The 55,272-nt window shown below is 65.0% G+C and carries 60 protein-coding genes, 1 tRNA gene and 1 pseudogene (1 of these 62 only partly in view); 30 read left to right on the top strand and 32 right to left on the bottom strand.

Annotation, left to right across the window (positions count from 1 at the left end):
• A protein-coding gene (locus tag EEJ31_RS10110; protein WP_158603938.1) for an SRPBCC family protein crosses the window boundary here: on the bottom strand, window positions 1-184 show its 5' end (the start). Its footprint begins 287 nt before the window's first position; 184 of the gene's 471 nt are visible here — the first part of the coding sequence; its start codon is at window positions 182-184; its stop codon lies off the left edge, out of view.
• 71 nt (window positions 185-255) lie between these two features.
• The gene (locus EEJ31_RS10105) at window positions 256-735 is read right to left on the bottom strand and encodes a hypothetical protein (RefSeq protein WP_123046177.1); all 480 of its coding nucleotides are present in this window, start codon (window positions 733-735) and stop codon (window positions 256-258) included.
• A 102-nt stretch (window positions 736-837) separates the two neighbouring features.
• Here EEJ31_RS10105 and EEJ31_RS10100 point away from each other — a divergent pair, with 102 nt between their 5' ends.
• From EEJ31_RS10100 to EEJ31_RS10090, 3 genes are all read left to right on the top strand, one after another.
• The gene (locus EEJ31_RS10100; RefSeq protein WP_123046176.1) at window positions 838-1,344 is read left to right on the top strand and encodes a sigma-70 family RNA polymerase sigma factor; all 507 of its coding nucleotides are present in this window, start codon (window positions 838-840) and stop codon (window positions 1,342-1,344) included.
• Window positions 1,341-2,045, top strand: a complete 705-nt coding sequence (locus tag EEJ31_RS10095; protein WP_123046175.1) for an anti-sigma factor family protein — start codon at window positions 1,341-1,343, stop codon at window positions 2,043-2,045. Before EEJ31_RS10100 ends, EEJ31_RS10095 begins: the two co-directional genes overlap by 4 nt.
• A gap of 66 nt (window positions 2,046-2,111) precedes the next feature.
• Window positions 2,112-2,624 carry a COG4315 family predicted lipoprotein gene (locus EEJ31_RS10090; RefSeq protein WP_123046174.1) on the top strand — a complete coding sequence of 171 codons (513 nt, stop codon included), beginning with the start codon at window positions 2,112-2,114 and terminating at the stop codon, window positions 2,622-2,624.
• Between the two features lie 20 nt (window positions 2,625-2,644).
• Here EEJ31_RS10090 and EEJ31_RS10085 read toward each other — a convergent pair whose 3' ends face one another.
• Window positions 2,645-3,403: an SDR family oxidoreductase gene (locus EEJ31_RS10085; RefSeq protein WP_123046173.1), complete on the bottom strand. Its 759-nt coding sequence runs from the start codon at window positions 3,401-3,403 to the stop codon at window positions 2,645-2,647.
• Window positions 3,404-3,506: 103 nt separating this feature from the next.
• On the opposite strand from EEJ31_RS10085, the gene EEJ31_RS10080 reads away from it, so the two are divergent.
• From EEJ31_RS10080 to EEJ31_RS10065, 4 genes are all read left to right on the top strand, one after another.
• Window positions 3,507-3,980 (top strand): NfeD family protein, encoded by a 474-nt coding sequence (locus tag EEJ31_RS10080; protein ID WP_123046172.1) that lies wholly within the window; start codon window positions 3,507-3,509, stop codon window positions 3,978-3,980.
• Window positions 3,977-4,939: an SPFH domain-containing protein gene (locus tag EEJ31_RS10075; protein WP_123046171.1), complete on the top strand. Its 963-nt coding sequence runs from the start codon at window positions 3,977-3,979 to the stop codon at window positions 4,937-4,939. The genes EEJ31_RS10080 and EEJ31_RS10075 overlap by 4 nt, the downstream gene beginning before the upstream one ends.
• A gap of 13 nt (window positions 4,940-4,952) precedes the next feature.
• Window positions 4,953-5,708, top strand: a complete 756-nt coding sequence (locus EEJ31_RS10070) for a glycerophosphodiester phosphodiesterase family protein (protein WP_199727326.1) — start codon at window positions 4,953-4,955, stop codon at window positions 5,706-5,708.
• 213 nt (window positions 5,709-5,921) lie between these two features.
• Window positions 5,922-6,287, top strand: coding sequence for an RNA polymerase-binding protein RbpA (locus EEJ31_RS10065; RefSeq protein WP_123046196.1), 366 nt, complete (start codon window positions 5,922-5,924; stop codon window positions 6,285-6,287).
• On the opposite strand, the gene lnt is transcribed toward EEJ31_RS10065, so the two are convergent.
• The 10 genes from lnt to EEJ31_RS10015 all read right to left on the bottom strand — a co-directional run bounded on the left by lnt (window position 6,241) and on the right by EEJ31_RS10015 (window position 16,515).
• Complete coding sequence (gene lnt / locus EEJ31_RS10060; protein ID WP_123046170.1) at window positions 6,241-7,815, bottom strand: apolipoprotein N-acyltransferase; 1,575 nt, start codon at window positions 7,813-7,815, stop codon at window positions 6,241-6,243. The two genes, EEJ31_RS10065 and lnt, sit on opposite strands and share 47 nt — an antisense overlap.
• Before the next feature lie 12 nt (window positions 7,816-7,827).
• Window positions 7,828-10,266 (bottom strand): DEAD/DEAH box helicase, encoded by a 2,439-nt coding sequence (locus tag EEJ31_RS10055; RefSeq protein WP_123046169.1) that lies wholly within the window; start codon window positions 10,264-10,266, stop codon window positions 7,828-7,830.
• Window position 10,267: 1 nt separating this feature from the next.
• Window positions 10,268-11,062 (bottom strand): twin-arginine translocase subunit TatC, encoded by a 795-nt coding sequence (tatC, locus tag EEJ31_RS10050; protein ID WP_325049342.1) that lies wholly within the window; start codon window positions 11,060-11,062, stop codon window positions 10,268-10,270.
• A 5-nt stretch (window positions 11,063-11,067) separates the two neighbouring features.
• Complete coding sequence (tatA, locus tag EEJ31_RS10045) at window positions 11,068-11,292, bottom strand: twin-arginine translocase TatA/TatE family subunit (RefSeq protein WP_123046167.1); 225 nt, start codon at window positions 11,290-11,292, stop codon at window positions 11,068-11,070.
• Entirely contained in the window at window positions 11,285-11,635 is a 351-nt protein-coding gene (locus tag EEJ31_RS10040; RefSeq protein WP_123046166.1) for a hypothetical protein, read from the bottom strand. The genes tatA and EEJ31_RS10040 overlap by 8 nt, the downstream gene beginning before the upstream one ends.
• The gene (locus EEJ31_RS10035; RefSeq protein WP_123046165.1) at window positions 11,632-12,609 is read right to left on the bottom strand and encodes a helix-turn-helix transcriptional regulator; all 978 of its coding nucleotides are present in this window, start codon (window positions 12,607-12,609) and stop codon (window positions 11,632-11,634) included. Before EEJ31_RS10035 ends, EEJ31_RS10040 begins: the two co-directional genes overlap by 4 nt.
• Window positions 12,602-13,660: a helix-turn-helix transcriptional regulator gene (locus EEJ31_RS10030; protein ID WP_123046164.1), complete on the bottom strand. Its 1,059-nt coding sequence runs from the start codon at window positions 13,658-13,660 to the stop codon at window positions 12,602-12,604. Before EEJ31_RS10030 ends, EEJ31_RS10035 begins: the two co-directional genes overlap by 8 nt.
• An 88-nt stretch (window positions 13,661-13,748) precedes the next feature.
• Window positions 13,749-14,717 carry an FKBP-type peptidyl-prolyl cis-trans isomerase gene (locus EEJ31_RS10025; RefSeq protein ID WP_123046163.1) on the bottom strand — a complete coding sequence of 323 codons (969 nt, stop codon included), beginning with the start codon at window positions 14,715-14,717 and terminating at the stop codon, window positions 13,749-13,751.
• 68 nt (window positions 14,718-14,785) lie between these two features.
• Entirely contained in the window at window positions 14,786-15,787 is a 1,002-nt protein-coding gene (locus EEJ31_RS10020) for a tRNA (adenine-N1)-methyltransferase (protein WP_123046162.1), read from the bottom strand.
• Window positions 15,784-16,515, bottom strand: coding sequence for an HAD family hydrolase (locus EEJ31_RS10015; protein ID WP_267897620.1), 732 nt, complete (start codon window positions 16,513-16,515; stop codon window positions 15,784-15,786). Before EEJ31_RS10015 ends, EEJ31_RS10020 begins: the two co-directional genes overlap by 4 nt.
• Before the next feature lie 97 nt (window positions 16,516-16,612).
• Between EEJ31_RS10015 and EEJ31_RS10010 the strand changes: the two genes are divergently transcribed.
• Window positions 16,613-17,542, top strand: a complete 930-nt coding sequence (locus EEJ31_RS10010; RefSeq protein WP_123046160.1) for a proteasome assembly chaperone family protein — start codon at window positions 16,613-16,615, stop codon at window positions 17,540-17,542.
• Window positions 17,543-17,570: 28 nt separating this feature from the next.
• Here EEJ31_RS10010 and mshC read toward each other — a convergent pair whose 3' ends face one another.
• Genes mshC through EEJ31_RS09995 form a run of 3 tightly spaced genes read right to left on the bottom strand, consistent with a single transcriptional unit; the run spans window position 17,571 to window position 21,065 of the window.
• Window positions 17,571-18,836, bottom strand: a complete 1,266-nt coding sequence (gene mshC, locus EEJ31_RS10005) for a cysteine--1-D-myo-inosityl 2-amino-2-deoxy-alpha-D-glucopyranoside ligase (protein ID WP_123046159.1) — start codon at window positions 18,834-18,836, stop codon at window positions 17,571-17,573.
• 13 nt (window positions 18,837-18,849) lie between these two features.
• Complete coding sequence (locus EEJ31_RS10000; protein ID WP_123046158.1) at window positions 18,850-19,704, bottom strand: undecaprenyl-diphosphate phosphatase; 855 nt, start codon at window positions 19,702-19,704, stop codon at window positions 18,850-18,852.
• Window positions 19,705-19,718: 14 nt separating this feature from the next.
• A complete protein-coding gene (locus tag EEJ31_RS09995) occupies window positions 19,719-21,065 on the bottom strand; it encodes a M20/M25/M40 family metallo-hydrolase (protein WP_123046157.1) in 1,347 nt (448 codons plus the stop codon).
• A 128-nt stretch (window positions 21,066-21,193) separates the two neighbouring features.
• Between EEJ31_RS09995 and EEJ31_RS09990 the strand changes: the two genes are divergently transcribed.
• Window positions 21,194-21,278, top strand: a tRNA-Leu gene (locus EEJ31_RS09990).
• A gap of 225 nt (window positions 21,279-21,503) precedes the next feature.
• Here EEJ31_RS09990 and EEJ31_RS09985 read toward each other — a convergent pair.
• Window positions 21,504-23,348 (bottom strand): hypothetical protein, encoded by a 1,845-nt coding sequence (locus tag EEJ31_RS09985; protein WP_148040167.1) that lies wholly within the window; start codon window positions 23,346-23,348, stop codon window positions 21,504-21,506.
• Between the two features lie 68 nt (window positions 23,349-23,416).
• Complete coding sequence (locus tag EEJ31_RS09980) at window positions 23,417-24,481, bottom strand: site-specific integrase (RefSeq protein ID WP_123046155.1); 1,065 nt, start codon at window positions 24,479-24,481, stop codon at window positions 23,417-23,419.
• A gap of 253 nt (window positions 24,482-24,734) precedes the next feature.
• On the opposite strand from EEJ31_RS09980, the gene EEJ31_RS09975 reads away from it, so the two are divergent.
• On the top strand, window positions 24,735-25,115 hold the full coding sequence (locus EEJ31_RS09975) for a hypothetical protein (RefSeq protein ID WP_148040165.1): 381 nt from the start codon (window positions 24,735-24,737) through the stop codon (window positions 25,113-25,115).
• A gap of 165 nt (window positions 25,116-25,280) precedes the next feature.
• On the opposite strand, the gene EEJ31_RS14310 is transcribed toward EEJ31_RS09975, so the two are convergent.
• The 4 genes from EEJ31_RS14310 to EEJ31_RS13760 form a co-directional block, all read right to left on the bottom strand.
• Entirely contained in the window at window positions 25,281-25,640 is a 360-nt protein-coding gene (locus EEJ31_RS14310) for a Helicase associated domain protein (protein WP_407643234.1), read from the bottom strand.
• Window positions 25,641-25,920: 280 nt separating this feature from the next.
• Window positions 25,921-26,391, bottom strand: coding sequence for a hypothetical protein (locus tag EEJ31_RS13765; protein ID WP_148040164.1), 471 nt, complete (start codon window positions 26,389-26,391; stop codon window positions 25,921-25,923).
• A 319-nt stretch (window positions 26,392-26,710) separates the two neighbouring features.
• A complete protein-coding gene (locus tag EEJ31_RS09965; protein ID WP_123046152.1) occupies window positions 26,711-27,802 on the bottom strand; it encodes a metallophosphoesterase in 1,092 nt (363 codons plus the stop codon).
• Window positions 27,799-28,092, bottom strand: coding sequence for a hypothetical protein (locus EEJ31_RS13760; RefSeq protein ID WP_148040163.1), 294 nt, complete (start codon window positions 28,090-28,092; stop codon window positions 27,799-27,801). Before EEJ31_RS13760 ends, EEJ31_RS09965 begins: the two co-directional genes overlap by 4 nt.
• A 290-nt stretch (window positions 28,093-28,382) precedes the next feature.
• On the opposite strand from EEJ31_RS13760, the gene EEJ31_RS09960 reads away from it, so the two are divergent.
• The 3 genes and pseudogenes from EEJ31_RS09960 to EEJ31_RS14305 form a co-directional block, all read left to right on the top strand.
• Entirely contained in the window at window positions 28,383-28,703 is a 321-nt protein-coding gene (locus tag EEJ31_RS09960) for a hypothetical protein (RefSeq protein WP_123046151.1), read from the top strand.
• A gap of 279 nt (window positions 28,704-28,982) precedes the next feature.
• Window positions 28,983-29,288 carry a thioredoxin family protein gene (locus tag EEJ31_RS09955; protein ID WP_123046150.1) on the top strand — a complete coding sequence of 102 codons (306 nt, stop codon included), beginning with the start codon at window positions 28,983-28,985 and terminating at the stop codon, window positions 29,286-29,288.
• A 285-nt stretch (window positions 29,289-29,573) separates the two neighbouring features.
• Window positions 29,574-29,777 (top strand): annotated as a pseudogene (locus EEJ31_RS14305) (hypothetical protein); the annotation flags it as partial.
• A 203-nt stretch (window positions 29,778-29,980) separates the two neighbouring features.
• Here the strand turns inward: EEJ31_RS14305 and EEJ31_RS09945 are convergent.
• Complete coding sequence (locus EEJ31_RS09945) at window positions 29,981-30,895, bottom strand: cation diffusion facilitator family transporter (protein ID WP_123046149.1); 915 nt, start codon at window positions 30,893-30,895, stop codon at window positions 29,981-29,983.
• A gap of 66 nt (window positions 30,896-30,961) precedes the next feature.
• Between EEJ31_RS09945 and cmtR the strand changes: the two genes are divergently transcribed.
• The 13 genes from cmtR (at window position 30,962) to EEJ31_RS09880 (ending at window position 42,611) form a co-directional block, all read left to right on the top strand.
• Entirely contained in the window at window positions 30,962-31,315 is a 354-nt protein-coding gene (gene cmtR / locus EEJ31_RS09940) for a Cd(II)/Pb(II)-sensing metalloregulatory transcriptional regulator CmtR (protein WP_123046148.1), read from the top strand.
• Complete coding sequence (locus EEJ31_RS09935; RefSeq protein ID WP_123046195.1) at window positions 31,312-31,998, top strand: cation transporter; 687 nt, start codon at window positions 31,312-31,314, stop codon at window positions 31,996-31,998. The genes cmtR and EEJ31_RS09935 overlap by 4 nt, the downstream gene beginning before the upstream one ends.
• Before the next feature lie 416 nt (window positions 31,999-32,414).
• Window positions 32,415-32,744, top strand: coding sequence for a heavy-metal-associated domain-containing protein (locus tag EEJ31_RS09930; protein WP_123046147.1), 330 nt, complete (start codon window positions 32,415-32,417; stop codon window positions 32,742-32,744).
• A complete protein-coding gene (locus EEJ31_RS13755; protein ID WP_148040162.1) occupies window positions 32,737-33,690 on the top strand; it encodes a F510_1955 family glycosylhydrolase in 954 nt (317 codons plus the stop codon). The genes EEJ31_RS09930 and EEJ31_RS13755 overlap by 8 nt, the downstream gene beginning before the upstream one ends.
• 107 nt (window positions 33,691-33,797) lie before the next feature.
• Window positions 33,798-34,148: an NADH-quinone oxidoreductase subunit A gene (locus EEJ31_RS09920; protein WP_199727325.1), complete on the top strand. Its 351-nt coding sequence runs from the start codon at window positions 33,798-33,800 to the stop codon at window positions 34,146-34,148.
• 77 nt (window positions 34,149-34,225) lie between these two features.
• Window positions 34,226-35,329 (top strand): hypothetical protein, encoded by a 1,104-nt coding sequence (locus EEJ31_RS09915; protein WP_148040161.1) that lies wholly within the window; start codon window positions 34,226-34,228, stop codon window positions 35,327-35,329.
• Complete coding sequence (locus tag EEJ31_RS09910) at window positions 35,322-36,251, top strand: complex I subunit 1 family protein (protein WP_123046144.1); 930 nt, start codon at window positions 35,322-35,324, stop codon at window positions 36,249-36,251. The genes EEJ31_RS09915 and EEJ31_RS09910 overlap by 8 nt, the downstream gene beginning before the upstream one ends.
• A 2-nt stretch (window positions 36,252-36,253) precedes the next feature.
• Window positions 36,254-36,817 carry an NADH-quinone oxidoreductase subunit J gene (locus EEJ31_RS09905; protein ID WP_123046143.1) on the top strand — a complete coding sequence of 188 codons (564 nt, stop codon included), beginning with the start codon at window positions 36,254-36,256 and terminating at the stop codon, window positions 36,815-36,817.
• Window positions 36,814-37,116: an NADH-quinone oxidoreductase subunit NuoK gene (gene nuoK, locus EEJ31_RS09900; protein WP_123046142.1), complete on the top strand. Its 303-nt coding sequence runs from the start codon at window positions 36,814-36,816 to the stop codon at window positions 37,114-37,116. The genes EEJ31_RS09905 and nuoK overlap by 4 nt, the downstream gene beginning before the upstream one ends.
• Window positions 37,113-39,062: a proton-conducting transporter transmembrane domain-containing protein gene (locus EEJ31_RS09895; RefSeq protein ID WP_123046141.1), complete on the top strand. Its 1,950-nt coding sequence runs from the start codon at window positions 37,113-37,115 to the stop codon at window positions 39,060-39,062. The genes nuoK and EEJ31_RS09895 overlap by 4 nt, the downstream gene beginning before the upstream one ends.
• Before the next feature lie 3 nt (window positions 39,063-39,065).
• Window positions 39,066-40,556 carry a complex I subunit 4 family protein gene (locus tag EEJ31_RS09890; RefSeq protein ID WP_123046140.1) on the top strand — a complete coding sequence of 497 codons (1,491 nt, stop codon included), beginning with the start codon at window positions 39,066-39,068 and terminating at the stop codon, window positions 40,554-40,556.
• A gap of 5 nt (window positions 40,557-40,561) precedes the next feature.
• Window positions 40,562-42,013, top strand: a complete 1,452-nt coding sequence (locus EEJ31_RS09885) for an NADH-quinone oxidoreductase subunit N (RefSeq protein ID WP_123046139.1) — start codon at window positions 40,562-40,564, stop codon at window positions 42,011-42,013.
• A gap of 208 nt (window positions 42,014-42,221) precedes the next feature.
• Entirely contained in the window at window positions 42,222-42,611 is a 390-nt protein-coding gene (locus EEJ31_RS09880; RefSeq protein WP_123046193.1) for a four-helix bundle copper-binding protein, read from the top strand.
• An 88-nt stretch (window positions 42,612-42,699) separates the two neighbouring features.
• Here the strand turns inward: EEJ31_RS09880 and EEJ31_RS09875 are convergent, their stop codons facing one another.
• From EEJ31_RS09875 to EEJ31_RS09835, 9 genes are all read right to left on the bottom strand, one after another.
• Window positions 42,700-43,443 carry a cytochrome c biogenesis CcdA family protein gene (locus tag EEJ31_RS09875; protein ID WP_123046192.1) on the bottom strand — a complete coding sequence of 248 codons (744 nt, stop codon included), beginning with the start codon at window positions 43,441-43,443 and terminating at the stop codon, window positions 42,700-42,702.
• A complete protein-coding gene (gene lgt, locus EEJ31_RS09870) occupies window positions 43,436-44,515 on the bottom strand; it encodes a prolipoprotein diacylglyceryl transferase (protein ID WP_123046138.1) in 1,080 nt (359 codons plus the stop codon). Before lgt ends, EEJ31_RS09875 begins: the two co-directional genes overlap by 8 nt.
• A gap of 22 nt (window positions 44,516-44,537) precedes the next feature.
• Entirely contained in the window at window positions 44,538-45,152 is a 615-nt protein-coding gene (locus EEJ31_RS09865) for a TlpA family protein disulfide reductase (protein ID WP_233563842.1), read from the bottom strand.
• Complete coding sequence (locus tag EEJ31_RS09860) at window positions 45,145-46,401, bottom strand: M23 family metallopeptidase (protein ID WP_123046136.1); 1,257 nt, start codon at window positions 46,399-46,401, stop codon at window positions 45,145-45,147. Before EEJ31_RS09860 ends, EEJ31_RS09865 begins: the two co-directional genes overlap by 8 nt.
• A gap of 52 nt (window positions 46,402-46,453) precedes the next feature.
• Window positions 46,454-47,116, bottom strand: a complete 663-nt coding sequence (locus EEJ31_RS09855) for a M23 family metallopeptidase (RefSeq protein WP_233563841.1) — start codon at window positions 47,114-47,116, stop codon at window positions 46,454-46,456.
• A gap of 513 nt (window positions 47,117-47,629) precedes the next feature.
• On the bottom strand, window positions 47,630-48,064 hold the full coding sequence (locus tag EEJ31_RS09850; protein WP_123046134.1) for a hypothetical protein: 435 nt from the start codon (window positions 48,062-48,064) through the stop codon (window positions 47,630-47,632).
• Window positions 48,065-48,330: 266 nt separating this feature from the next.
• Window positions 48,331-48,813 (bottom strand): DUF305 domain-containing protein, encoded by a 483-nt coding sequence (locus EEJ31_RS09845; RefSeq protein ID WP_233563840.1) that lies wholly within the window; start codon window positions 48,811-48,813, stop codon window positions 48,331-48,333.
• 227 nt (window positions 48,814-49,040) lie between these two features.
• A complete protein-coding gene (locus EEJ31_RS09840) occupies window positions 49,041-49,658 on the bottom strand; it encodes a DUF305 domain-containing protein (protein WP_123046133.1) in 618 nt (205 codons plus the stop codon).
• Window positions 49,659-49,723: 65 nt separating this feature from the next.
• Entirely contained in the window at window positions 49,724-50,125 is a 402-nt protein-coding gene (locus tag EEJ31_RS09835) for a DUF6153 family protein (RefSeq protein ID WP_148040160.1), read from the bottom strand.
• Between the two features lie 131 nt (window positions 50,126-50,256).
• Here EEJ31_RS09835 and EEJ31_RS09830 point away from each other — a divergent pair, with 131 nt between their 5' ends.
• From EEJ31_RS09830 to EEJ31_RS09820, 4 genes are all read left to right on the top strand, one after another.
• Entirely contained in the window at window positions 50,257-50,622 is a 366-nt protein-coding gene (locus EEJ31_RS09830; RefSeq protein ID WP_199727324.1) for an ArsR/SmtB family transcription factor, read from the top strand.
• Window positions 50,619-51,671: a cation diffusion facilitator family transporter gene (locus EEJ31_RS09825; RefSeq protein WP_123046131.1), complete on the top strand. Its 1,053-nt coding sequence runs from the start codon at window positions 50,619-50,621 to the stop codon at window positions 51,669-51,671. Before EEJ31_RS09830 ends, EEJ31_RS09825 begins: the two co-directional genes overlap by 4 nt.
• Before the next feature lie 224 nt (window positions 51,672-51,895).
• On the top strand, window positions 51,896-53,368 hold the full coding sequence (locus EEJ31_RS13750) for an ApeA N-terminal domain 1-containing protein (RefSeq protein WP_148040159.1): 1,473 nt from the start codon (window positions 51,896-51,898) through the stop codon (window positions 53,366-53,368).
• Between the two features lie 348 nt (window positions 53,369-53,716).
• On the top strand, window positions 53,717-54,601 hold the full coding sequence (locus tag EEJ31_RS09820) for a hypothetical protein (RefSeq protein WP_123046130.1): 885 nt from the start codon (window positions 53,717-53,719) through the stop codon (window positions 54,599-54,601).
• Window positions 54,602-55,272 lie beyond the last annotated feature (671 nt).

Below are 55,272 nucleotides of genomic sequence, written 5' to 3'. Positions count from 1 at the left end.
CCTCCACGACCATCCGTTGCCGCCAGGTGCCGCCGACGCTCGGGTCCACCTCGATCGGGTCATTCGGAATGGGCTGGTGGGGATTGAAGAACCATCCGAGCCTCGCGGGGTCCGTCCAGGCCCGGAACACATGGGATGGCGGGGCGTCGAGGATCCGGGTGAGGCTGAAGCTGCGGTCGGTCACGGCGGTCCCCTTCTCACGAGGAGCCGCCCCTTCCGCGGGTGACGCGAGCCGGACGGCTGGTACAGCACACCCTAGCCGACGACCCCGCTCCACACGGCGCGCGCGCCCGCGTCGCCGATCAACACGATCATGACGACGGATCCCGCGGCGACCACGACCGCCGCCACAGCGAGTGCCGCGCGGATCGCCGTGCGGGTGCGCGGACGCATCCGCTCGCCCCAGCCCGGGCCGTAATGGCTCCAGAGCCACTCGGCGACCGCCACCACGAACAGGCCGATCACCCACGGCAGCAGCATCTCCCCCAGGTCGTGGTGACGCTGGATAGCGGGCGTGACGCCCACGGCTCGCTCAAGCGCCTCCCCGGCCTGCACGGTGATCGGAGTGAGCACGAGCACCACCAGGGCGGCCAGCGGCGTGACGATGCCGAGCCGCCTGGCCGCCACCGGCCAGAGCGCGTGCAGCGCGACGGCCCCGGCCGTCAGCGGCACCAGAACGACGACGGCGTGATTGAGCAGGATGTGCAGTGGCAGGCCTGCGACGGTGTAGTCCATACTCAGGAAACGGGATACGGGCCCGGATGGTTCAGGTGAACCGGCAGGCCCTGCACATCGTGTCCTCCTCGGATGCGTGTGCGCCCGGTGAGGAGGAGCGGAATGCCTGACGACGAGGCCGCCCTGCTCCGGGCGCTGTACGACGAGCACGCCGGTGCGCTCTGGCGCTACGTCGTGCACCTCACCGGCGACCGCGCCCTGGCCGACGACATCGTGCAGGAGACGCTGGTTCGCGCGTGGCGAAAGCCCTCGGTCCTCGACCAGCGCGACGCATCCGCCCGTGCCTGGCTCTTCACCGTCGCCCGCCACCTCGTCATCGACGGTACCCGCAGCGCGCAGCGTCGCCACGAGATCGACCTCGAGGCGCTGCCCGAGCAGGTGAGCGCCGATGAGACGGACGCCCTGCTCGACTCCTGGCTGATAGCGGATGCGCTTGCCGCGCTCTCCGCGGAACATCGCTTCGTCATCGTGCACGCGTACTACGGCGGCCGCACGGTCGCGGAGATCGCGCGGCAACTCGACATACCGGAAGGAACCGTGAAGTCACGATTGCACTACGGGCTCCGTGCCCTCCGGCTCGCACTCCAGGAGATGGGGGTGACCCGATGAACGACCACGAGCCGTATGAGCAGTGGGATGCCGCCTACCTGCTGGGCGCGCTCAGTCCGGCGGAGCGCCGCGAATTCGAGGAACACCTCGACGGATGCGAGCGGTGCAGCAGCACCGTCGCCGAACTCGCGGCGATGCCCGCCCTGCTCGGCGCCCTGCCGGCCGATGCCGCATTGGCGCTGGCAGACCGGCCGACGAAGCCGGCGGCCGCGGTCTCGGCGGGTCAACCGTCGGCGGACCTGCTCCCCCGGCTCCTCGCCCGGCTGCGGCGGCGGCGTCGCACCCGCCGCTGGGTCGTCGCGGGCGCCGGTGCCCTGGCTGCCGCGACGGTCGCGGTCGGCCTTATCCTGCCATCCGCCCTCGGCGGCACGGGAGAGCGGCCGACGACGACGATCGCCCTGCAGCGGGAGGCGGCCGTTCCGCTGCGGGCCAGCATCGAACTGACCAGCGTGCCCTGGGGCACGCGCCTGGCGATGACCTGCACCTATGAGAGCTCTCGCAGCCCGGCGTACACCCACCGGTACGCCCTGTACGTCGTGCCGCGCTCCGGAGAAGCCGTTCCGGTGTCTACCTGGAACGCCGTACCGGGCCAGACCGTGCACACCGCCGGGTCGATGGCCCTCGCTGTCGGCGATGTCGAGCGGATCGAACTGCGTGATGCCATCAGCCAGGATGTGCTGCTTTCGCGCACCGTCGGGTGAACCCCGGCCCCCTCTGCAACGTGCACTCCTTGAGGCGGTGCAGCCGCCGTAGAGGAAGGGAATCCCATGAGAACACGACACGGTTTCCTCATCGTCGCGGCACTCGCGACGATAGGGCTGGCCGGATGCGCACCGGGCGGGAGCAACGCCGGTGGCGGAACGACGGGGGCGACGTCATCCCCCGCGCCTGAGATGTCCAGTGGGTCGTCCGACCTGGCCACGGCGTCGACGCCGCTCGGAACCGTGGTCGTCGACGCAGCGGGCATGACGGTCTACGTCTTCGACAAGGACACCGCGGGCAGCGGAACCAGTGCGTGCACCGGCGCGTGCCTGGCCAACTGGCCACCGGTCACCACCACGGCGTCGACACCGACCGCCGACGGCGTGACGGGCGCCCTGGGAACGATACAGACGCCCAACGGCAAGATGCAGGTGACCCTCCAGGGACTCCCGCTCTACACGTACGCCGGCGACAAGGCCGCGGGCGACGTCACGGGCCAGGGCGTGAAGAACATCTGGTGGGCCGTGGCCCCGAGCGGAGAGAAGGTGACGCAGGCGTCGACCGGCACCGGATACTGACGGGCATGCCGCCGCGAGGCTCAGGCGAAGTCGGAGGTGTCGCCGACGTACCGGGTGTGGTCGTCCGGAACGGGTTCGACGGCGGCACGCACGATCTCCGCCGCGAACTCGCTCACGTTGTAGAGCTTGCCGGCCGATTCCTTGCGGGCGTTGATGGCGCCGGGGTTCGCCCGCTCCAGCAGCGTCGCGGTGATCGTGCCCTCGATCATGTCGCCGGACACCACGACGAACTCGATCCCGCGCTGGTCCAGCTCGGGGATGAGCGCGCGCAGTGCGTCCTCCCCGGCGCGCTTGCTGCGCGCCACCGGCTCGTACTCCGGCATAGTCGGCGTGCTCTCGATGAAGTGCGCCTGGTGGCTGGTCACGAAGACGACACGGGCGCCCTCACCCAGCAGCGGCAGCGCCGCCTTCAGCAGGCCGACCTGCGCGTCACGGTTGAGCGTCATGGCGTAGTCCTCGGCCATGCCGCTCTCCATGCCGCCGGAGGCGTTCATGACGAGCACGTCGAGCCCGTCGTACGCGGCCCGCACCTGCTCGAACATGCCGGCCACGGCATCCGCGTCGGTGAGGTCGGCGCCCACGGTGATGGCCGTGCCGCCCTCGGCTTCGATGGCGTCCGCGATCTTCGTCGCACGGGCCTGCTTGCTGCGGTAGTTGATGACGACCCGCGCCCCGGCCTCCGCGAAGTAGCGGATGGTGTCGGCGCCGATGCCGCGGGAGGATCCGGTGACCAGGACGCGCAGCCCCTCGAGTGAACCTGCAGCGAGTGGATTGGCCACGAAAACTCCTTCTGATCCGGGTGCATTTGCCCAAACCGACACTACCAAGAACCCGAACTGCTAACGTCACAGTGAGCGACTACGGGGCCGCGAGGGGGAAGCCATGACAGCATTCATCGCCGACTACGGGTGGATCGCGTGGCTCGTCGTGATCCTCCTGTTCATCACCATCGAGATAGCGACCCTGGAACTGACCTTCCTCATGCTCGCGATCGGAAGCGTCGGTGGTCTGATCTCCGGATTCCTGGGCGCCCCATGGTGGTTGCAGCTCGTCATCGCGGCGATCCTCGCCGTCGTGCTCCTGTTCGGCATCAAGCCGCCCCTCCTCCGCGCCCTGAAGCAGGGCGGAGACCCGGCACGTTCCAACGTGGAAGCGCTCCTCGGCATGGGTGGCCGCGTGGTGCAGTCGATCGGAGCCACCGGCGGTCAGGTCCGTCTCGACAACGGCGAGACCTGGACGGCGCGCCTCTCCCCCGGCATCGTCGCCCAGGTGGTCGAACCCGGCGAACACGTGCTCGTCGCCGCGGTCGACGGTGCGACCGTGATGGTCATCCCCAATGAAAGGACCCCGCTATGACTGACGTCGGCAGCATCATCGGAACGATCGTGCTGATCGTCGTGATCGTCGCGCTGATCATCTTCGTGATCGTGACGCTCTTCAAGTCGATCCGCATCATTCCTCAGGCCAGCAATGGCGTCGTCGAACGACTTGGCCGGTACCACAAGACGCTCACGCCGGGCCTCAACCTGCTGATCCCCTTCATCGACCGGCTCCGCCCGCTCATCGACATGCGCGAGCAGGTGGTGTCCTTCCCGCCGCAACCGGTGATCACCGAAGACAACCTCGTGGTGTCCATTGACACGGTGGTCTATTTCCAGGTGACGGATGCGCGCGCCGCCACCTACGAGATCGCCAACTACCTCGGGGCGGTCGAGCAGCTCACGACCACGACGCTCCGCAACGTGGTGGGCGGGCTCAACCTCGAGGAGGCACTCACCAGCCGCGACAACATCAACGGCCAGTTGCGCGTGGTGCTCGACGAAGCGACAGGCAAATGGGGAATCCGCGTCGGGCGGGTGGAGCTGAAAGCCATTGAACCGCCCCTCTCGATCCAGGACTCCATGGAGAAGCAGATGCGCGCCGAGCGTGACCGCCGTGCGTTGATCCTCACTGCCGAGGGCACCAAGCAGTCCGCCATCCTCACCGCCGAGGGCGCCCGGCAAGCCGCGATCCTCTCGGCCGAGGGCGACGCGAAGGCGGCTGTTCTCCGCGCCGAGGGTGAGGCCAAGGCCATCACCACGGTGTTCCAGGCCATCCACGACGGCGACCCCGACCCGAAACTGCTGGCCTACCAGTACCTCCTCACGTTGCCGAAGCTCGCCGAGGGCGCCTCCAACAAGCTGTGGATCGTGCCGAGCGAACTCACGGAAGCCATGAAGGGCATCGGCCACGGTTTCGGCCACGTCGCCGGCGCGGGCGCACCATCAGCCGCACCGGCCGGCACCACTCCCGCCGCTGCGTCCGGGCAGCGGTAGGGCGGGGCTGCCGGTGGGCTCCCGGTTCCTGGCATCCGCCACGCCCCGGGTCTTGGCCCACCGTGGCCTGGCCATTGACGCACCCGAGAACACCCTGCTCGCCTTCGCCCGGGCGCTGGCGGCAGGCGCAACGCACCTCGAGACCGACGTGCAGCTCAGTCGCGACGGACATCCGGTGATCAGTCACGATCCGGTCGTCCAGACGGCGGGAGAGCCGCCGCTTCGCATCGACCGGATGCGGTTGGCGGACCTGCAGCGGATCGACCTGGGGCAGGGCGAAACCCTCCCCTCCCTCTCGGAAGCGCTCGCCCGATTTCCCGACGCCCTGTTCAACATCGACATCAAGGCCCCGTCTGCGGCGGAGGCCGTCGCGACGGTGGTGCGTGACGCCGGCGCGGTCGACCGGGTGCTGCTCACCTCCTTCTCCGACGCGACCCGCCTCCGCGCGGTGTCCCTGCTGCCCGGGGTGGCCTCCTCCCCCGGTGCCGCACGGCTGCGCCTGGTCGTGCCGGCGGCGCGTGCCGGCTCGCGTCAGGTCACGGCCCGGGCGCTCCGCGGCTGCGTCGCGGTGCAGGTACCCGAACGGACCCGGGCGCTGCGCATCGTGACCCCCTCCTTCATCCGGGCGATGCACGACGCCGGAGTGGAGGTGCACGTGTGGACGGTCAACGAGCCGGCCGACATGGCACGCCTGCTCGACTGGGGCGTTGACGGCCTCGTGACCGACCGCTGCGACCTCGCCGCTGAGGTGATCGCCTCCCGCACCTGATCACTCCTCGTCGCGTGCCCTCACCGGGCCGCGTTCCCGCGAGTGCGGGCAAAACGCCGCCGGCGGGCTCGAAGGACGGCGGAACGGCCGCACCCGTGAAGGGGTCCCGGCGACTGCCCAGCCTGTGAGTTGCCTCCCAGTAACGGCGCCGCGGAAAGAGAACGCACAGCTTGGTGGTTTAAAACAGGGTACGGACCGGGAGAGGAGAACATGATGGCGGATCGTAGTTTGCGTGGGATGAGGTTGGGGGCCCAGAGCATGCAGAGCGAAGAGGGTGTCACGTTCTCCCCGCGCGTGAGCCACACCTACCTATGCGCCCACTGTGGCCGCGAGACCGTCATGGTCTTCTCGGCCGAAGCCGAGGCGCCGGAGGAATGGGAGTGCAAGTACTGCGCCCACACCGCCACCCTGCTCGTGAACTCCCAGCCCGTGACGGTCGACCACTCCGACGAGAAGGTCGCCCGCACCCACTGGGACATGCTGCTCGAGCGCCGCACGCGGGCCGAACTGGAGGAATTGCTCGAAGAGCGCCTCAACGTCCTGCGCGCGCGGCGCGGCCAGCATAAAATCGGCGCCTGATACCGAAGGCTGACCGGGTTCGCCGCGCTTCCACGAGGCACAGCGCGAACCCGGCAAGGCCGAGGCCCGATACCAGCCACTCGATCTGGCGACCGACCAGCATCGCGGGCGTGACCGTGTCGCTCAGCGGCACCGTCTGCACCATCGACCCGGGAACCCAGGTCGGGAGCCGGTCGATCGTGGAGCCGTCGGGAGCGATGATCGCGCTCGTGCCGACGGTCGAGATGTTCACCACCGTGCGGCCCGCCTCCATCGCACGCAGACGGGCGATCGCGAGCTGCTGCACGTTCTCGTCGGTGTGGCCGAAGTCCGCGTTGTTGGTCTGGGCGAGGATGATGTCGGCGTGCCCGTCGATCATGTCGTGGACGAGTTGGTCGTCGGCGATGTCGAAGCAAATGCTGATGCCGGCCCGGATGCCGTTGATGTCGAAGATGTTGTCGCGCGTGCCGATGGCGTAGTCCCGGCTGATCAGGTCGATCAGGTCGGGCGCGAACGGCCGCCAGAACGCGCGGTCGGGCACATATTCGGCGAAGGGCACCGGGTGGGCCTTGTCGTACCAGTCGACGGCGCCCTGCCCGGCTTTCCAGAGCAGCGATGTGTTGTAGAACGAGCCGTCGCGGTGTGTGATGGTCCCCGCGATGATCGGGGCGTCCATGGCGTCGGAGAGGTAGTCCAGCACCTTCGCCGCCTGCGGGTACCGGGTGGGGTCGATGTCGCTGCCGTTCTCGGGCCACACCACAAAATCGACCTTCTCCCCCACCAGCGGGAGGGTGGCGGCGGCGTGGTCGTTCAGGATCTGCCCGGGAGCGGTCTGGGCGAACAAGCCGGCATCCGATGCGCCCTGCACGGCGGCGAGGCGCGTGGTTCCGGACTGATGCACGGGCCAGGCGGGAACCAGGAGCAGCAGCGCGATGGCTGCCACGGGAATCGCCAGGCGGCGAAGCAGCGCCATGCCCTGCTCCCGGACCAGCTGCACGCCGAGGGCGGCGAGCCACACCACGATGAAACTGAGCCCGGAGAAGCCCACCCAGGCGACGAGGGAACCGAACGGGCTCTCCGACTGACTGAGCGCCACCCGCCCCCACGCAAAGCCGCCGTACGGCCACACCGCCGTCAGCGCCTCCCGCGCCGTCCAGAGGCCGGCGACGACGACGGGCACCACGCCGAGGCGTCCCCAGGTGCTCGGCCAGAGCCGGGGACCCACCCGGAGCACCACCGCAATCAGCGACATCCCCACCGCGAAGAACAGCGACTCGATGCCGGCAAGCCCGAGCCACGGCACCGCCCCCAGGTACAGGGTGATCCAGATGATGTGGGTCAGCCAGAACGACAGTCCCGCAACGAGCCCCACCAGGAGCCCGGACCACGCGCCGCGGCCGAGCAGCGCGGCCAGCATCGCGGCGACACCGACCGGGGCGAGCGCCCACCAGTTCTGGTCGGGGAAGCCGGCGTCGAGAACCGGCCCCGCGGCAGCGGCCATCACGAGGGATGCCCACAGCGGCATACGTCCTCGGTGCTGCGCCTTCATCACCCCGACAGCTTAAGCGACGGAGCTGTATGCCACGATTCCGCGGCGGATGGCATCCATCGCCAGCCGCGCCGTGCGACCCACCGGCCCGTCGGCGACCAGTGACAGCTGGTCCAGCAGGTCGACCGTCTGCTTCGTCCAGCGCACGAAGTCTCCGGCCGCCATCTCCGCCTCATCCAGCACCTCGGTGAGCGTCGCGCCGCGGGCCCACTTCCACATCGCCAGGCACAGTCCCACGGCCAGCGGATCGCTGCCCGGCAGGCGATGGTCGCGTTCGAGGTCGTCGAGCCTGCTCCAGAGGTCCTGCGTCTCCGACAGCGCCTCGCGGAACGGGCCGCGCGGCAGGTACCGCTCATCGGTGAGCCCCTCATCGCGGCGTGGTTCGAAGACCAGGGCGCAGGCGAGGGCGGCGAGGCTCGGCACGTCGAGTCGGTCCCACAGGCCGCGGCGCAGCGACTCGGCCACGAGAAGGTCCCGCTCCCCGTAGATCCGCCGCAGCACCTGGCCGCTATCGCCCACCTCGAGCTGCCCGCTGCCCTTCGGCACGAGGTACCCGAGGCCCAGGAGCACCTCGGTGACCCGGTCGAAGATGCGGGCCACGGCGCCGGTGCGCGACGCGATCTGCTGGCTGAGCGCATCCGTCTGCTTCGTGAGTCGCCACCAGCGCTCCGCCCAGCGGGCGTGTTGCTCCCGCTCCGGGCAGCTGTGGCAGGGGTGCGACTTCAGCCGCTTGCGCAAGGAGGTGAGCTCCCGCTGGCGCTTGTCGCGCTGCGCCCGGCTCAGCTGGTCGGTGTTGGTGCGCTCCAGGTCGGTGAGCTTGCGACGGATGCCGGAATACTCGGTGAAGTCGCCCAGGTGACAGGTCATCGACCTGGCGTACCCGGCGAGCGACTCCTCCTGCTGGCGCACCTTCCGTGCCAGGTCCACGACGGCACGGTCGGCCTGGAACTGGGCGAAGGACGACTCCAGGACGAGCCGTGTGCGCTCACGCCCGAACTGGTCGATCAGGTTCACGGCCATGTTGTAGGTGGGCTTGAAGCTGGAATTGAGCGGGTAGGTGCGGCGGGAGGCGAGGGAGGCGACGGCCTGCGGGTCGAGACCCTGCTGCCACTGGATCACGGAGTGGCCCTCGACGTCGATGCCGCGGCGCCCAGCGCGTCCTGTGAGCTGCGTGTACTCCCCGGGCGTGATGGGCACGCGCGCCTCGCCGTTGAACTTCTCCAACTTCTCCAGGACGACCGTGCGCGCGGGCATGTTGATGCCGAGCGCCAGCGTCTCGGTGGCGAAGACGGCCTTCACCAGCTTCTTCTGGAAGAGTTCCTCGACGACCTCCTTGAACGCCGGGAGCATGCCCGCGTGGTGCGCTGCGACTCCCCGCTCCAGGCCCTCGAGCCATTCCCAGTACCCCAGCACGGCCAGGTCTTCGTCCCGCAGCGTGCGACAACGCTCGTCGACGATCTGCCGGATCTCTTCGCGCTCGTGCGCCTCGGTCAGGCGTACGCCGGCGCGCAGCACCTGCCGCACGGCCTGGTCGCAGCCGGCGCGGCTGAAGATGAAGAAGATCGCCGGGAGCAGGTGCTTGCCGCCCAGCATCTCCACGATGCCGGCGCGGTCCATCCTGCCCGCGTCGAACCGCCCGTGCTCGTGGTAGCGGCCCCGATCACCGCCGCGCCGGCCCGGTGCGGAGCGGGAGGAGCTGTTCCGGCCTCCGAACTGCGCGAGCCGCACCAGTTCCGGGTTCACGCGGTGCGTGGCGGCCAGACCCGAGGAGTCGAAGAGGTCGAGCATCTTGTTGCTCACCAGCACGTGCTGCTCCAGCGGCACCGGGCGATCCTCCGAGACGATGACGTCGGTCTCGCCGCGCACCGCCTGCAGCCAGTCGCCGAACTCCTCGGCGTTCGACACCGTCGCGCTCAACGAGACGAGGCGGACGCTCTGTGGGAGGTGGATGATGACCTCCTCCCACACCGCGCCCCGGAACCGGTCCGCGAGGTAGTGAACCTCGTCCATCACGACGAAGGCGAGGTCGGTGAGCAGGTCGGAGTCGGCGTAGAGCATGTTGCGCAGCACCTCGGTGGTCATCACCACGATGCGGCCCTGCGAATTGATGTTGGTGTCGCCGGTGAGGAGTCCGACGTGCTCGGCGCCGTACTCGGCGGTGAACTCCTGGAACTTCTGGTTGCTGAGCGCCTTCATCGGGGCGGTGTAGAAGATCTTCGCCGAGCGGTCCTGCATGGCCAGGTACGCGGCGAACTCGGCGACGACGGTCTTGCCCGCTCCCGTGGGTGCGGCGACGAGCACGCTCTTGCCGGCTTCCAGGGAGGAGGCCGCGGCGAGCTGGAATGGGTCCAGGTCGAAGCGGAGGCGTTCCCGGAAGGAAGCGAGGTGGGGCTTTCCCGCCCTGGCTTTCGCTGCCGCGAAGCGTTCGGCGGGGGAAAGGACCTCACTCATGTCACAAGGCTAGTTCCTGTTCGAACGCGGCAGTGCGCCGCTCCACCCGACGGTCGTGGACGAACGCGATGCCATAGGCGGCGAAATAGAGCAGGATCATCGGGATGGCGAGCAGGAACATCGACACGACATCGGCGGCGGGGGTGGCGATGGCGGTGAACAGGACGATGAGAAGCACGGCGATGCGCCAGGACGCGATGATGGCTCGGGCGCTGAGGACGCCGGCGAAGTTGAGCAGCACGACGAACACGGGCACCACGAAGGCAATGCCGATGGCTACGACGAGCTTGAGCACGAAGTCGAAGTAGTCGGTCGCGACGATGTACGCGGCGTCTTCCTTCGGGGCGAAGCTGGTCATCAACTCCACGACGTGCGGCAGCACGTACCAGCCGGCCGCGCATCCGGCGAGGAACAGCGGAACGGCCGTGAAGAAGAAGCCGAAGGTGTAGGCCTTCTCCTTGCGGGTCAGGCCCGGCATCAGGAATGCGAAGACCTGGTACAACCAGACGGGGCTCGACACGATCAGCCCCACGTACATGGCGATCTTCAGCTTCAGGTCGAACGCGGAGGTGATGTTCGGGTAGTTGATCTGGGCGTTGCGGTGCTGTGCGTTGATGATTGCGTAGATGGGCTCACGCAGCTGGTCCCACACGAAGTCCGAGAGCAGCCAACCGACGATGGCGCCGAGCGCGATTCCCGCCGCCGCCCGGAACAGGCGCTTCCGCAACTCCAACAGGTGCTGCCCGAGCGACATTCTCCCGTCGCGGTTGGTGCGCCGCGGGGTGGGCACGGCCACCGTTGCTACGGCTTCGGGGAGGAGTCGCCGTCGGTCTTGGCGGCATCCGTTGTCACGACGGTCTCCGGGTCGGTGGTGCGCGCGGAGTCGTCGTTCTTGATCTCGTTCTTGAAGATCTTCGCCGACTGGCCCAGGCTGCGCGCGAGGACCGGAAGCTTGGTGGCGCCGAACAAGAGCAGGACGACGACGAGGATGATCAGGAAATGCCATCCGGTCAGGTTGCTAAGCATGAGGGAACGTCCTCTGGTTCAGTGGAGCTTGTCGAATCAGTTTACCTCGTGCTACGCGCGCATCCTGTTTTTCCTGACGGCGACGCATCCGGAGGGCACGCCGGCGTTCGATGTCGCGGGCGAGCGCCGCGCGGTCGGCCCAGATCGCCGGGCGGAACCGCTCCCGCCCCAGGTCGTCCAGCCGCGTGTCGAGTGCGGCCAGCTGGTCACCGAGTTCCCCGAGGGCGTGCAGGGTTGCCATGAGCTTCTTGAAGAGCACCACGGCGAACCAGGCGAGCATGCCGAACAGGAGCAGCACGAGAACCGTCCAGATGATGACCCACGACCACCAGGGCACGGTCACACCCCGCCCTGGTAACGGCGGATGCCTGCGGTCGCCCAGTCGTGGACGACGCGTCGTGCCTCCGCCGGCTGGGCGACGGTCACGAGTCCGCCGAGGCTCGTGATGAGGCGCTTGAGGCCGTGGACATGGGCGACGCGCACGCTGACGCGCATGCGCCCGGCTGCGTCGGGTGTTCCTGCGCGTTCGGGCATGTAGTCGGCGATCAGCGGCAGCGCCGACTCGGGCAGGTCGAGTTCGACCCACTGATCGTGCTCGGACGCCTGGAAGAACGAGCTGGGCACCACGACGTCCTCGTCGTGGTCGGCGGCGGGCGTCGAGGTCGCGGTCAGGTCGCTCATGCGGTCGAGGCGGAACGTGCGTACGGCCTGCCGCAAGTGGCACCAGCCGCGCAGGTACCAGTTCTGGTCGACGGACTCGATGCGCAGCGGGTCGACGTGACGCAGCACATGCCCGCCCTGTGCGTCGAGGTAGTTGAACTCGACCTGCACGCCGGCGCGCACCGCGGCCTGGATGGTGCCGATCGCGTCATGGGAGTCGGTGGGGGCCACGGCGAGTTGGCTCGGCGCAGCGGATGCCCCGCGCGTGAGCTTGGCCATGAGCGACGCGATCGCACCGCGATCGGCGTTCTCCGGAAGTGAGCTGAGATATTGCAGCCCCGCGATCAGCGCCGCGGCCTCCCGCGCCGAGAACCGCGGGGAATCGTCGATCGCGACGAGGTTGGTGAGCACGACCCGGTCGTTGGCGACGAACTCGTCCCAGTTGATGTCGAACAGGTCACCGTGCAGGTACTGCTGGGTCTCCCCCGGGATGCCCGACATGGCGATCAGGTTGACCGCCTCCCGCACCCGGTCGGCCGGGACGTCGAAGTGCGCGGCGACATCGGCGACGCTGATCCCGTCGTGCTCCATGAGGAACGGGACCAGGGACAGGAGAAAGGCGAGCCGGTCGGTGGCCCGCGTCGGCTGCTCAGCCATGGGTGTCCTCCCCGTCCGGGGCGGCGTGCGCCTCGGCTACCCGTCGGAGCCGTTCCATGACGGCCTCCTGCAGCCGGGGCGGGTCCAGCACGAGGACTTCCGGGCCGAAGCCGGCCAGTTCATCGGCGAGGATGTCGATGTCGGTGAAGTGCAGGATGAGGGCCTGGTCGGTGCCCGCGGGCTCTTCCGCTCGCCCAGCTGGTCCGGCCTCTCCGGCGGTCCGCTTCCGAAGCAACAGCTCCGCTTCGCTTTCCGGCACCACACGCACGCGCGCGGTGTTTGCTTCCCAGAGCCGGTCGAGGGCCTCGAGTGCGTGGTGCGCCTGGCCGTCCGGCTCGGGTGTGAACGTCTTCCCCGGCACGGGGGTGACCGGCCCCACGATCCTCGAGAGCAGGAACGTGCGCCGTTGGCCGGACTCCTGGTCGGCGGCATGCAGATGCCAGCGGCCCTCGTGCAGAACGACGGCGAGGGGCGCCACCGTGCGCCGCCGGGGAGCGGGCTCGCCGGGCTTGAGGTACGGGAACGTGACGACCTGGCTGCGATCCATGGCCTTGCTGAGCGGCTCGAACGCCGCGTCCCGTGCCCGCAGGTGCGGCGCGTAGCCCAGCACCGGATCCGTGGAGTCCACGCCGAGGGAATTCAGCTTGGTGAGCGCGCGTTGCGAATCGGACGACAGCGAGCCCTCACGCCAGACAGCTGCCGCGAGCTTCAGCAGCATGAGTTCGTCGGACGTGAACGACACGTCAGACGGCAGGTCGTACAGACCCTTGGGTATGCGGTAGCGCAGGTTGTGGTTGCTACCCGACTCGTCCAGCGGTTCGATCGTCTCGAGCGGGATGCCCAGTTCGCGGATGTCGTCCTTGTCGCGCTCGAATTGGCGCTCCAGGCTCGCGTTGTCGCCGCCGCGCTGGTAACGCTGACGGTACCCCTGCACCGTTTCCAGGATCTCCGCCTTGGTCAGGCCGCTCTCCGTGGCGATGAGGGCGAGCACCAGGCTGAACAGGCGTTCCTCGACGCTGATGCGCTGAGGAGGCTGGGAGGTGGGCGGCACAGAGCGAGTCTATCCAGCGCCGCGGGAAAAACACGGATGCCACCTCCCGGTCGCAAGAGGCGGCATCCGTTGGTGCGGAATTACCCGATCAGCCGATGCCGAGGATGTCGACGACGAAGATCAGCGTCGAGCCCGCCGGGATCGTTCCCTGCGCCTTGTCGCCGTAGCCCTGGTCGGGCGGTATGACAGCGATGATCTGCGAGCCGACCTTCTTGCCGATCAGCGCATCCGCGAAGCCCGGGATGACGCCACCCTGGGTCTTGGAGCCGTCAGCGGCCACGAACTCTGCAGGCGCGTTGCGCTTCCAGCTCGAGTCGAAGACCTCCTTGGTCTCCCAGACGACACCGGTGTAGTGCACGGTGACGGTGTCGCCTTCCTTGACGGTGGCGCCGTCGCCCTTCTTGAGGACGCCGACCTCCAGCTTCTTCGGCGGCTCGGACGACGGAACCGTGATGCCAGGCTCCCCGTTCTTGGCGAGGACGACAGCGGGCAGGTCGGCGGCCACGGACTGCGGCTCGCCGTTCGCGCGCGGCAGGTAGGTCTTGACGATGTCGACGACGAACACCATGCTGTCGTCTTTGCCGACACCGATCTGGGCGTTGCCGCCCTGCGGGCCGAACGCGTCGTCGGGCGCGACGACGACCGCGACCCGCGAGCCCTCCTTCGCGCAGATCAGGCCCTTCACGAGCCCGGCGATGGTGCTGTCGTTCAGCACGAAGCTCGCCGCGTCGGAGCCGTCGTACTTGCTCTGCTGGATCGGCTTGCCCGTGGTGCCGTTGTAGGCGCTGAGCTCCACCTTGACCTTCTGGCCCTTGGTCACGCCGGGGCCGGTGCCCTCGTCGATGACCTTCCGCTGCGTGGTGTCGGTCTTCACCGGGGTCGGGAAGGTGACCTTCGGTGCGCTGCCCTCATCGCCCTTGACGCTCACGAGCTTGGACGCGGCACCGTCCTTGGCTTTCGGCTCGCAGTCGCCATTGGTCGAACTGGGGCTGCTGCAACCGGTGAGGACTGCTATCAACAGTCCAGCGGTCGCGATCAGCGCGGATGCTTTGCGCACGGGTCCTCGTTTCGGTACTTCATTTCAGGGAATGGGGCCAGGCGCCCGGGCGACGGCCGGAGCCTATCCTAACCGTCGGCGTCATCCCTCGCCTTGGAAAGAGCTGCACCTTCACTGGCAGCCCGCACCCGCTTGCGGAGGCTCTTCGGGCTCACCGTGCGCTCCCCGAGGGCGCCGGGCGTCCACGCCTCGACGTCCTCGTCGGAGAAGTCGCTCTTGGAGGGGCGGCGTTTGAGCTCGGGCAGCACCGTCCCCGGGGCGAGGCGGCGGGCGGTGATGAGGAAGCCGGTGTGCCCGATCATGCGGTGGTCGGGCCGCACGGCGAGGCCCTCCACATGCCAGCCCCGCACCATCGTTTCGCTGGCGTCGGGATTCGTGTACAGGCCGGAACCACGGATCGCCTCCGCGACGCGGGAGAGCTGGGTGACCGTGGCGACATAGCAGAGCAGCACCCCGCCGGGCTTCAGTGCGTCGGACACGGCAGGCAGGCACTCCCACGGCGCGAGCATGTCGAGCACCACCCGGTCTACGCTGGCGTCCGCCATTGTCTCGGGCAGCGCGTGGGCGAGGTCGCCGAGCGTGATCGACCAGTTCTGCGGGTCCCCACCGAAGAAGGTGGCCACATTGCCGCGGGCGACGTCGGCGAACTCCTCCCGACGCTCGAACGAGGCGAGGCGGCCGGTGGGGCCGATGGCGCGGAGCAGCCAGAGCGATAGGGCGCCGGAACCGACGCCGGCCTCGACCACGGTCGCGCCCGGGTGGATGTCGGCCAGTGCAACGATCTGCGCCGCGTCCTTCGGGTAGATGATCGCCGCGCCCCGGGGCATCGCCATGACGAAGTCGTTCAGCAGCGGGCGGAGCGCCAGGTGTTCCACGCCCGCGTTGTTCGTGACGACGGAACCGTCGGGCAGGCCGATGATGTCGTCGTGCGCGAGGATGCCGCGGTGGGTGTGGAAGACCTTGCCCGGCTCGAGGGCGATGGTGTTGAGCTTTCCCTTGGGGCCGGTCAGCTGGACGCGGTCGCCCGCCCGGAACGGGCCGCTGCGCGGGGAGGTGTCAGACGTGCTCATGCGGGGCCGGGCCTTTCGGAAGCGTCGAAGCGTGCGGTGTAGAGGTCCTGCAGGTCGCCGACGGTGCGGTGCTCCAGCGTGGACCACCGTGTGTACATGGTGCTCTCGGGCAGCTCGATCTGGTGCGGCACGGCGATGCTGATGGTGCCGGCGGCCAGGGCCGCGGCGAGTCCCGGCGGGGAGTCCTCGATCGCGACGCAGTGGTCGGGAGCGACACCGAGCAGCCGGGCGGCCGTGAGGTAGGCCTCAGGGTGCGGCTTGGGTTCACTCACGGCGTCGCCAGAGACAATGTGGGCGAACGCCGGGAAGTCGATGCACTCGGCGATCTGGCGCGCCATCCGCTCGACGGACATGGTCACCAGGGCCGTCGGGATGCCGGCATCGACCACCTCGCGCAACAGTTCACGTGCGCCGGGTCGCCACGGAACGCCCTGCTCCCGCAGTTGTTCCTGCACGCGGTCGGTGAGGCGCTGCACGATGACGTCCGCGTCCAGGGCCACGCCGTGCCGCTGCAGGATCAGTGCGGAGTCCCAGAGGCCCGCGCCCACGAGGAGCATGGCGTCATCGTGCGTCCACACACCCCCGAACGAGCTGACGAGCTCGCCCTCGGCGCGCATCCAGTACGGCTCGGTGTCGACGAGCGTGCCGTCCATGTCCCACAGCACGGCCGCGGGGCCGCCGTCTGGGGTGTGCACCGGCTCGGGAGAGAGGGAAGGATGGGGAGGCAGCGGGGTCACGGGGTTCAAGTCTAGGGGGCAGCGCCTATCCTTGACTGAGGCGAGCCGACCGGCGACCCGGTGAGACGCAAGTGTGAGGTCCCCTGTAGTGACAGACGGCAACGGATTCCTGGGCGGACGCCTCCTGGTGGTGGCATTCGAGGGCTGGAACGACGCCGGCGAGGCGGCCACGGGCGCCGTGCGCAGCTTGAAACAGCTGCTCGAGCTCTCGGAGATGACCCGCGTGGACTCGGAGCTGTACTTCGACTACCAGTTCAACCGCCCGGTGATCTCCACCGGTGAGGACGGCCGCCGGAAGATCGAATGGCCCGGCGCCGCACTGTACGGCCCGGTGGAGCCCGCCCTGCCTGGCACGGCCCCCGCCCCCGCCGACGACCTGGCCGTGGGCGGAGCCGACGCCGGAAACATCTACCTCCTGCTCGGAACCGAACCCTCCCGCAGCTGGAAGGCCTTCGCCGCTGAGGTCATCGACGGGGCTCTCACCGCCGACATCAGCGGAATCGTCTTCCTCGGCGCCATGCTCGCGGATGTGCCCCACACGCGGCCGATCTCCATCTTCACCTCCAGCGACAACGCGGAACTGCGAGCCGAGCTGGGTGTGGAGCGCAGCAGCTACGAAGGCCCCGTCGGCATCCTGAGCGTGCTGGCCCTCGCGGCCGAGGACGCCGGCATCCCGACCATGTCGATCTGGGCCTCGGTGCCCCACTACGTGCACAACGCCCCGTCGCCCAAGGCCATGCTCGCCCTCATCGACAAGCTCGAGGAGATCGTCGACGTCGTGATCCCACGGGGCGACCTGGTGGCGGAGGCGGCCGAATGGGAGAGCGGGATCAACGCCCTCGCCGCCGACGACGAGGAGATGGCCGCCTACATCGAACAGCTGGAACAGGCCCGCGACACGGTCGACTCGCCCGAGGCCAGCGGCGAGGCCATCGCCCAGGAATTCGAGCGCTACCTGCGCAAGCGAGACGGCCGAGACGGCCGAGACGGTCGCCCGGGACCCGACCGCCCTCGCTGAGCCGATCACGCCGGTACGGAGAAACCGCTCAGAGGCGGATGCCGAGGAGTGCGTCGATCGCGTCGCGTAGCAGGGCCGGGTCGGTGACGCCCGCGTTCGCCGCGGCATCCGTCACCGCCAACGCCTGTGGTGTGTCGAGGTCGTCGGTGAGGGCCGCGCGCAGCGCGTCGAGCACGTCGATGCTGTCCCGGCTGCCCACCGTGGCAGTGCCTCCGAACGCGGCTTCCCAGCGCTGCAGCCGGTCCTCAGCGTCGGTGAGTTGCGCGTCCGTCCACTCCCAGTCCGCTCGGTAGTGCTGGGCCAGCAGCGCAAGGCGAATCGCCCGCGGGTCGGTGCCGTCGGCCCGCAGCCGGGAGACCAACACGAGATTGCCGAGGGACTTGCTCATCTTGTGGCCCTCGTAGGCCACCATGCCGGCGTGGCTGAAGACCTGCGCCAGCGGACGCCCCGACAACGCGGCAGCGTGGCCGGCACTCATGTCGTGGTGCGGGAAGATCAGGTCGCTGCCGCCGCCCTGCACCGTGAAATCTGTGCCGAGCTCTTGGAGTGCGATGACCGAGCATTCGATGTGCCAGCCGGGACGGCCCGCTCCCACCCGCGACTCCCACGCCGGTTCGCCGGCCCGTGCCGCGCGCCAGAGCAGCGGATCGAGCGCGTCACGCTTTCCCGGTCGCTCCGGGTCTCCCCCGCGCTCGGCGAACAGGGCCAGCATCGTCTCGCGGTCGAGGTTGCTCTCGTCGCCGACCTGCCAGGGAGAGGTCGCCGCGGCGGCGGCGATATCGAAGTAGATGTCCGAACCCGGCTTCCCGTCGGGTGCGGGAAGGGCGTCCGGCGCGTCGACGGCGTACGCGGTGCCGGCATCCCAGAGCGCGCAGACGGCGGCCGCGATCTCGTCGATCACCTCGGTCACGGCGACGTAGTGGTACGGGGGGATGATTGCGAGGGCTTCCATGTCCGCGCGGAACAGCTCGACCTGCTCTTCCGCCAGGGTGCGCCAGTCGACGCCCGTCGCCGCCGCGCGCTCGAGAAGCGGGTCATCGACATCCGTCACGTTCTGCGCGTAGTGCACGGCGAGCCCGGCGTCACGCCAGACCCGCTGCAGGGTGTCGAATGCCAGGTAGGTGGCGGCGTGGCCAAGGTGGGTGGCGTCGTATGGGGTGATGCCGCAGACGTACAGGCGCGCGGCGTGGGTCTCCCCCGCCTCCACCTGCCGCTCCGACGCAGTGTCGTGGATGCGGGGCGCTGCCGAGCGGCCAGGGAGGGTGGGGATATCCGGTCGCTGCCATGCACGCATGGAACCAGCCTAGCTACGCGGAGATGACATCCGTCGCCAGCAGGACGATGAGCACGACGCCGAGCACGATGCGGTAGATGACGAATGGAAGGAAGCTGCGCTTCGAGATGTAGCTCATGAAGAACGCGATCACCACGAGCCCCACGAGGAAAGCGACGATGGTGGCGACGAGGGTCTCGACCGGCCCGAACGTCTCGGGCAGGCAGTTGCCCGCACCGGCCTGGCACGGCTCGGCGACGGACTTGTACACCTGATAGAAGCCGCTGCCGAGGACGGCGGGGATCGCCAGGAGGAACGCGTAGCGCGCGGCGGCCCGGCGCTCGTACCCCATGAAGAGGCCGGCCGTGATCGTGCCGCCCGAGCGCGAGACTCCCGGAATGAGTGCGAGCGCCTGCGCGAAACCGTAGATGATTCCGTGGCCGACCGTGAGGTCCTTCAGGCGGCGGTTGCGGGCGCCGACCCGGTCGGCGATGCCGAGGAGGATGCCGAACGCGATGAGCATGACCGCCGTGATCCACAGGGACCGCAGCGTCGTCTCGATCTGGTCCTGGAACACGAGGCCCAGCACGACGATGGGGATCGAGCCGACGATGATCAGCCAGCCCATGCGGGCATCGGGGTCGTCCCTGGGCACGGATCCCGTGAGCGAGCGGGCCCACCTCGCGATGATGCGGATGATATCGGTCCAGAAATAGAGGACAACCGCGAGCTCTGTGCCGATCTGGGTGATGGCGGTGAACCGGGCGCCCGGGTCGGCTCCCGTGCCCAGGAACTCCCCGACGATGCGGATGTGCGCGCTCGAGGAAACAGGCAGAAACTCGGTGAGGCCCTGGACGAGGCCGAGGATGATCGCGTTGATGAAGTCCACTCGGTATGTCCTCGCTAGTAATTCAGGAGCAGGTCGGTCAGCACACGCCGGCCGAAGACCAGGGCATCCAGGGGGACGCGCTCGTCTACCCCGTGGAACATCCCCGGGAAGTCGAAGTCGGCGGGAAGCTTCAGCGGGGCGAACCCGTAGCCCTTGATGCCCAGCAGGCTCAAGGCCTTGTTGTCGGTGCCGGCGGACAGCAGGTAGGGAAGAACCGGTGCTCCCGGGTCATGCCGGCCCAAGGTCTCCACGATAGCGTCCACGAGCGGACCCTGGAATTCGGTCTCCATGCCGATGTCGCGGTGCATCGTGTGGATCTCGATGTCCGGCCCCACCAGTTCGGCGATTTCGGCGAGCACCGCGTCTTCCTCGCCGGGCAGCGAACGGATGTCGATGAGTGCCTCCGCGGTGTCGGGGATCACATTGTGCTTGTAGCCGGCCTGCAGGAGCGTCGGATTCGTAGTGGTTCGCAGGCTCGCCTGGATGAACCCGGACGCGGTTCCCGTGGCGAGGGCGAGCTCGTCGGGGGCGGTGGTCTGCGGGTCGACGCCGAGGATGCGGGCGACCTCACCGAGCAGCTGTGTGGTGGTGTCGGTGAGGCGGATCGGCCAGTCGCGCCGGCCGATCGCGGCGACCGCTTCGGCCAGCCTGGTGATCGCGTTGTTGCGGATCAGCCGCGAACCGTGGGCGGCGTCGCCGCGGGCGATCAGTTTGATCCAGATGAGCGCCTTCTCGCCCGACTGCAGCAGGTAGGCCCGCTGGCCGCCGAGGTCCACCGAGTATCCGCCCACCTCGCTGATGGCGTCGGTGGCGCCGGCGAAGAGCTCCGGGCGGTTCTTCACCAGGTGATGCGAGCCGAGCACTCCCCCGGCCTCTTCGTCGGCGAAGAAGGCGATGACGAGGTCCCTGGCCGGCTGCCGGCCGGAGCCGAGGATGTCGGTGAGCGCGGCCAGGATCATGGCGTCCATGTTCTTCATGTCGACGGCGCCGCGGCCCCACAGCATGCCGTCTTTGATCACGCCGCCGAAGGGGTCCACGCTCCAGTTCGCGGGGTCCGCCGGCACGACGTCGAGGTGCCCGTGCACGACGAGGGCGCCCTTCGAGGAGTCCCGGCCGGCCACGCGGGCGACGACGCTGGTGCGGCCGGGCTCCGAGTCGAACAGCTCTGGCTCGAGACCGAGGCCGCGGAGCTTCTCCGCGACGTACTCCGCGGCATCCGTTTCGCCGTTCGACCGGCCCTCGCCGTAGTTGGTGGTGTCGAAGCGGATGAGGTCACGAGCGATGACGGCGGTGAGGTCGAGCTCCTCATCGGTGCGGGTGCGGGGCACGGCGGCGTCGGGTGAATCAGCGAGGGGAGGCATCCCCACACGCTACCGAACCGGGGCCCGCCACGGCGCCAGCCGGGGCTCCCCGGCGCGTTCCAAGCGCTGTGCAATCCGTGCTAGGTTATTACCTCGGTGGCCGACGTGAGTCGGGCGCCGATCACTCAGTCCGGGTGGCGGAAATGGCAGACGCGCTAGCTTGAGGTGCTAGTGCCCGTATAGGGCGTGGGGGTTCAAGTCCCCCCTCGGACACAGTGGGTAGTTCGGAGAATTCCGGGCTTTCGTTCGGAAAATAGGTCGCAACAGTTGGCACTTCGGCTGGGCGGCCTTTTTCAATGCCCCGACCCCGTTTGTGCGAGGTGCGGCTGGACTGCGAGACGCGGCGTTAAACCAAAAATGGCGTGCCTGAATGATTTCAGGCACGCCGATGTCGTCGGTGTTGCGGATACGCGGGGGTGTTTCGGCTACTGAGGCTGTTTAGCCTGGCGGCTGCGAACCGTCCTCCAGTCGGACGGCTGGTCCGTCGCTTTGCCAGAACGTGCTCGGAATATCGCGGTTCTTCGGGGTCACGCGGTCGAGCGCGAGTTTGCGCTTATAGAAGCTCAGGATCTGGCGCAGGTTCTCGACCACGGTGGCCAGAGCGATTACGAGGTAGGTGAAGGTGTTGCCGCGCACGGCGCGTTTGTCGGGGTTGGCGATGTCTTCGTACTGGCTACGTTTGAGGTTGCGGTTGACTGATTCGACGCCGTTGCGCATGCCGTAGGCGGCGCTCCATTGCTCATCCCCGTAGGGGAAGTATTGTTCGTGCTTCAGGCCGCCAGGGTTCTTGTCCTTTTCGGGCACGCCCACCGGCAGCTTCATCATGACGGTCTTCTGCTGATACCGGTGCGGGGTCTTCAGGTGACCGTTCTCCGTGGATGGTTCGGGGATCAAGTACCTGCGGGTTCCGTCGGCGCTCATGTGCCCCTTGCTCTTGAGCTGATAGTGGGCGCGGCGCTTGAGTTGCTTCTTGTAGAGGTCTTCGGCCTGAGCGAGGGCACGGGCGCCTGGACCGTACTGTTTCCGGGCGTCTTTCAGGGCTTGTTCTGCCTTTTGCAGGGCGTCAGAGTCGATGTGGCGTTTCGCCGGTCGCGTCTTCTTTTCGTACTCCGCTTCGGCCTTCGCGAGCTTGCCGGCACTTTCCCCGTGCTTCTTTCTCGCGGTGAGGACGGTGGCGTCAGCCGTTCGCAGTACTTCGGGGAGGCTGTCCAGGTACCAGCTTCCGGACACCTGCACGAAGCCGTCCGGATGGTGGGCTTTGACTCCCAGGTCCTTGTCTTTGTAGTCGAAGACGAGTTTTGCGCCGAGAAGCCGGGCCGGAACGTGGAACTCGGAGTAGATGGCTGCCGGGTATGCCCGGTCCATGATGAAGAGGTTGATTTTGTGGCCTCGATCATGGAGGGATGTCAGCAGTTGCAGGCCTTCTCCGGCGATCGCGCCGGGGATGTGGAAACCGAGGCCTGTGGTCAGCAGGGGGAACTGGTCGATTTCGGAAGGATGGTTCGGCGTCATTCGTGCGATCTCGGTCTCGATCCCCCAACTGAGTTTCCTGGTCGAGGTGCCCTTCACCTTTCCGTCCGGTCGTGCCTTATTGAGGAAGCGCGCATCGGCATGAGATACCGCCCCGTGGTCGCCTTCTCGCCGGTACCATCCTCCGTCGGGGTTCGCGGTGCGGCGGTCGCCGTCAAGCACTCGTGAGGATGGGTTCCCTGACTTTCCGTATAGCGGCACGAACGTGGCGTCGATGGCGGTGTTGCCGTGGAATCGGTCGCGGAGCTCCGACGGGAGCAGCAGCCAGGTTGCGTGGACAAGAGCGTTGGCAAGCGTGTGCATCCGCTTCCTACGGACGCGGCATAGCACCGGGTCGCGGTCGGCGACCGTCTCGCGGTACTCCGCCTCGGTGAGAACTTTGTCGCGGCGGCCTGGGAACTCGTCGACGAGACGTATCAGGCGCTGCACGGCATCCCAGATGCGTTCATAGGCCCGTTCATCGTTGCCGTCGTGGGTGAGATGCAAGATCTTACGTTGTGTGGAGCTCAGCTGCAGCAGGGTTTGCGCCAGTTCGGTGATGAGGGTGGGTCGGCCGAGCCGGATCTGAAGCAGAATCAGGCTGAGAGCTGCGGTGGCATCGAGAATTGGTCTACGGCCCGCCGGGGACTTGACGTCTTCGGCGCGCCATTCGGTGAGCATTCTCCGCACGCCTGACGCTTTCAGGACACGGTCCACTTCTACGACGGCGAGCCCGAGCGGTTCACGGCGTGAGTGCGTCAGGTAGTCGCCCATGCGACTTCCGAAGGACTTGATCATCCATTCTTCGGCCTGTTTGTGCTGACTCTCGTGAGTCGGGCGGCTCACTTGGTGCCCCGCAACTGAGCGGTGCGGGCGTCCTCGGACGGCCGCGGAACAAAGGCCGCGAGCCGGGAGATGGATTCCAGCGACTGCAGGCCGGCGGCTTCCATGAGCGTCAGCACGTCAACGCGGTTTGCCATGTGGGTAACGAGCCAGGTATTGCGCATTCGGCGCACCCGGACTGTAGGTGTGCCGGGTGGAGTCAGGGAGCGGGCCACCCACGCGCTGACCACCTCATTGCCGGTGCGCGTGCGGTTCGGCAAGAACACGAACGCCCCCGCGGGTACCTTCTTGATTGCCTTGGCGAGTGCCTTCTCGTAGCGAGCGGTGACCGGGACAATCCGGGGCTTGTCCTCACCTGGCAGCTCGATGCTGACGACCCGATCCGGGCCCTCCGTCACTGATTCGCGGCGAAGGGTGGCAATCTCACCCGAGCTGAGACCGGCGCCGGTCCCAAGCGCGATCAAAACTGTGGCGGCCTGTCGCATGTAAGGGGTCGCTTGCCCTGCAGCCCAATGATCCAACGCGGTGCGCTCGTCATCGTCGTATGGCGTGTCCAGGCTTCGCTCATTCAGCGGCATCGGATTGCGCGGGTTCGCTTCGGGGTTCACTGCTTCCGCGACTCGGAACAGCCAGGCACGATGATTTCGCCGAGTTCCCTCCGCCAACTCGGGCAGAGACTCGCGAACGTAGTGCTCGATGAGTTCTCGGTCGAAGATAATGGACGCGTCGAGGTCCGCACCGACCACGAACACCGCCCAGTATACGAAGTGCATGCAGGGCCCGAGCAGCGCTTCCACGGAGTAACTGTTTTGTGGGAGAGCCAGGGTGATGGCGTCCTCGACGAACGGGCGAATCACGTTCACCTGCTCAGCTGGCAGGTCAGGAACGTATTCGGTCATCTTCTTCGCGCTCGAGGCGGGCATCGACGAACGCGCCGCGATCATCGCGGCGCGCGCTTCGTCACCTGCCGGCTCGCTGCGCAACGTCATCCGGGCGGCCGCCACCCCTTCGTCATCCGTCCCCTCCTTGAAGCGCAGCAGCCTGGCAGAGCTGTCGTAACTCACCGCCGGGCAGGCGTGTATCCGCCGTCGCGTTTCCGCATGTTGTGACGGGCCGGCCGGACGGATCGATGTTGCAGGGGCGCTGGCGTCGACGGGTGCTGACCGATTGTTGGGGGTAGTCATGCCAATGTTCGTGTGCGGCACATTCCCGCCATGGAAGACAAGAAGCGGTGCATCTTGAAGCTGAATGGCCGAAATGCGGTTCTAATTGGTCGATAAACGCCTGTCTCCGGTGCATACTCGGTACACTTCTTTCATGCCAAGACCACCGAAGCCGGGCGGCGCTGTCTTCGTGCCACGCTCCTACGCGTCCAACCGCAAGAAGTTCGGTAATTCCAGCACCCGCCTCGGCGCGGAGGTCAGTTCGCCCCAGCAGGCCGCTGCGGAGCTCCAACACGCGATCGCGAACAAAGTCCGTGAGTATGTCCTGGATCACCACTCTGACCTCAAGGCATACTGCGACAAGGAGCATCTGCCGGCTGGTCTCAGCTATGAGCGCCTGCAGCGCATCATGCGGGGCGAAACGATGATGACCTTCACCGATCTCATGTACTGGGGCCGCCGGATACCCGCGTTGGGGTCGTTTGTCGGAGAAGCAGTCACTGAGATCTCTTCCGAAGCTGTCGTAGAAAACTGAATCGCCGCTTTTGAAATACACCGGCCATCGCGACGTCGCCGGTCGCGTTGCGGCTACATGAGGCGGGCGGGATACTCCGATGGAAGACTGCACATTCTTGACCGTAGGCAAAACCCTTCCGATGTCTTCCCGGTTCGGAAGACATAATTCGATCGGCGGGCGCGCCTAAACAATGCGAAACGGCAGACGCCTCAAGGCGTCAACCCTCACCTGATGGAGCTCGCCGCGCCCGTGGAGATGACGTTGCTTGTGCACCCAAGCAGCGAGCCTCCGCTCCTCCGCGTTTGACGATCGGTACCGAGGCACACGCCCTTCCCGCTCAAGAAATGCCGTCAACGTCGCCAAGTGCCGGCTCCAGTTTTCGTTGCTCGGATCCCACAGAAACCCAGTTATTTGCTCGAGCAGCTCACGCTGCCAGTCCGGCAAGATCCCGCGTACGGCTCGACGACGCTGATAACGTACCCATCCCGCCAAACGAGCCTCTCCTGAAACCTGCGAGGTCTGATTCTTCGACTCCCGAGGCATAGCTCCTCGCAGCTCTACATGTCGCTCCAAATTGGCGAACTCGTCGAGCCAGTGCTCATCGAGCTTGCCAAGGTGCCGCCCGCTGCACGCGTCGTCTCGCGCCACGACGTCCGTCCTTTCGGGCGGAGGTCGAGCCGCCCAAAAGACTCATGCGCGGCGACGCGAACGGAAGGCTCTCTGCAACGGGGACGTGAGTGATTGACGATGTGACTCAGCGGCCCTCCTGAAGGCGCTGGATCACGACGCTCGCCCAGCGGCTCGCTCTGCCCAAGTGCGCGTGTTAAGTAGTCACGCCTCGCGCTTGTGCTTCTTCTCTTAGCGCACTCATGAGGACGGTCTGCTCCAGCCACTCCGCTGGATCGGACGAGCTTCGTCGCAACGGGAACGCTTGCGAGTACGCGGCGTAATGCGCCTCAGCGCGATCGGTGAGATAGATGATGATGTTGCGCAAGTGATGATCGCTCAATGATCCCGGAAGGCAGATACGGTGCGGGATCCGCAGCACGTCGACCCACCACGCACCTTGGTCGAAGACACGCAAATCCAAAACTCCCAGCGGGAGAGCTTCGAAAGCCTCGAATGGCGGCAGCTGTCCTCGCCTACGGAATTCATGACCGAGATCCACCGCCCGATGAAATGCCTCGATCAAAAGTTCCGCTGAGACTCTTCGGGCCTCCGCGTGGTCGAGGAGGTTTTCGCCGTCAACGCCGAAGGTGACACCGAGGGCGCGCACCTCATCCCAACTGCTCACATCGGTTCCCGCTCAGTGCGCCCTGATCCACCGGCGTGATCATTCATGCGCTCGATGCACCGGATGACGCTCGTCGACGCCCAGTAAAAGGCGTCCTCATCTTCCTTCAGCACACCCGCTTCCATCGTCCAATACCCGTTCGCCCCCACGCGACACCGCACGATCCTTCGGATGGGCCGCGTAGTGTCGTTGACCGAGGACCGGGACGTTGGACCCGGAAAACGCGTGACAGTCCACTCGTCGAGGTCAAAGACATAGGAGCTACCCTGCGTGCATACCCGCCATCGGCCGCCTTCATTGCCGCTGAGCGCATCCACGCTCATCCTTCATCTCTCACTCGTTCGATCCGTTCAATCACAGTGCTGTGGACCCAGTAGTAGTCAAAGAAGTCATCGTCGGACTCCACCGTCCAGAATCCTCGGTCACCGACACGACACGTCCCTATCGACCTCAGCCGTCGCCAACCGCTCTCTCGGAGAACGGCTCCGTCGCCGGGCCGCCGCTCGGTGGTTTGAGCGCTCAGATCGAACACGTGCACACTCTCTCGCGTATGCACCTGCCACACCCCATCCGCGTGACCGGTGAGTTCGGTGACCGTATCGTCGTCCCGAGCGAAAAGCACCAGATCGAGTGTTCCCACATCGAGGACGCCCTGGCTCAGGGTCTCTGGTCCGTTGCCGTCCAAGATCACCACCCGAGTTCGGAATTGGTCACCGCCGTCGCCGAATGCCACCAATTCGTCGATGTGCCGGTGATAGTGCCCACCCATGTACAGCCGTGGGCGCACCTGCAGGAAGCCTTGGTGGAACTTCTGGCGTCCGGAGGCTACGTAAGCGACCATATCCGGCGGCCAATCGGAAGCTCTCTCGACCAGCGAGGCGTCCAGGCTAGGAACGTTGAGTGGGGCATCGTGGCCGACCAGAACGTCCACATGTTCGTCACCGAGCGCTCTCAGGTCCTCGTCCGTGATCGACTCCCGCGGCCAGGTGACCCCTTCTTGACGGAGGAACCTGTCAATTGAATTCGCTCCGCCCAGCACAGCCAGAGTCTTGCCCGAGGCAAGCGCCGTCCTGTAACCCCCCGGCAGATGAACAATGTTGGGCCGAAGTCGGCGCAATCCGTCGGCCGACACCGGGAAGTTGCCCAAAAGCAGTCCGTAGTCCTCGTGGTTCCCGTCGAGCCAGTAGAGCACCTGTCCCCGGCTGGCGAGCCGTCGGCTGAGCTTGTCCAAGTCGTTGTCCCAGTTCCGGCCCCGCCACAGGAAACCGAAGTCACCGAGAACCAACAACACGGGCAAACCCCGCTTCCACATCGTGTTGGAAACGGAAAGGACATGTTCCCTGTCGCCATGAGTGTCACCGAGGACGCCGATACGCCAAGCGCCCGACAGGCTGCGGATGTCCTCGGTCATGGCTTGGACTGCTCCCCCGGCGAAGCCACACGCTCAATGGACACCACCGGGGTTGAACAACGTAGCGTAGACGGAACCCCGAGCACGTGGAGGTCAATGTGCAGCCGCATCGGTCGACCCACGGTGCAATCGAGAATGTCGAGCAGGGTGATCAACTCGTCGTCACGCCTTAGCAATGATCCCTCTGGATTCTCTGCACGCGGCTCTCGGCGGACTACCATCCGATCCAAATCGATCAGGTAACGCGAAGCTGCCGTGACAACGCGGTAGGCGCCGTGCGTGCTGTCCATGAGCGAATCCATCAAAGCGCTACTCCTTGCAGTCGGCCGTCTCGTGACCGTATCCGCTGGCTCAAACCTCTCGTTCCCGGCATGGACGACATTTCGCAGCTGAACCCCTCCTTGGCGTCGCGGACTGCCTGACGACGTTCCTCCACGTCGGCGCTCGCTGTTATGTCTTCCAAGGCGGGAACGGACGCACCCGAGGGGCTGTTAGGAAGGATCACATGATCTGCCGGCTCTCCAGTCACAGCACCGGGCCAGCTTCAAGATCGATTGCGACGACTCAGGAGCGAACACACATGGAACCGGACGACATGCAATGGCGGGAGTACCGCACCGAAGCTGAGGCGCAAGCCCTGAAGCCGAGAGCGCAAGAGATCGTCGACGAGGTTATTCGACGCCTGCCTCCCGGCACTATCGAGGTGGCAGCGGGCACACTCTTCGTCGGACGCTACGTTCCCGAGGAGGTCGGTTGCTTCGCCGCTACCCTCATAGGAATCCCGCGACAGCTCGCGCCGGTGGAGTTCGAACTCAACCGCCCATTTGACGAATCCGTCGAGAGCATACTCACCCGGTTGTTGCGGTGGCGACAACGCATGGAAGCGGGCGAGACCGTGTAGGGCTGACCTCTGGTCGGAGCCTCTGGAGCGCTGGACTCGCCACCGCCGGACTGCTCGGTGGCGTGATCGCTGCACCGTACTAATCAGTCTCAACGCTGCAGCCTGGGTGACGAGTTGCTTTGGCCCGGCGATCACAACATATGCTACGACCACTCGCCAGGATCCTCATTTCAAGACTTGTCACAGAGGGAGCAAGACGAAACTGGCGCTAATGGGTACTGAAAAACTGATCGCGGATGGCTCCCTGCACCCGCCGGGGAACCGGGTGAGAATGAGAGCGTGAATATCGAGATCCTGCACATTGCGGAATGCCCAAACTGGGAAGAAGCCGGCCGGAGAGTTCATGGTGCGCTTGCTGCGACCGGCCGCCCGACGACGTCGATCGAGTATCGGTTGCTGCAGTCGAGCGAAGAGGCCGCCGAGTTTCCCTTCGCCGGATCCCCGACGATCCTTATCGATGGCGTTGATGCTTTTCCCGGCAGCCGGACGTCGGATCTGGCGTGCCGGATCTATAGGACGCCGACAGGTTTCGCCGGAATGCCAACCGTCGACCAACTGGTCGAGGTTTTGAACGAACGAAGCTGACGTCACACAGCGCCGGCGCCGAGCAGCAGACCCAGCAAATAGGTCATGCCGACCGCCCCGTATCCGATCATGAGCCGGCGCACGGCGTTTGACGGGCGAAGCATCTGAGAGCAGACCGACGGCCGCTCCAATACCCAGGAGCGCTAGCTCCACCATGCCAGCCGCGACGATCACGACGGCCAGCCCTTACATCCCGAGCAAGTCCGGCTGGACGCCAATGATGGCACCGGATGCGAAGAAGCAGAAGCTTGATACTTTCGCACCGAAACCGGTCCCCACGGCTTCATGCTCATCGGTTTCCGCTCTGAGCAGTACGAGCTCCTGCATCGGCGACAGAGCTGTCGGCGACGGAATCCTGGAGGAGCGTCCCTGCGTGATTTGCTGCGCCTGGCACCGGATGTGGGTCGGCTTTTGAAACGGTTGGCGGCTGACCGCGACGTATCGATCTGGGTTCGGATTTGGCTCGTCGTGCTCCTGGTGTATCTGCTCTCCCCCCTCGACCTGATACCCGATTTCATACAAATTCCTCGGGTACGCCAACGACGCGCTCGTAGTCGCAATCGCCCTGCAATTCGCGACTCGACGTGCGGCGAGCCCAGCAATCCTGAAACATTGGCCCGGCACCCCGGAAGGTTTAGCAGCCGTGCTTCGTCTGGCCGGCCTGCGCCCGTGACCCTACGGCCGGCATCAGGTCAGGCGTGCGGCTGGTGCTCGTGCTCACCGTGGGCTGCACGCTCAAGCTGGAATGTGGAGTGCTCGATCGAGACAGCAAAGTGTTCCGCCACACATTTCTGCAGATCATCAACCATCGCCGGCGCGTGCCCATCGAAGAAGCATTCATCGTCAACGATGACGTGAGCGGTGAGAACGGGAAGGCCCGTCGAAATCTGAGTCGCGTGCAGATCATGCACGGCCTGAACGTGTGGGAGATCGAGAATGTGGCTGCGTACCGAGTCAAGATCCAACCCCTTCGGCGTCGACTCCAACAGGACGTCGAGAGTCTCTCGGAGAAGTTTGAACGTTCGGGGCAGGATCAGCACGCCGATGAGCATCGCCACCACGGCATCAGCACGTGTCCAACCAGTCGTCGCAATAATGATGGCCGCGACGATGACAGCGACCGAGCCGAGAGCGTCATTGACGACTTCGAGGAACGCGGCGCGCAGATTGAAGCATGAATTGCGCCCGCTGACGAGAACGATGATCGAGGCGACATTCCCGGCCAGTCCGATGATTCCGAAAACGACCAATTGACCAGAGGCGATTTCGGGCGGGTTGATCAAGCGTTGGATGCCCTCAACAAACACGAAGATGCCCACCGCTAGAAGGATCGCCGCCTGCACCGTGGCCGCGAGCACTTCTGCGCGGGCGAACCCCCATGTACGGCGAGCCGTTGTAGGGCGGGCAACCAACGTTGCTGCCACCAGAGCTAGCAGAAGCCCGCCCGCGTCGACGAGCATGTGCGCGGCATCGATAAGCAGCGCCAAGCTGCCGGTGACAATCGCGCCAATGACTTCGGCGACCAGGATCGTCGCAGTGATCCCAAAGGCCACCGCGAGCCGTCCGCGGTGAGAAGGAGCAACATGGGAGTGATCGTGTCCAGTCATACGTTCCTTCGTGTGGATGTCGTCGGCGACTCAGCCAATAGTCATCCTAAGCTGTATAGTCACTATATGCTGACTATTGCTTCACGTCTCGATGTCATGAACCGGCTCGGACGGGCGATGGCCGATCCAACCCGTTCGCGGATATTGATGAGCCTGCTTGACGAGCCCGGCTATCCGGCCCGATTGGCACGCGACCTGGACCTCACCCGGTCGAATGTGTCCAATCACCTCAGCTGCCTGCGCGGGTGCGGAATTGTTGTAGCGGTCCCGGAGGGGCGCCAGACCCGGTACGAGATCGCCGACCCGCACCTGACCAGGGCACTCACCTCACTGGTCGACGTAGTACTCGCTGTTGACGACGGCGAGAGATGCTCCGACAGTAACTGCGACGTTCCCCTGTGCTGCGGGACCGGCTCATGACTGCGACCACGACCGGACCTGTCCGCGTACTGGGGCCGCTCCGCAAGCAGGTACTGAAACGACGCATTCGCTTGATCGTCGCTATCACGATCACCTACAACGTCGTCGAGGCGATCATCGCACTGGCGGCCGGCACGGTCGCCTCCTCAGCCGCGCTCATCGGCTTCGGCCTGGACTCGATCGTGGAAGTTCTCTCCGCGGCAGCGATCGCCTGGCAATTCTCAGCGCCGGACCCTGAAAAACGTGAAAAGGTCGCGCTACGCATAATCGCATTCTCGTTCTTCGGCCTGGCCGCCTACGTGATTGTCGATGCCGGCCTGTCACTGTTCGGCCTCCGCGAGGCAGAACACAGCGCCGTCGGGATCGCCCTCGCCGCGGTAAGTCTGGCCGTGATGCCATTCCTGAGCTGGTTCGAACGCCGGACCGGTCGCGAGCTCGGGTCGGCATCTGCGATTGCGGACTCCAAGCAAACCCTCATCTGCAGCTACCTCTCGGCAGCACTTCTCGTCGGCCTGCTTCTGAACACGCTTCTGGGATGGGTGTGGGCTGACTCGATCGCCGCCCTGGTCATCGCAGGCTTCGCGATCAAGGAAGGACTCGAAGCCTGGAAGGGCGACACCTGCGCTGTGCCCGTTGCCGCCTTGACAGGAGAACGCGCCGTCGAACCGTGTGAGTGCTGCTGACTACCCTGCTCTCGAGCAACCTTCATCCGCGGTCCTCAACTCAATGTGGGGTTTGATCAAGGCACGATCGCCTTCGCAAAACCGATCTCTGAAACAGGAGGAGGAGAAACGTGCACGCTAGTCTCCCGCGAATCACCGTTGCTCTCCGGCCGCGAAACTTCCCTTTGCCCGCGAATCGCGGCGGAGGCCTCCTCAACCTCGAAGCGCCACATCAAGAGTGGCTGTGGCTCTCGTACTCGGTGTGACCGGTGCACTGAGCTGGAATATCCGGTGTTCACCCACGAGGTGGGTGGCCAAGACCGAATGCGCCTGACCATGGGCACCGCTGCTAACTCAACCTATACCCGCTGGGGGTATACTCTTTTCGTAATGTTCCCGTGCAATAGAACTCGCGGATATGGAAGTGGGAGAACACGATGGAAGACCTGAACGATCTCGGACTGACTGACGTTAACGATGGTTGCAGTTGCTGCGGCCACGCCAGCGAAGTGAGCACCCCCGATGCCACCCGTTCTACAGCTCCGGTCCACACGGACTACCTGGTCTCCGGCATGACCTGCTCCCACTGTGTTGCGAGCGTCACAGAAGAGGTCTCTGCGCTCGAGGGCGTCGAGAGCGTCTCCGTCGATCTCGTCGCCAGCGGCGCATCCTGCGTCAGGATCAACAGCGCCGAAGCCCTTGACGTGTCGTTGGTTCGTACTGCAATCGAAGAGGCCGGCTACGAGCTGGCAGGTCCGAATGGATGAAAAGCGCTTCAACTCTTTCGCTCCCGGCGGCACGCTAATAGTGCGCCGCTGGACGGCAGTGCTGACGGCAGTCGCGGTCGCGGCTGGTCTCAGCGGATGCGCAGCGACAGCCGTCGATTCGCCGGCCGCCTCCATTCCTGCGGGGCGCAGCGCCTTCGGCCACGTTCACGGGATCGGGATCGATCCAACCTCCGGGGGTGCGTTCGCTGCTACCCACGCCGGCGTGTTCAGACTTCCACCCCTGGATGCCGAAGCCGTGCCCGCAAGCGAGGTTGAGGGACCTATTGCTGGCCGAGCGCAGGACACCATGGGTTTCACGATGGCGAGTGGTCTCATGTTCGGTTCGGGACACCCCGACCCCACTGAAGAACCAGTGCTGAACCCTCCGAATCTCGGTCTAATCACGAGCAGTGACGAGGCGGCCACGTGGACATCCGTTTCGTTGCGAGGCCAAACCGACTTCCACGATCTCGCCGTGGCAGCCGACGGCCCAGAATTTCGCATCTACGGGTACGACGAGATGGCTGGAGTCGTCCGAGTCAGTGCGGACAGCGGCAAGACCTGGACCACCGGCGCCCAGATTGTCGCCCGGGATCTGAGTGTCGACCCGTCCAAGCCCGACACGGTCTACGCCACAACGGCTCGAGGTCTGGCGGTGAGCACCGACGGTGCCCGCACCTTTGCCCTGGTACCAAATGCCCCGGCGCTGTACCTGGTTGACTCACTGAATGACAAGAGCGGCGGTCTCATCGGTGTTGACGTCGACGGGACCATCTGGGTGAACCAGGACGGTACTACCTGGACGTCCACCGGCACGATCAACGGCGTGACCGAAGCGCTCACCTACGCCTCAGCTCCATCCGCGCGGCTCGTGGTTGCCACCGAGGAGGGAATTCTGGCCAGCACGGACCAGGGTGCGACGTGGCGGGATGTCGTCGTCAACTGACGATAAGCGCACTGGCGCCCCTGTCGTCTGAATGAACCCGGGCTAGCGTGGACAGCGGCTCGACAGATGCTGCAGCGCACCTGTGAAACCATCGTGAAGGGGTCGACGTGTCCGGCTACGTGAGCATTGCCCTGATTCTCGTGATCGCGCTGCTTGCGGTCGGAGGGTTGTATCTCGTGGCGCAGTACACCGCCGTTGCGTCGGATCCGATTGAGCAGCTCCCCTTTCTCTCCGGGTGGGAACCCCAGGAGCACGCGTTGTCGCGCTATCACGCCCGGTGGTACCCGTTGACCCTGCTCTTTCTCGCCTTCGATGTCGAGATGCTGTTCATGTATCCCTGGGCCGTCATCGTCGCGCGAGACGGGATGGGCGCAGTCGTCGAGATGTTCGTCTTCCTCGGCGTGCTGATGGTCGGCGTGATCTGGGCATGGCGGGAGGGCGCACTTCAATGGGTCTGAGAGACAGCATCGCCCAGGGCGCGCTGCGCCGCGTACACGTGCTCTTGGTGGAAACCCCTGGGTGGGCGGAAGTTCGGATGGCAGTGGAGGGAGAGCTGCGGCTTCGGGGCTGGAAGGCGGCGACGTCACCCGCCGACGCCGACATCCTGGTCGTCTGCGGTGCGCCAGGTCACGAACTGGCCAGCGTCTGCGCGCGGGTCTGGTCCCAGATGCCGGGGCCACGCTCTCGTGTGACGGTCGACGTTACGCGCGACGTGTCGACGGCCTTGGATAGCGCCGCCGACGAACTTGGCGATGATGACGCGCAACGGAGGGACGCACGGGCCAGGCCGACGAGCATGCCACAAGGGCTGGACGAGCACTCAAGCGTGGACCACGCGGGCATGGACCACCCGGGTATGCCCGGCATGGACCATTCCGGCATGGACCACTCCGATATGCCCGGCATGGACCACTCGGGCATGGCGACGCACGACCACACGACGATGTCGGGGCCGTCGGGGATCCCGCTCGCGAGTGGGGCTCCCGACAGGGACGGCCTCGAGATGGACGTTCTCCACGTCCCCCTCGGACCCGTGCTCCCGCACTGGCACGCGGGCCTCGTGGTCGACTGCGTTCTGCACGGCGACGTGATCGGCCAGGCGGAAGCAAAGGTCCTCCCGGCGGCCGGCGTCCCGGTCGGCTTACCCCCCGACGGTTCGGCAGGAGGCGAGCAGCGGCGGGTGGTCGTGCGGAACTGCGACCAAGCCGCGCGGGTGCTCGCTCTCGCCGGGTGGCCGTCTGCTGCCACTCGCGCCCAGCGGATCCGCGACGCTGCACTGGTGGGAGCCGCATTGGCCGACTTGGGTGCTCAGCTCGAGTCGCTGGTGCGCACGGTCGGCCGTTCCCGACTTCTCCGCTGGACGCTCAGGGGAATCCCTGCAGCCATCGGTGCCGTGGGAAGCGGTGAGCCCGTGACGGTGCGTGAACGGATGCTGGATCTGCTTCGCGAAGCCGCTCAATCTGCCGGGGGCGCATCCGAGCGGCATGCGGCGAGCGATGTTGCCTCGCAGCAGGAGCTGCTGCGGGCCCTTCCCGCGCTCATTGAGGGCACGGATGTCGCGACGGCTCGCTTGATCATCGCCGCCGCCAGCCTAGACACCGCATCGCTCGCCATAAGCGGAGCCATGCGGCATGAGTAGTCTGTTGAACCCCGCCTGGGCCCTCCTGGCCGCCGTCGTGCTCGGCGTCCTGGCGCTCGTCGGAGCCGGCGTGCATGGCATGGTGATCGCACGGTCTGAAGGGCGATCAGCGCGCTCGGGCGCGCTGTCTCCGGTGTTCGAGCTGGCGCGACTCCTCCGTCAGCGCCGTCGGCGCACGGTTGCGGCCGATGTGCTGTTGTGGCGGGTCGGGTGCGGCGGTCTGGTGGTGGTCGCGCTGCTCAAGACGGCGGTGATCCCGTTCGGGTCCTGGATCCTGGCCGACATCCCGGTGGGCATCGTCTGGTTCAACGCGATGGATGTTCTCCTTTGGGCGGTGCTGTGGCTGCTGGGGTGGGGTGCGAACAGTGCTTACGGACTCATCGGTGGATATCGGTTCCTCTCCCAGGCCGTTTCGTACGAACTCCCCCTGATGTTCGCGCTGGTCACCCCGGCGGTGGCCGCACACAGTCTCCAGGTGAGCGAAGTCGTCGCGGCGCAGAACGGCCTCTGGTTCGTCGTATGGATGCCGGTGGCCTTCCTCATCTTCTGCGCCAGCGTCATCGCCTTCTCCAGCTGGAGCCCCTTCGGGACGGCCGCCGGCAGCGACATTGCCGGCGGCATCCTCAGCGAAATCTCGGGGGTGGATCGGTTGCTCGTTCTCGCCGGGCGCTACGCCCTGCTGACCACCGGCGCAGCCTTCGCGGTCGCCATGTTCCTCGGTGGCGGTGCGGGCCCGCTGCTGCCCGATTGGCTGTGGACGCTCCTGAAGACCCTGCTGCTGCTCTTCGTCTTCGTCGCGCTCCGGCATCGCCTGCCTGCCATTCGGCCAGACCGGCTGGCCGAGGTGGCGTGGATCATCGTGCTGCCGCTTGCGCTGCTTCAAACCCTGTTCGTCGCCATTGTCGTGGTCGTGGGACGGTGAACGTGCTAGCAGTCATCGTCTTTTGCGCACTGGCGGTCGTCGCCATAGCATCCGGAGTCGCCGTCTTCCGCGTCGACTCGATGGCACGCGCGACCTACGCATTGGCCATCTCTTTCGTCGCCGTCGGTGCGATGCTCCTCATGTTCGACCTCGACTACATCGGCGTCATCACCATTCTTATGATGGTGATGGAGATGGCGATCATGGCCATCTACATGATCATGTTCATGGGGATGAACCCTGCGTTGATGCCGATGAGCATGGTGCACAACAACCGGTGGGCGCTGATCCTATCCGCCGGCACGTTCGTTCTCCTCGCCGCCGGTGTGCTGCTGGTTCCGTGGCCAGCACCGGCCGAGTCGCCGACTGGGGATCTGACCGCTTCCCTGGGCGAAACGATCATGGGCTCGAAGATGCTCGTGATGCTCACCGTCAGTCCAATACTCTTCGCCACGATCATCGCCGCTCTCGTGCTCGCCAACCCGCGAGGGCGGTACGACCGTTGGGGGGACGACCTGAAGCGCCGCAGCCCGCACGACCTGCGACGGGGAGGACTGGGCGGATGAGCCTGCAACTTGTGTTGATCGCAGCGGCCGCGCTGTTCTGCGTCGGGCTCTACGGAGCGCTCTCCCAGCAAGTCGTCGTCATGGTCATGATGGGCCTGGAGTTGATGCTGAATGCCGTGATTCTCGCGGTCACAGCCTTCTGGTGGTTCCTGGCTCCCGCACCCGATGGCCAGGTGCTCCTCCTGGTCGTGATCGCCGCGATGACGGTGGAGATGGCGATGGGATTCGCGGTCGCCACCCTCCTCCACCGGTCGCGGGGATCTGACATGACCGACATGGCGACGGACCTCTCCGGATGAGCCCCGACGTGAACCCCAGCGGGTGGGGACAGCTGTTGCTGTGGCTACTGATCGGGTTGCCGGCCATTTCCGGCGTCGCCCTGTGCGTCCTGGGCCGTGCGGCGAATCGGTCGGCTGCAGCGGTTTCGCTCGTCACGGCTGGGCTGACCGCCCTCACGGCTGTGGCCGCGTCCATCGCGCGGCCGGCTGTAGACGTGCCCTTCCTCACCGGTTTCACGTTCGGCCTCGCCGTTGACGCCCTGTCGGCACTGATCGTGCCGACGGTCGCCGTGGTCACCCTCGCCGTGCTGGCCTTTGCGGCCGCAGAGGGAACCCAGGCCCCGGCACGTTTCCACGGCCTGATGCTGATCTTCGCCGCATCCGTTGCCGTCACGGCGACTGCAACGACCCTGCCCACGCTGCTGTTTGCGTGGGAGATCATGGGAGCGCTGTCCTACGCCCTGATCGGGTTCCAGTGGCGCGACGAGTTCCGAGTCTCGGCCGGCTTGACCGCGTTCATCACCACGCGCGTGGGCGACCTGGGCCTCTACGCCGCAGCCGGTGCGGCCCTGGCCGGAGGCACCGGACTCACTTTCGCCGACTTGGCCGATGCGCCGCCCGGCTGGCGGGATGTCGTTGCGGCCGGAATCCTGCTGGCGGCGTTCGGCAAGGCTGCCCAGTTACCCTTCAGCTTCTGGTTGTCGAGGGCGATGGAGGGACCGAGTCCGGTCAGTGCCCTGTTGCACTCTGCGGCAATGGTGGCCATGGGCGGCTACCTTCTGCTCCGATTCGCTCCGTTCTTGCAGGCCACTGGATGGGCGGCCACGACCGCCGCCTGGGTTGGGGCCCTGACCGCGTTGCTGCTCGGCATCGTCGCCGTGGCCCAGCGCGACCTCAAGCAACTCCTGGCGGCGTCCACGGCGGCGCAGCTCGGGTTTATCGTTCTAGCCGCCGGCGTGGGTGCCGTGGCGGGCGGTACTGCACACCTTGTTGCGCACGCGGCGACGAAGTCCCTGCTGTTCCTCGCCGCGGGAGCGTGGCTCACCGCGCTCGGCACTAAACAGCTGCACGGCTTGCGCGGTGTCGCGAGGCGCTGGCCGGTGGTGGGGGTCGCGTTCTCTGCCGGTGCGCTCTCGCTGACCGGTGTCGCACCGCTGTCGCTGTGGGCGACCAAGGATGAAGTGCTCGCCGGCGCCTTGGCCGCGAGCCCGGCGCTGTACGTGGTCGGCCTCGCTGCCACAGCGCTCTCGGCCGCTTATGCAGGCAAGGCGCTAGTGATCGTCTGGAGCCGCCCGCTCCCGACGACCCGAGACGCCTACGACACCGAGCAACAAGGAACGCAGCATGTTGGCCTTTGGGAGCGAATTCCGCTCCTCGTCCTCGCCACCGGCGCCGTCCTCCTGGGCGTCCTCGCCCTGCCACCACTTGGTGACCAAGTGCGACTCGCACTTGGTGCGGTGGGCGAACCGCGCCCCACGGCCCTGGAGCTGGTCGGGTCGGCGGTCCTGGCCGTCGTCGTCGTCGGACTGGTGGCGTGGAAGCGGGTGCCTGAGCCGTCATGGGCGGCGAACTGGCTGGGGCTCGAGCGCGCCGTCTATGCCTCCATCGTTGCTCCTGTGCTGTGGCTGAGCGAACACCTCGCACGGTTCGACGATGCAATCCTGGACCGCGGCATCCACTCTGTTGCCCGGCGTGCCGTACGCGGCGCCCGGCGTTTGGCGCACTTCGACGACGCAGGTCTGGATGCCGCCGTGACAGCGAGCGCGCGAGGCGGGGTGCGCGCAGGCTCGACCGCGGCGGAGGTCGACACCTATGGGGTCGACGTCCTGGTCGAGGCGGTCGGACGCACAGCGCGGCAACTCGGCCGCGCCGCCCGGCACCCGCAGAGCGGGCAGCTCCACCAGTACTACGCGCAGATCACCGTCCTCCTCACCGTCGCCCTTGTCCTCCTATTGGTTGTGAGGTAGCCCGTGCTCAGTCTTGTGATCTTTCTGCCGGTCGTGGCCGCACTGGTTCTCATCGTGCTGCCGGGTCTGTCAGATCGACTGAGCCGTTGGGCGTGGGTGCTGGTCACGCTGGTCGATTTCGCATTGCTCATCGGGATGTGGGCGGCCTACGACGTACCTGCGGCGGGGTTCCTCGCGTATGAGGAACGCCTCGAGTGGATGCCGAGCGTGGGCAGTAGCTATCACGTCGGGGTGGACGGGCTGTCGCTGCCGCTTCTTCTCCTCACCGCCGTCATCTTTCTCGCCTGCGCGGTCTACGCGCTGAAGGAGCGTGAGCGGCCACGTCAGCAGGCAGCGCTGTTCCTGTTCCTCCAGTCGGCCTCACTCGGCGTGTTCGCGGCCCAGGACCTCATCGTCTTCTTCGTCTTCTTCGATCTGTCGATCGTGGGGATGTATTTCATCATCGCCGGCTGGGGGCACGGTAACCCGGCACGCTCTGCCCTGAAGTTCTTCCTCTACACTTTCCTCGGTTCGCTGTCGCTTCTCCTGGGCTTCATCGGGCTCTACGTGGGCGCTGTTCCGCACACGTTCGACATGGTCGAGCTCGCCCGGCACCCCGCGCTTCAGAACGCCCCGGTGGCCGCAGGCTTCGTGCTCGCGGCGATTGTCATCGGTCTGGCGATCAAGACGCCGACCTTTCCTTTCCACACCTGGCTGCCCCCGGCGCACACCGATGCCCCCGCCATCGGCTCCGTCGTGCTGGCCGGCGTACTGCTGAAAATGGGGACCTACGGCTTCGTGCGGATTGCCATGCCGATGCTTCCCGATGCCTGGCGATCCTGGGCCTGGCTCATCGTCATCGTCGGCATCGTCTCGGTGCTCTACGGCGCCCTCGTCGCCCTGGCGCAGACGAATGTCAAACGGATGATCGCATACACCTCCGTCAACCACATGGGATACATCGTTCTTGCCGTCGGCGCCGCTGGAGTGGTCAGTGACAGCTCCGAGCAGGCGCAGCAAGTGGCGATCACCGGCGCCGTCGTGCAGATGGTCAGCCACGGCCTGGTCACCGGCGCGCTCTTCCTCCTCGCCGGCGTGCTGTACGACCGGCGCGAGAGCTACGACCTAAGCGCATTCGGCGGACTCGCGGCTCCTGCCCCGCGGTATGCCGCCTTCTTTGCCGTGGCCGCATTCGCCTCCCTCGGCCTGCCCGGCTTCAGCGGGTTCATTGCCGAGTTCCAGATTTTTGCGGGCAGCATTGGGACGGTGCCATGGAGTCTGCTGGCCCTCCCCGGCATCCTCATCACCGCGGCACTGTTCCTGCGCGCGTCGCAGCGGCTGCTCACCGGCAAGCCCCGGGGCCTCTCGGTCGGCTTCAGTGATCTGAAGCTGAACGAAGTGCTCTCGATCGGCGCGCTTCTGGTCATGTCGGTGATCATCGGGCTGTTCCCGCGATTCCTGCTCGACCTCATCGAGCCCGCCGCGTCGGTCGTCGTCAATCTCGTCGGACGGTAGGCCCCATGGAGCTCGGATCGGACACACTCGCCGTACTACCCGAGATCTGTGTCCTCGGCGGCGCGATCGTGGTGCTTCTCCTCGGGTCGTTCCTGCCCCGCGGTCGCCAAGCGCTGAGCCGCTTGCTCGCCGTTCTGGCCTTGCTCGCGAGTGCGACCGCATCCGCTGTGGGCATGACCGGACCGGCGATGACAGTCTTCGAGGCGAATTACACAGTGGACGCCGCGTCGGGCGTTGCCCGCATTGTCATCTCGCTCGCCACGGTCTTCGTGATCGTGCTCGGCTTTTCGGAGTTGGCCGAGACGCCGCGGGAGAGCGAGACTTACGCCCTGTTGCTGCTCGCATCCCTCGGCGCGATGGTCCTCGCCGGCGCGGGCGACCTGCTCATCCTCATCACCGGATATCTGCTCGCCAGCATCCCCCTCTACGCCTTGATCGGTATGAGCCGCTCGCCCCGCGCTGCGGAGGCCGCCCTCAAGACGTACCTGCTGGGAGCGCTGCTCGGGATCACTCTGCTTGTCGGGGTGACTGTGCTCTACGGCGTCGGTGGCACGACCGCATACGTGCAGCTGGGACGGGCGTTGGCGAGTGCTCCCGCTGCGGCGGTTGCCGCGGGCTTGGTAGGGGTGCTGGCCGGGTTGATGTTCAAAGCCGGTGGAGTTCCGGGCCACTTCTGGGTGCCGGACGCTACGCAGGCAGCGAGTACCCTTGTGGCCGCCTTCCTCACCACCGTTCCGAAGGTCGGGGCCCTCGTGGCGGCTTACCGGCTGGTGGATCTGATTCCGGCGACAACGGATGCCGCGCTCCTGGTTGGAATCCTGGCCACTGCAGGCATGACGCTCGGCAATCTCGCGGCCTTCTGGCAAGATGATGTGCGCCGCCTGCTGGGCTGGTCGACAGTGAGCCAGGTCGGGTATCTGCTCCTCCCCGTTGCGGTCGCAGGGGGCTCCGACCTCGCGTTGCCGTCCCTGCTGCTCTATCTCGCCGGGTACGCCGCCACCAACCTCACCGCCTTCGCAGTCGTGGCCGCATTGCCGCACCACCGTACCCTCGTCGACTACCGAGGTGTGGCACGGATTCACCCGTGGCTCGCGGGTGCCCTTGTCGTGAGCTTGCTCGGCTTAGTCGGCACTCCGCCGACGGCCGTCTTCGTCGGCAAACTCACAACGCTCACTGCCGCCTGGGACGGAGGCTTTGCCTGGCTCGCAGTCATCGCTGTGATCAACAGCGTCGCCAGCCTGTTCTATTATCTGCGTTGGCTGGCGCCAATGTTCGCTCGAACTCCTGCGGTGCCGCGGCCGCAGCCGATGTCCAACGCTGCCGAGGCCGCCGCCCCGTCAATCGACCGACGCCCCTGGGCTGCTTGGTCTGCCATGGCCGGAGCCGTTGCCGTACTCATTCTTGGCGTCCTCGCCGGAGGCCTCCTGTCAATCGTCGGCGCTCCCCTCGCTCATTGACGGGGTTCAGCGCAACCAGTGAACTTGCGGTCTATCGCAATCCGACGAAGTCGGCGTCCGGCTTCCAGTCCACATCGGTGAATACTCTCGTCTCGGTTCAGTAGTGCTGCCAAGACAGGCGGTCTAGCGTGATTGAAGAGCGACGTAGCTCGTCTCGGCGCGCGTTCCCATCTAGCGGAAGGAAAATGCCGTGAACTCCATATCCGAGATGCTCGATTCCTATCCAAAGGACCTCGGTGCCATCGACAAATCGAAGCTCGGCGAATGCATCAAGGCCTGTCTCGAGTGCGGGCAGGCTTGCACGGCTTGCGCAGATGCCTGCCTGAGCGAGGACATGGTGGCAGAACTGACCAAATGCATCCGCACCAACCTCGACTGCGCCGATATCTGCCTGAGCACCGGGAGCGTCCTTTCCCGCCACACCGGCTACGACGCCAATGTCACTCGGGGCGCATTGCAGTCTTGTGCTGCTGTCTGCAAGGCGTGCGCGGATGAATGCGAAACGCACGCCGACATGCACGGCCATTGCCGGGTGTGTGCGCAGTCCTGCCGGCGCTGTGAACAGGCGTGCAACGATCTCATCGCGGCACTGGGCTAGGCGACAACTCCGTTCGAGCTTTCCGCAGGGCCACTACTGGTGGTGTCGGTGCACCGAACCCCGTCTCACCGCTCCGTTAAGGCGTCTCTCAGATCGGCAGGACGAATCCGCCTATGAGCGCTTGAAGTGAGTAGATCCATGTCGTCCAGAAGCCGCTGACCATAAGGAATCCAATCACGATTAGCAGGGTGCCTCCGAAGATGTTGATGGCACGGATGTGCCGTTTCAGGAAGGCGACGGCACTCCCGATCCAGTTGAGCCCAAGGGCGACGAGCAGGAAGGGGACGCCCAAGCCGAGGCAGTAGCTCAGCCCGAGGATCGCTCCCCGCCAAGGCGACGCCGAGTCGAGACTCAGCAGTGAGATGGCGGTGAGCGTGGGGCCGAGGCACGGAGTCCAGCCGATGCCGAAGACGAGACCAAGCAGCGGCGCGCCGGCGAGTCCTCTCGCTGGCAGGAATGAGGGCTTGAGTGTGCGTTGAAACACACTGAACGCGCCGAGGAAGGCGATTCCCATCAGAATGACGAGGACGCCGAGAATGCGGGTGATGGCTTCCTGCCAGCGGATGAGCCACGCCCCAGCGGCCCCGAATGCCGCGCCGTATGCGATGAATACGATAGCGAACCCGAGTACGAACAACCCGACGCCCGCGATGAGCCGTGTGCGGAAGAATCTGGAGTCGGCACTCGCCATACCGCCCACGTACGCGAGGCAGCCGGGTAGAAGCGGCAGTACGCACGGTGACGCGAACGAAACCAAGCCGGCAAGCACCGCGATCGGGATAGCGAAAAGTAGTTGGCCGTTCAAGGCGATCCCGGCAAATATCTCACCCATCGTCGCGGGATCCCTCACCTTGCTGTTCGGCGTTCACTTCGGTTTCTGCCCTGCCGTCATCGCTCCTGAGAGGATGAGCACTGCCGCCATGGGGCCTCCTGTTCTTGACGGGACGGTGCTGATGGACCGCTCTTGTCACCGACAGCGTCACCCGATTCATAGCTGTTGCACCGACGAGATTGGGGGCGGTTCCTGGCCTATCCTGGCCGACCCCGACATCGGAAGGTGAGCGGTCCGTGCGGGAATACGGGCTCAATTCCGGCTCACGATGGCGTCGCCATTGCACGAGGATCAGAGCGAATCCGATGAGTGCGGCCGCGAGGGCGGTCACCATGTTGACCTTCAGTCCCGCCAGCTGTAACTCAGTGGGATCGAGTCGAAGTGCTTCCAACCAGGCCCGTCCGAACCCATACCAGACGAGATACAGCCCCAACGTCCGGCCCCAGCGGAGATCGAATTGCCGCTCGGCCAGGATGATGACGATGACTCCGAGGAGATTCCAAAGCATCTCGTAGAGGAACAGGGGTTGGAACAGAGTGTCCGATGGGAGGCCGACGGGGAAGGCAGCATTCCTGGACTCGATCTGGAGTCCCCACGGCAGGCTGGTGGGAGCGCCGTAAAGCTCGTGATTGAGATAGTTCCCCAGCCGACCCATCGCTTGCGCGATAAGCATGCCGGGAGCGAGCGCGTCAGCGAAGGACAAGAAACGAAGTCCTACGCGATGGCAGGCAACGTAGGCGCCTGCCGCACCGAAAAGCACAGCGCCGAAAATCGCCAGCCCTCCCTCCCAAAGGTACAGAGTGCGCCACAGGTCGGCCCCGGCGTAGAAGTAGTCGCTCGGATGGGTGATCACATGGTAGAGCCGGCCGCCCACGATCCCCCACGGCACGACCCAGAGGGCTATGTAGTGGACAAGTCCCGTCTGCCCCCCGCGTGATGAGAGGCGCCGCGAGGTGAGCCACGCTGCCGCCAGAATGCCAGAAAGGATGAACAACGAGTAGAAGTGAACGCGAAATGGGCCCAGGTCGATATAGCTCAAAGCTGGGCTGTGAACGGCGGTGAAAGTCACCATGGTGTTCTGCCTTCTGCGGGGTTCACTGTTGCGGCTGCTCCTCAAGAGCAGTGCGGATCAGAGAGTCGAGGACGCTCGGAGCGGGAATGCGACCGAGGATTCTGGACGCAATACGGCCTTGCCTGTCCAGGACGAGGGTCGTGGGGACCGCGTTCGGCGCCACCGATCCGCTGAATGCGAGTTGAACCGCGCCGGTGTTGACGTCGATGACGCTCGGGTAGGTGACGCCGTAGGACTGTGAGAACGCTTTGGCCGTTCCGACTTGGTCGCGGATGTTGACCCCAAGGAATTGCACGTTCTCGGCCTGATACTTCTCCCAGAGGGCCTGGAGGTCGGGAGCCTCGGCGCGGCAGGGGGCGCATCCTGCATACCAGAAGTTCAACACCATGACGTCGCCCGCGAAGTCCAACGAACGCACGTCCTCTCCGCTCTCGACCGTCGCTGAGAACTCGACGGTGGCACTTCGGTCGCCGGGCGCGATCTCCGTCACGGTTCCGTCGCCGGCGATATAGTTCTTGCCGCTACCGGCCCGGTACTGTTCGGCGAGCGGATCGGGCGCACACGCAGTGAACAGCATTACCACTGAGAGGATCCCCGCAATAGCGTTCACTTGCCGGAACCGCTTCCCGCTAGCCAAGAGTCACTCCGCGTGCGCTCATGAAGGGCTGGGGATCGATCCGGGCACCGTTGACACGAACCTCGAAATGGGAATGGCAGCCCGAGGATGCTCCCGTCGTGCCGACCAGCGCAATTGTCTCTCCAGCCGAAACATGCTCGCCCTCTTCCACGAGGATGGTGCTGTTGTGGGCATACCCTGTTTGCACTCCGTCGCCGTGCTCGATCAGTACCCAGTTTCCATAGGTTCCCAGCCAACCCGCATAGACGACGGTGCCGGAAGTGGCGGCAGAGACAGGTTGACCGCATCCCGCAGCGATGTCGGTACCGGAATGGAAGTCGCTCACCCCAGGAACTGGCTTTCCGGGGCGCGGGCCGTAGCGGTCACTGATCCACCCGTGAGCGGGTAGGGTCCAGCCCTGGCTGCTGAGCTGCCCCGAGTCCGCTTCGGCCTCTCCGGAACCGCCCTGTGTCGCCGCCGATTCAGCGGCAGCGGCAGCTTTGGCGGCGGCGGCCTCAGCAGCCTTGGCCGCGGCAGCTTCAGCCGCGGCAGCTTCAGCCGCTCGCCGGGCTTCCTCCCCCTTGTTGAAGTCCGCTTCGGTGGCTTGCCGGTCTTCTTGAAGCACCTCAAGCTGAGCAGCAAGGGTGACGGCGTTATCCTGCTGCTCATCGAGTTTGATCTGCAGGGCGTTATTGGCGGCAATCGCTTCGTTCAGGGTCGCTTCGGCCTTCGCTGAGAGACCCGCCAGAATGCTCGAGGCGACACGTGCCTGCGCGGTCAGCGACGCCGCGGCATTCTTATCGTTCTCGGCCTTCTTGTAGATGATGCTTGAGCGCTCGGCAAGTTTGCTCATCGCCCCCAGCCGGTACAACAGTTCATCAGCCTGGTCGCTGTTGAGTAACAGGGTGGCGCTGAGATTCACTCCCCCGACGCGCGACAGTGACGATGCGAGACGTCCAGCCTGTCTTTTGGATCGTTCTGAGGTTTGATTCGTTTCATCCGCTTGGGCCTGCAACTGCTCAGCGCGGTAATTTGCCTCGTCGAACGCGCCTTGTGCAGCCTCGTATTCGCTGCTGCGCCGCGCTTGGACTGTCTTTGCAGCTTCAACTTCAGCTGTCAAAGTGGAGATCATCGTCGTCAGCTGGCTGATCTGCGCCTGCTTTGTGGCCTCGTCAGCACGCGCCTTCTCCACATCCGACCAGGACGGGTACTCGGTGGCCAAGGCGGGTGATGGGATTCCGGCGATGGTGATGAGTAGGAGAGCGGCCACGATCCCAGCGCCTTTCAACGCCGGCGTGGCCGTCCTTCCCCTGCTCGCTGCCCTAGCCAAGACTGACCCCGCGTTCGTTCATGAAGGCTTGTGGATCGACTTGCGTTCCGCCGGTGCGCACTTCGAAATGGAGGTGGCATCCGCTCGAAGCGCCCGTACTCCCCACCTCCGCAATGACGTCGCCTGCTGTGACGGTTTGGCCTTCGCCCACCAGGATTGAACTGTTGTGGGCATAGCCGGTTTGGATGCCGTCGCCGTTGTCGATGAGGATCCAGTTTCCATAGGTTCCGTTCCAGCCTGCGGAAGCGACGGTGCCCCCTGCTGCAGCGGACACAGGCTGACCGCAAGCAGCTGCGATGTCGGTTCCCTCATGGAAGTCGCCAACCCCGGGAACCGGCTTATCTGGGCGAGGGCCGAAGGGGTCACTTATTGGTCCAGCGACGGGAAGGAGCCAGCCCTCTCCGCCGCGCGCGGCTGTCAGTGGGGCCGCTGAGTATCCAGCCACGTCGGAAGGCGCAGAAATCACTTTCGGTGCTTCCTTCACGGTGAAGCCGTCTCGCTCGACTGGAGTAGCCGTTGCATCGGCGCCGACGGCGAGGGACTGCGCGGGCGCCGAGCCACCTCCCTCTTCGGCAACTGTCGCGAAGCCTACTGACTGGGTCAGGGCGAGAGCGGGGATCGAGGTCGTGACCGCCATCCCGCCGACGGCGACCATCGCTCCGACTACTGCGAGTCGGTTCCGGAGTGAAGTGCCGAGTGGTCTCGGTTTGCGCAGCGCTGGTGTGGCGTGCGCCGGAGGCCACGGCGCGTCGGCCCGTCGGGCATTCCTGCGTTCCGATTCGCGCAGTGAGCGGCGCGTTGGCATGTGGCCGGGATAGTCGTGTGAGTGAAGTCCTGACGCGGGGCGCCTCTTCCTGCTACCGGTCGGTGGTATTGAGGTTTGGAGCATTGATGTTCCTCGATAAGCAAACAAAATGTGAGGTTAGAGAAGATCGCCTGAAGGGCATGGTCGCTCGGGAGCTAGTCGAGTGAGCAACCGAACGCTCAGCGAGATAGGAATGCCAAGCTCGACGCCGAGGTCCTCTGAGGGGACACGCTCAGAGTTGCGCGAAGTGGCACCGGCTATTCGGCCGATTGGCTATCGATCCGGTCACTGCCTTGTCGTCATTCGCTGCACGTCGGCGGCGCGGAGAGTCGGGACCGGTGGTTGGGCCCTAAACGAGTGAAATCAGGTACGACTGATTGAGAGTTGGGTGAGCGACGGCAAATAGACGTGGTTCTTGGCCGCAGAGAGAAGTTGCATCGCTATCGGGGCAAGGCGGTAGCAGTAGGTACTGGCAGGGAGCCGTGCCAACCCTGCCGCTCCGAGGAGAACGACGAGCAGCATGCAGGTCATGGCTATCAAGGCACAGCCGAGTTCGCATCCGCCTTCGTCGCACACCGAGAGGGGCAGAGTGGCTGCCTGTCCGAACGTTGCTTCCGGCGCTGCAACCGAGTGATGGGCACTCGCGTCAGCAGTGGCCGCCACGGTGCTGACCACTGCCTCGTCTTGGTGCGGGCCGGCAAGTGTGTGCAGGGCGAGGAAACCCATCAAGACTGAGCCGATCGCGAGCGCGACAATCAGGACGCGTCGGAAGCTGACGTTCGTCGTTTGCGTCTGCATACTCTTGCCGCCTCCGTTCTTGACTGTCCACGCGGGCCAAAACATACCCCCCTAGCGTACACGCGCTGCCGGCCGGGCACTGGGAAGTCGATGAGTGAGGCGACGCGCTGCAGGGCTTCTGCCGACGCATGCAGATGCGAACACCGGTGCGCGGACTTCCTCAACCCGGTAAGAGCAACGTCGGCGTGCGACGGAAACGCTGTTTCCGCCGTTTCAAGCGTGACGGGTCAGGAGGCGCATCCGCTGAACCGGGAGGACTGAATGCTTCAGTACCGCTTGAGAATGTCCTTCATCTGGTTGATCTCGCGCTGTTGCGACTTCACGATCTCCTGGCAGAGCGAAACGATTTCCGGGTCGGTGATGTTCGACTCCTGGCACACCAAGATGGCGCGGGAGTGATGCGGGATCATCGACTTCAGGAATGCCTCGTTGCCAACCAGTGTCTCGGTCCGAGCGAGATAGAAGGAGCCGCCGAACAGCAGCGCGAAGATGACGAGAAGGGCGACACTGAGCTTCTTGTTCTTGAACATGCGCCACATCACCGCGATCATGATGATGGCCATGGAGAACACCATCAGGAGTGCCATGTAGGTATTGCTGAGGTTCAGGTAGAAGTCGCCCAGCGTATTGACCTGCACCAGCGACAGGAAGTCCATGGCAATGAAACTGATCGCAAGCGCCACGATGAGCAACACGTACATGCGGTCGGACTTCTTCGAGGCGACGTCCTGTTGCTTCTGATTGGTCACGATGCGCCCCCGCAGGTCGAGGGGTGAACGTTCTGGATTCCTTCGATGACTTTCATGGATTTTCTCCTTGTGGTCGAACCGCGGTCGCAGCCTCAGGTCAAAGCTAGGCTGGGAGTCAGCTAGCGCCAAGGGCGGACGCGGCCAGGGTATAGAGGTTCGTGCGAGAGGGCCGCCGCGTCGAGGCGGTGGATGACGCGGCGACCCTGCCGGTGAGTGCGGAGCGCCGGTTAGAGGTTCTTGAGCCGCGCGCTCATGTCGGCGATCTCTGCCTTCTGGTCCTTGACGATATTCTTGGCAAGGGTGATGGCGTCGGGGTTCTCACCGTTGGCGACTTCCGTCTCGGCCATTTCGACGGCACCCTGGTGATGCTGGATCATCTGCTCAAGGAACAGCCGGGTTGCGTCAACGCCGTCGGCTGCTTCGAGGGCTGCCATGTCGCCTTCGGACATCATGCCGTCGCCGGTTCCGTGGTCCATTCCCGCCATGGCGGTCGGGGCGCCCCATGCGGTGAGCCAGCCGTTCAAGGTTTCGATCTCCGGCGTCTGGGCCGCTTTGATGTCCTGTGCGAGTGAGCGGATCTCGCTGTCGATCCCATCCTTTGCCAGGATCATGTCAGCCATCTCGACCGCTTGCTTATGATGGGGCAGCATGCCCATCGCGAAAGTGACATCGGCGTCATTGTGCGGACTGCCCTGGGCGGTGGGTGCGGCGGTGGCGGTGCTACCGCTCCCGCCGTGTTCCATCCCGGACATGGTTCCGGAATTGTCGTTCGTCGAGCAGCCGGTAAGGGCGACGGCGACGGCTACGAATGCCGTTGTGGCGAGGGTGAAGCGTGTTTTGAACATAGGTGTTCTCCAGTCGTGAAGCGAGTGATTTCATTGCGAGAGTCCCCCGATAGGGGCCGGCGAAATCAGGTACGACTGATAGAGAGGGCGTGCAGGTCGGGCGGCGTGGGCATCGGCTGTGCGGCGAACGCGATCGTTCGGGCAGCAGCCGGCCACACTCGCCGCGATGACAGCCATGCACGTACGCCAGTTGCGGCGGACAGCAGGAGCGTGGTCACGAGAAGGGCGAGCACACACGCCATCGCCATATCGGCATCCGACCCACAGGTGCCGAAACACTGCGCGATGACGGGCCCAGCATCGCCGGCCCCGGCCAACTTCGCATCGTGCGTTACGCCGGCATGAGCAGGAGCGGATACCGCTACTGAATGCCCGTGCCCGCCTATGGACGATGTAAACGTGTGCATAGCGAGGAGGCCGATGATGAGTGCTGCCACCAAAGACAACAGAAGCAGCACAGTGCGCACGGCGGGCCGCCTCACGCTCATAGCTCTTGCCTGCCGCATGCTCGTCGCACCTCCCTCGGCCTTAACGATATCCCCGCAGTCTGAGGGCCGCCTATGTTCGCATCGGCCCTGAAGTATGAAAGAATCTGCGCATGGACGCAGATTCTCCGATGTGTGGACGGGAACCAGACAGCCAGTTCGTGGAGCTCGCAGTCGAAGTCTTCTCGATGCTGGCCGATGCGACAAGGGTGCGGATCATTCTGGCCCTGCGCGATGATGAACTCTCTGTCAACCATCTCGCAGACATCGTTGACAAGACTCCTGCGGCCGTGTCACAACACCTGGCAAAGCTGCGGCTTGGCCGAATTGTGGCCTCCCGACAACAGGGCAACCGCGTGTTCTACCGGCTGGAAAATGAACACGCACGTCGGCTCGTTTCCGACGCCATCTTCCAAGCTGAGCACTCGCTCGAAGCCCAGCCACGTCATCATCATCCCCAGCGGGAGGCAGACCAATGACAGGACATGAGCACGAGCACGAGCATGAGCACGAGCACGAGCATGAGCATGAGCACAGTCATGACTCCCATGGACATTCTCACCCAACCGGGATCAAGGGCATATTGCACGGCCTGTTCGTGCCACATAGCCACGATGCAGCCGACTCTATCGACGATGCACTAGAAGCCAGTGCACAGGGTGTCCGCGCGCTGAAGATCAGCTTGTTCCTTCTACTGGGCACCACCATCCTGCAGTTCGCGGTTGTGTTCATCAGTGGATCTGTGGCACTGCTCGCGGACACCATCCACAACTTTTCGGATGCGCTTACGGCCGTACCCCTGTGGGTCGCCTTTATACTGGGTCGCCGAGCCGCAACCCGCCGTTACACCTACGGCTTCGGTCGGGCTGAAGATCTCGCCGGCCTGTTCATCATCGCCGTCGTCGCAGCCTCTGCCGTCGTCGCTGCGTGGCAGTCGGTCGAACGATTCTTCAATCCACAGCCGCTGCAAAACCTCTGGTGGGTTGCCGCCGCCGGCGTCATCGGCTTCGTGGGGAACGAAGCAGTCGCGATCTATCGCATTCGTGTCGGACAAAAGATCGGCTCCGCTGCCCTCGTCGCGGACGGTGTGCATGCACGCATAGACGGGTTTACTTCCCTCGCCGTGGTGCTCGGCGCGTTCGGTGTCCTGCTCGGCTTCCCTCTCGCTGACCCCTTTGTCGGGCTGCTCATCTCGGCGGCGATCATCATCCTGCTCTGGGGCACGGTCCGCAGTATCGGCCGTCGGCTCATGGACGGCATCGAGCCCGAGCTCGTGGATCGCGCGCGCTCAGCTCTTGAGCGGGCTCCAGGCGTACTGTCGGCGCCGCAGGTGCAGCTGCGGTGGGTGGGCCACCGACTCCAGGGAACCGCCACAATAGTTCTGGCAAACACCTCATTGTCAGAAGCGGAACGAGTGGCTCACCAAGCGCTGCACTTGCTGTCTCACGAATTGCCAAACGTCGATGACATGAACGTCCGCGTCGCAACTAGCCCGGAATTTCTAGCGCCACAGCCGCACTCCCACTGAGTTTGATTATCTAGGACGCAATCTACATCCTTATAACGCCGCTGGTTTTGTAGTCTCGCAACCTTCGGATCGTAAACCGCCAACGCGCGCCACAGAAGCCGAGGCGGAACGGGATGATCGGGAGCGCAGGTACGGACAGCGGTGTTTGGGGTCGACGGGGGCTGCTCCCGGACTGGTGCAACCTTCACGAAAGGCTGAAGGAGTGACAAGGGGACGAGTAACAATTGAGCATCGACAAATTCGAACCAGGAAAGTCGTATTCCGGCGTCCTACTGACTTACCATGACGGGAGCCAGCACAAATTCCCGGCGACGCTTCGCTTCGACGATGAACTAGGGGTCGAGATTGAAGTCAGCGACGGATCCAGCTCCGATAGCTCGATCTTTGCCGAGAATCGAAACCATCCGTCCGTATGGTTTCGCAACAGCAAGCATATTCCCGAGCAGTGCATCTTCGAGTCCCTTGCGGGCAGCATCACTCTGTCCAAGATTCGGAACACGTATCGGTCGGAGAACTTTCGAGTGACGGGCGCGCGGTTCGTCGCGGACGAGGCCGTGCTCGTGGCGACTCGGGCTGCGATCAACGAACCTGCGCTCTTCGATGAGCTGGTTAGTCACATCGACGGGCTTCCCGAATTGTGGAATGCCCGAAACGTCGTGGTGAATCGTCACTACACCGACAACGGACTTGCCCGACGCATTGAGATCACGACGCGTGAGGATATCCCGCCGATTGAGTGGGTGCAGAACGGGGCGGATATGCGCATTGAACTGAGCTGGCGCTCGTCGACCAGTGACAGCAACCGCTCATGGACCCTTTCACAGCTCACTCAGCTCGTTAGTCAGTTCTCAGAACCGCGCCCAGCGGATGACCACCTCGATGAACACTGGAAGATCAAGAGCCTTCTAACGCTTCTTTTTGGCAGACCCGTGGCATATCGCGAACACGCAGTGAGCAGTCACGATGCGTATTTCGATGAGCTGCCCACACTGCACGCGGGCGAACGAAAGCGCTTCTACCCTCGGCATCCGTTCGTAACGCGCCGCACTGTCCGGGAGTTCTCCGCGCCACTACCGAAACAGAACGACTTCAACGACGCAATCTTCTGGTTGAACGAAGTGGGTGCAGCCGGTTTGCAACGATGGGGAGAAGCTTGGGACGCCAATTGGGAACGTCTGATCTCTCCAACAGTGTCAGCACTTAGTCGCCCTCGTCCGTATGTCGAAGACATAATTCTTGCAGCGGGCATATTTCTCGATGCATGGGGCAAACAAGCGCTGAAGGTAGACGGCGAGCGGGAAACTTACTCCAAAACGCAGAGATCGTCTCCGACATTCGCGACGTACGTCTATCGAGCCCTTTCGGTCTGCGAGGCGGATTGGACAGGAGTGACACTTTCGACCGCTGGCCTAGCAAATGCGATTCGTGCAATCTACACCGGGGTCAAGCATGCTGAAAAGCGCCAACCGGACCCCACACAAATGATCCTCATAAGCGACGTAATGTTGCTAATCGTCCGGATGATCGCTGCTCGAAAGGTCGACAACGACGGAGCCTTCGTGAAGCGTTTCGGCTACGACTGGTCGATGAAGAAGGAGCTGCAAGGGTTCAAGAACCTCGATTTCATCATCGATGAGGGCGGCAACTTCGTCTCTAGTGCGGCAGCCGGCACGAACATTGTCGTTCCCGACACCTGATAGCGGACATGCGAAACTGATCAAAGGAGCAGGATGCCGCCCACTGATAACCAGTTGAACTGCCCGCTGGTGGCCATGAAATCTGCGCTTCACGGTCACCTGGCGCTCGAGCGCATTGTCGCTACTTTTCGCTGACGCTACCATCTTGTCCGTGCACAACCTCGTGCGCCTGTGGCACCGACAGAAGATTCATGCTGTTGAGGCAGATACGCGCTTGGACTACTGCCAGCGGCCAATGAGCGATTGCCTACGTCGGTATCCTCAGGTGTGCGCAACAGGAAAACCGAACAGACCCGACGACGTGCTCCCCTCTGGCTTGTGCCGGCATTCCTTATTGCTATTGGAATCGTGTTCGCGACCATCTCGTGGCTGCTCAGAGATATCGAACCATGGTGGAGCTCCGCTCTCATTAACGCCGGCGTGGTCGTCCTTCTGCTTGTCCCCGGCGACTTAGCGCTCCGAGGCGTGCGACAGGGGATCCACGATGTCGACGAGACGGCGCAGTTGGCCAAAGCCGCAGCTGACTCTGCCGTGCTTACTGCCAATCGCACCGAACAGTCGCTTGATGATGTGCGGGAGCAATTGATTGCCCAACAGCGAGACGAGCACGATGCTGAAGTTGACGTGTATCGAAGTATGGTGACCGATCCGTCAAGAGCATCCTTGCTCCGCGCGCTACAGAAGGCGACCGACGATCAGCTGGTCACTGCGAACGGTGTGCGCTCTCCCGTCTGGGAAACCGATCTTCACTATAGGTATGTGATCGGCGCGTGGAACGGGGAGAAGACGTTAGAGGTCCGTCTGGAAGCGGACGACGGTGAAGTGTTATCTACGCATATATGGGAAGTTCCCGAATCCGCTGCTGAGTTCTATCAGCGGTTAGTTGGCGCGGTACGAGCTGAGGGACAGGATCTTGGGCTCGGGCTCAACGACCCTACGCATTCTGTCGCTCAATTGTCGGAGATGCTCGTAGAAGTCATGGGCCTTCGTGCGCAGGTGCTGGCTGGACATCGACAGGCTCTGCGGTTGATTATCGAGCGCGTGGACGGCTGGTACTTCACGGAGACGCACGTCTTGCCCGCGTCCAATCTCAAATACACGATCGACGTTCAACGCCTGAGCCAACCGCATTGGGAGGAGCACCTTAGACGTAAGGGCTGGTACGAAGCGGCCATACAGATCCCATTCGCCAGACGGCTTTACGGCGTTGAACCGGCCCCGAAGGGGCCATAGCTCAAGGGCATGTTTGGCCTGGGTTGCGGGTCCCCGACAGCGACAGCGGTCTTTCAGCCGACGCGGTTATGCCGGAGTTGCAGAGCCGGCGTGGTCACACTGTTCATGGATCTGGGGATTTCGGAGCGGAGGATCGATACGGCGCCGGTCGCCCAGTCGCGGAACCTAACAGACCTGTCCGAGCCTTCGACTGTGCACGCTGGGCTTCACAGTGCTTGTGCGGGCGACGTGCATGCTGCGAGCATTTTTGAGGCCTCTGGAATTTTGGAAGTTATTCGCCGGAACGACTTTCTGTTACCACCCCCTGGGGGTGACGCTCACCGGGCCTTTTGCAATTCTCCGAATCACCCACAGTGGGTAGTTCGGAGAATTCCGGGCTTTCGTTCGGAAAATAGGTCGCAGCAGCTGGTTCGTCGGTTGGGCGGCCATTTTTCATGCCAGGGGTGGACTTACTTGGCGGGCGATTGGACCGCGGAGCATGGCGTTAACGCAAGAATGGCGTGCCTGAATGATTTCAGGCACGCCAATGTTGTCGGTGTTGCGGGTATGCGGGGGTGTTGGGTGTCGGCGACCGGTTAGCCGGGCGGCTGCGAACCGTCCTCCAGTCCGACGGCTGGTCCGTCGCTTTGCCAGAACGTGCTCGGAATATCGCGGTTCTTCGGGGTCACGCG

It is taken from the genome of Cryobacterium tepidiphilum, assembly GCF_003716325.1.
Taxonomy (GTDB): domain Bacteria; phylum Actinomycetota; class Actinomycetes; order Actinomycetales; family Microbacteriaceae; genus Cryobacterium; species Cryobacterium tepidiphilum.
Note: the sequence above shows the minus strand (reverse complement) of the source record. Positions and strands in the feature narration are given on the sequence as shown.

What these genes read in the sequence shown, in the direction of transcription:
- EEJ31_RS10105 (WP_123046177.1), bottom strand. Translation starts at nt 735, where the DNA reads ATGGACTACACCGTCGCAGGCCTGCCACTGCACATCCTGCTCAATCAC.
- EEJ31_RS10100 (WP_123046176.1), top strand. Translation starts at nt 838, where the DNA reads ATGCCTGACGACGAGGCCGCCCTGCTCCGGGCGCTGTACGACGAGCAC.
- EEJ31_RS10095 (WP_123046175.1), top strand. Translation starts at nt 1,341, where the DNA reads ATGAACGACCACGAGCCGTATGAGCAGTGGGATGCCGCCTACCTGCTG.
- EEJ31_RS10090 (WP_123046174.1), top strand. Translation starts at nt 2,112, where the DNA reads ATGAGAACACGACACGGTTTCCTCATCGTCGCGGCACTCGCGACGATA.
- EEJ31_RS10080 (WP_123046172.1), top strand. Translation starts at nt 3,507, where the DNA reads ATGACAGCATTCATCGCCGACTACGGGTGGATCGCGTGGCTCGTCGTG.
- EEJ31_RS10075 (WP_123046171.1), top strand. Translation starts at nt 3,977, where the DNA reads ATGACTGACGTCGGCAGCATCATCGGAACGATCGTGCTGATCGTCGTG.
- EEJ31_RS10065 (WP_123046196.1), top strand. Translation starts at nt 5,922, where the DNA reads ATGGCGGATCGTAGTTTGCGTGGGATGAGGTTGGGGGCCCAGAGCATG.
- lnt (WP_123046170.1), bottom strand. Translation starts at nt 7,815, where the DNA reads ATGAAGGCGCAGCACCGAGGACGTATGCCGCTGTGGGCATCCCTCGTG.
- EEJ31_RS10055 (WP_123046169.1), bottom strand. Translation starts at nt 10,266, where the DNA reads ATGAGTGAGGTCCTTTCCCCCGCCGAACGCTTCGCGGCAGCGAAAGCC.
- tatA (WP_123046167.1), bottom strand. Translation starts at nt 11,292, where the DNA reads ATGCTTAGCAACCTGACCGGATGGCATTTCCTGATCATCCTCGTCGTC.
- EEJ31_RS10035 (WP_123046165.1), bottom strand. Translation starts at nt 12,609, where the DNA reads ATGGCTGAGCAGCCGACGCGGGCCACCGACCGGCTCGCCTTTCTCCTG.
- EEJ31_RS10020 (WP_123046162.1), bottom strand. Translation starts at nt 15,787, where the DNA reads ATGAGCACGTCTGACACCTCCCCGCGCAGCGGCCCGTTCCGGGCGGGC.
- mshC (WP_123046159.1), bottom strand. Translation starts at nt 18,836, where the DNA reads ATGCGTGCATGGCAGCGACCGGATATCCCCACCCTCCCTGGCCGCTCG.
- EEJ31_RS09995 (WP_123046157.1), bottom strand. Translation starts at nt 21,065, where the DNA reads ATGCCTCCCCTCGCTGATTCACCCGACGCCGCCGTGCCCCGCACCCGC.
- EEJ31_RS09985 (WP_148040167.1), bottom strand. Translation starts at nt 23,348, where the DNA reads ATGGGCGACTACCTGACGCACTCACGCCGTGAACCGCTCGGGCTCGCC.
- EEJ31_RS09975 (WP_148040165.1), top strand. Translation starts at nt 24,735, where the DNA reads ATGCCAAGACCACCGAAGCCGGGCGGCGCTGTCTTCGTGCCACGCTCC.
- EEJ31_RS14310 (WP_407643234.1), bottom strand. Translation starts at nt 25,640, where the DNA reads ATGCCTCGGGAGTCGAAGAATCAGACCTCGCAGGTTTCAGGAGAGGCT.
- EEJ31_RS09965 (WP_123046152.1), bottom strand. Translation starts at nt 27,802, where the DNA reads ATGACCGAGGACATCCGCAGCCTGTCGGGCGCTTGGCGTATCGGCGTC.
- EEJ31_RS13760 (WP_148040163.1), bottom strand. Translation starts at nt 28,092, where the DNA reads ATGGACAGCACGCACGGCGCCTACCGCGTTGTCACGGCAGCTTCGCGT.
- EEJ31_RS09960 (WP_123046151.1), top strand. Translation starts at nt 28,383, where the DNA reads ATGGAACCGGACGACATGCAATGGCGGGAGTACCGCACCGAAGCTGAG.
- EEJ31_RS09945 (WP_123046149.1), bottom strand. Translation starts at nt 30,895, where the DNA reads ATGACTGGACACGATCACTCCCATGTTGCTCCTTCTCACCGCGGACGG.
- cmtR (WP_123046148.1), top strand. Translation starts at nt 30,962, where the DNA reads ATGCTGACTATTGCTTCACGTCTCGATGTCATGAACCGGCTCGGACGG.
- EEJ31_RS09935 (WP_123046195.1), top strand. Translation starts at nt 31,312, where the DNA reads ATGACTGCGACCACGACCGGACCTGTCCGCGTACTGGGGCCGCTCCGC.
- EEJ31_RS09930 (WP_123046147.1), top strand. Translation starts at nt 32,415, where the DNA reads ATGGAAGACCTGAACGATCTCGGACTGACTGACGTTAACGATGGTTGC.
- EEJ31_RS13755 (WP_148040162.1), top strand. Translation starts at nt 32,737, where the DNA reads ATGGATGAAAAGCGCTTCAACTCTTTCGCTCCCGGCGGCACGCTAATA.
- EEJ31_RS09915 (WP_148040161.1), top strand. Translation starts at nt 34,226, where the DNA reads ATGGCAGTGGAGGGAGAGCTGCGGCTTCGGGGCTGGAAGGCGGCGACG.
- EEJ31_RS09910 (WP_123046144.1), top strand. Translation starts at nt 35,322, where the DNA reads ATGAGTAGTCTGTTGAACCCCGCCTGGGCCCTCCTGGCCGCCGTCGTG.
- nuoK (WP_123046142.1), top strand. Translation starts at nt 36,814, where the DNA reads ATGAGCCTGCAACTTGTGTTGATCGCAGCGGCCGCGCTGTTCTGCGTC.
- EEJ31_RS09895 (WP_123046141.1), top strand. Translation starts at nt 37,113, where the DNA reads ATGAGCCCCGACGTGAACCCCAGCGGGTGGGGACAGCTGTTGCTGTGG.
- EEJ31_RS09885 (WP_123046139.1), top strand. Translation starts at nt 40,562, where the DNA reads ATGGAGCTCGGATCGGACACACTCGCCGTACTACCCGAGATCTGTGTC.
- EEJ31_RS09880 (WP_123046193.1), top strand. Translation starts at nt 42,222, where the DNA reads ATGCTCGATTCCTATCCAAAGGACCTCGGTGCCATCGACAAATCGAAG.
- EEJ31_RS09875 (WP_123046192.1), bottom strand. Translation starts at nt 43,443, where the DNA reads ATGGGTGAGATATTTGCCGGGATCGCCTTGAACGGCCAACTACTTTTC.
- lgt (WP_123046138.1), bottom strand. Translation starts at nt 44,515, where the DNA reads ATGGTGACTTTCACCGCCGTTCACAGCCCAGCTTTGAGCTATATCGAC.
- EEJ31_RS09855 (WP_233563841.1), bottom strand. Translation starts at nt 47,116, where the DNA reads ATGGTCGCCGTCGGCGGGATGGCGGTCACGACCTCGATCCCCGCTCTC.
- EEJ31_RS09850 (WP_123046134.1), bottom strand. Translation starts at nt 48,064, where the DNA reads ATGCAGACGCAAACGACGAACGTCAGCTTCCGACGCGTCCTGATTGTC.
- EEJ31_RS09840 (WP_123046133.1), bottom strand. Translation starts at nt 49,658, where the DNA reads ATGTTCAAAACACGCTTCACCCTCGCCACAACGGCATTCGTAGCCGTC.
- EEJ31_RS09830 (WP_199727324.1), top strand. Translation starts at nt 50,257, where the DNA reads ATGGACGCAGATTCTCCGATGTGTGGACGGGAACCAGACAGCCAGTTC.
- EEJ31_RS09825 (WP_123046131.1), top strand. Translation starts at nt 50,619, where the DNA reads ATGACAGGACATGAGCACGAGCACGAGCATGAGCACGAGCACGAGCAT.